The sequence below is a fragment of the Flavobacterium sp. genome (genome assembly GCF_040383245.1).
GTDB lineage: Bacteria > Bacteroidota > Bacteroidia > Flavobacteriales > Flavobacteriaceae > Flavobacterium.
Genome location: NZ_JBEIDX010000008.1, coordinates 1 through 57671, shown reverse-complemented (window position 1 = coordinate 57671; position 57671 = coordinate 1). Strand labels below are relative to the sequence as shown.

49 protein-coding genes (1 of these 49 running past the window's edge) are annotated in these 57671 nt (G+C 33.1%); 31 read left to right on the top strand and 18 right to left on the bottom strand.

Features of this window, described 5'->3' with window-relative positions; all coding sequences use genetic code 11:
• Together pheS and ABWO08_RS05185 are read left to right on the top strand one after the other, a co-directional pair.
• Window positions 1-561, top strand: partial view of a phenylalanine--tRNA ligase subunit alpha gene (gene pheS / locus ABWO08_RS05190; RefSeq protein WP_353084013.1) — the 3' portion only. Its footprint begins 459 nt before the window's first position; 561 of the gene's 1020 nt are visible here — the last part of the coding sequence; its start codon lies off the left edge, out of view; it ends in the stop codon at window positions 559-561.
• 83 nt (window positions 562-644) lie between these two features.
• Entirely contained in the window at window positions 645-1052 is a 408-nt protein-coding gene (locus tag ABWO08_RS05185) for a hypothetical protein (RefSeq protein WP_353084011.1), read from the top strand.
• A gap of 32 nt (window positions 1053-1084) precedes the next feature.
• Here the strand turns inward: ABWO08_RS05185 and ABWO08_RS05180 are convergent, their stop codons facing one another.
• From ABWO08_RS05180 to ABWO08_RS05145, 8 genes are all read right to left on the bottom strand, one after another.
• Entirely contained in the window at window positions 1085-2080 is a 996-nt protein-coding gene (locus ABWO08_RS05180) for an NAD(P)H-dependent glycerol-3-phosphate dehydrogenase (RefSeq protein WP_353084009.1), read from the bottom strand.
• A gap of 203 nt (window positions 2081-2283) precedes the next feature.
• A complete protein-coding gene (locus ABWO08_RS05175) occupies window positions 2284-3450 on the bottom strand; it encodes an iron-containing alcohol dehydrogenase (protein WP_353084007.1) in 1167 nt (388 codons plus the stop codon).
• Between the two features lie 66 nt (window positions 3451-3516).
• Window positions 3517-4098 (bottom strand): nicotinate (nicotinamide) nucleotide adenylyltransferase, encoded by a 582-nt coding sequence (gene nadD / locus ABWO08_RS05170; RefSeq protein ID WP_353084005.1) that lies wholly within the window; start codon window positions 4096-4098, stop codon window positions 3517-3519.
• 18 nt (window positions 4099-4116) lie between these two features.
• On the bottom strand, window positions 4117-4689 hold the full coding sequence (gmk, locus tag ABWO08_RS05165; protein WP_353084003.1) for a guanylate kinase: 573 nt from the start codon (window positions 4687-4689) through the stop codon (window positions 4117-4119).
• A gap of 60 nt (window positions 4690-4749) precedes the next feature.
• On the bottom strand, window positions 4750-5427 hold the full coding sequence (locus ABWO08_RS05160; RefSeq protein ID WP_353084001.1) for a hypothetical protein: 678 nt from the start codon (window positions 5425-5427) through the stop codon (window positions 4750-4752).
• A gap of 49 nt (window positions 5428-5476) precedes the next feature.
• Window positions 5477-6337, bottom strand: coding sequence for a YicC/YloC family endoribonuclease (locus ABWO08_RS05155; protein ID WP_353083999.1), 861 nt, complete (start codon window positions 6335-6337; stop codon window positions 5477-5479).
• Between the two features lie 95 nt (window positions 6338-6432).
• On the bottom strand, window positions 6433-7326 hold the full coding sequence (locus tag ABWO08_RS05150) for a DMT family transporter (protein WP_353083997.1): 894 nt from the start codon (window positions 7324-7326) through the stop codon (window positions 6433-6435).
• The gene (locus tag ABWO08_RS05145; protein WP_353084061.1) at window positions 7326-7676 is read right to left on the bottom strand and encodes an arsenate reductase family protein; all 351 of its coding nucleotides are present in this window, start codon (window positions 7674-7676) and stop codon (window positions 7326-7328) included. Before ABWO08_RS05145 ends, ABWO08_RS05150 begins: the two co-directional genes overlap by 1 nt.
• Window positions 7677-7835: 159 nt before the next feature.
• Between ABWO08_RS05145 and ABWO08_RS05140 the strand changes: the two genes are divergently transcribed.
• The 7 genes from ABWO08_RS05140 to ABWO08_RS05110 all read left to right on the top strand — a co-directional run bounded on the left by ABWO08_RS05140 (window position 7836) and on the right by ABWO08_RS05110 (window position 18281).
• Window positions 7836-8978, top strand: coding sequence for a cystathionine gamma-synthase (locus tag ABWO08_RS05140; protein ID WP_353083995.1), 1143 nt, complete (start codon window positions 7836-7838; stop codon window positions 8976-8978).
• Window positions 8979-9171: 193 nt separating this feature from the next.
• A complete protein-coding gene (gene gdhA / locus ABWO08_RS05135; RefSeq protein ID WP_353083994.1) occupies window positions 9172-10515 on the top strand; it encodes an NADP-specific glutamate dehydrogenase in 1344 nt (447 codons plus the stop codon).
• A gap of 124 nt (window positions 10516-10639) precedes the next feature.
• Window positions 10640-12958, top strand: a complete 2319-nt coding sequence (gene porZ, locus ABWO08_RS05130; protein WP_353083992.1) for a type IX secretion system anionic LPS delivery protein PorZ — start codon at window positions 10640-10642, stop codon at window positions 12956-12958.
• 5 nt (window positions 12959-12963) lie between these two features.
• Window positions 12964-13677 (top strand): DNA repair protein RecO, encoded by a 714-nt coding sequence (gene recO, locus ABWO08_RS05125; protein ID WP_353083990.1) that lies wholly within the window; start codon window positions 12964-12966, stop codon window positions 13675-13677.
• 123 nt (window positions 13678-13800) lie between these two features.
• Window positions 13801-17202 carry an isoleucine--tRNA ligase gene (gene ileS / locus ABWO08_RS05120; protein WP_353083989.1) on the top strand — a complete coding sequence of 1134 codons (3402 nt, stop codon included), beginning with the start codon at window positions 13801-13803 and terminating at the stop codon, window positions 17200-17202.
• A gap of 7 nt (window positions 17203-17209) precedes the next feature.
• Window positions 17210-17590: a TraR/DksA family transcriptional regulator gene (locus ABWO08_RS05115; RefSeq protein WP_353083987.1), complete on the top strand. Its 381-nt coding sequence runs from the start codon at window positions 17210-17212 to the stop codon at window positions 17588-17590.
• Between the two features lie 88 nt (window positions 17591-17678).
• Window positions 17679-18281 (top strand): lipoprotein signal peptidase, encoded by a 603-nt coding sequence (locus ABWO08_RS05110; protein WP_353083985.1) that lies wholly within the window; start codon window positions 17679-17681, stop codon window positions 18279-18281.
• Between the two features lie 7 nt (window positions 18282-18288).
• On the opposite strand, the gene ABWO08_RS05105 is transcribed toward ABWO08_RS05110, so the two are convergent.
• On the bottom strand, window positions 18289-18852 hold the full coding sequence (locus ABWO08_RS05105; RefSeq protein ID WP_353083983.1) for a 5-formyltetrahydrofolate cyclo-ligase: 564 nt from the start codon (window positions 18850-18852) through the stop codon (window positions 18289-18291).
• 93 nt (window positions 18853-18945) lie between these two features.
• Between ABWO08_RS05105 and uvrC the strand changes: the two genes are divergently transcribed.
• From uvrC to ABWO08_RS05045, 12 genes are all read left to right on the top strand, one after another.
• Window positions 18946-20745 (top strand): excinuclease ABC subunit UvrC, encoded by a 1800-nt coding sequence (uvrC, locus tag ABWO08_RS05100; protein ID WP_353083982.1) that lies wholly within the window; start codon window positions 18946-18948, stop codon window positions 20743-20745.
• Window positions 20746-20757: 12 nt separating this feature from the next.
• A complete protein-coding gene (locus ABWO08_RS05095) occupies window positions 20758-23049 on the top strand; it encodes a patatin-like phospholipase family protein (RefSeq protein ID WP_353083980.1) in 2292 nt (763 codons plus the stop codon).
• Window positions 23050-23127: 78 nt separating this feature from the next.
• Complete coding sequence (locus tag ABWO08_RS05090) at window positions 23128-24591, top strand: APC family permease (RefSeq protein ID WP_353083979.1); 1464 nt, start codon at window positions 23128-23130, stop codon at window positions 24589-24591.
• 215 nt (window positions 24592-24806) lie between these two features.
• Complete coding sequence (locus tag ABWO08_RS05085) at window positions 24807-25967, top strand: homogentisate 1,2-dioxygenase (RefSeq protein ID WP_353083978.1); 1161 nt, start codon at window positions 24807-24809, stop codon at window positions 25965-25967.
• Window positions 25968-26042: 75 nt separating this feature from the next.
• On the top strand, window positions 26043-27203 hold the full coding sequence (gene hppD, locus ABWO08_RS05080; RefSeq protein WP_353083977.1) for a 4-hydroxyphenylpyruvate dioxygenase: 1161 nt from the start codon (window positions 26043-26045) through the stop codon (window positions 27201-27203).
• Window positions 27204-27500: 297 nt separating this feature from the next.
• Entirely contained in the window at window positions 27501-28277 is a 777-nt protein-coding gene (locus ABWO08_RS05075; RefSeq protein WP_353083976.1) for a DUF3108 domain-containing protein, read from the top strand.
• Window positions 28274-29200: a tryptophan 2,3-dioxygenase family protein gene (locus ABWO08_RS05070; RefSeq protein WP_353083975.1), complete on the top strand. Its 927-nt coding sequence runs from the start codon at window positions 28274-28276 to the stop codon at window positions 29198-29200. The genes ABWO08_RS05075 and ABWO08_RS05070 overlap by 4 nt, the downstream gene beginning before the upstream one ends.
• Window positions 29201-29216: 16 nt before the next feature.
• A complete protein-coding gene (locus ABWO08_RS05065; RefSeq protein WP_353083974.1) occupies window positions 29217-30452 on the top strand; it encodes a peptidoglycan DD-metalloendopeptidase family protein in 1236 nt (411 codons plus the stop codon).
• Between the two features lie 106 nt (window positions 30453-30558).
• The gene (gene pgi / locus ABWO08_RS05060) at window positions 30559-32199 is read left to right on the top strand and encodes a glucose-6-phosphate isomerase (protein WP_353083973.1); all 1641 of its coding nucleotides are present in this window, start codon (window positions 30559-30561) and stop codon (window positions 32197-32199) included.
• Window positions 32200-32445: 246 nt separating this feature from the next.
• Window positions 32446-32730, top strand: a complete 285-nt coding sequence (locus ABWO08_RS05055; protein WP_353083972.1) for a hypothetical protein — start codon at window positions 32446-32448, stop codon at window positions 32728-32730.
• A gap of 95 nt (window positions 32731-32825) precedes the next feature.
• Window positions 32826-33248: a hypothetical protein gene (locus tag ABWO08_RS05050; RefSeq protein ID WP_353083971.1), complete on the top strand. Its 423-nt coding sequence runs from the start codon at window positions 32826-32828 to the stop codon at window positions 33246-33248.
• A gap of 65 nt (window positions 33249-33313) precedes the next feature.
• Window positions 33314-33805, top strand: coding sequence for a septal ring lytic transglycosylase RlpA family protein (locus tag ABWO08_RS05045; RefSeq protein WP_353083970.1), 492 nt, complete (start codon window positions 33314-33316; stop codon window positions 33803-33805).
• On the opposite strand, the gene ABWO08_RS05040 is transcribed toward ABWO08_RS05045, so the two are convergent.
• Complete coding sequence (locus ABWO08_RS05040; protein ID WP_353083969.1) at window positions 33806-34273, bottom strand: CYTH domain-containing protein; 468 nt, start codon at window positions 34271-34273, stop codon at window positions 33806-33808. It lies immediately after the preceding gene.
• Window positions 34274-34531: 258 nt separating this feature from the next.
• Between ABWO08_RS05040 and ABWO08_RS05035 the strand changes: the two genes are divergently transcribed.
• On the top strand, window positions 34532-36013 hold the full coding sequence (locus ABWO08_RS05035; RefSeq protein ID WP_353083968.1) for an SGNH/GDSL hydrolase family protein: 1482 nt from the start codon (window positions 34532-34534) through the stop codon (window positions 36011-36013).
• Window positions 36010-37488, top strand: a complete 1479-nt coding sequence (locus ABWO08_RS05030; RefSeq protein WP_353083967.1) for an MBOAT family O-acyltransferase — start codon at window positions 36010-36012, stop codon at window positions 37486-37488. The genes ABWO08_RS05035 and ABWO08_RS05030 overlap by 4 nt, the downstream gene beginning before the upstream one ends.
• Here ABWO08_RS05030 and ABWO08_RS05025 read toward each other — a convergent pair.
• Window positions 37485-38717, bottom strand: a complete 1233-nt coding sequence (locus ABWO08_RS05025; protein ID WP_353083966.1) for a GDSL-type esterase/lipase family protein — start codon at window positions 38715-38717, stop codon at window positions 37485-37487. The two genes, ABWO08_RS05030 and ABWO08_RS05025, sit on opposite strands and share 4 nt — an antisense overlap.
• Window positions 38718-38791: 74 nt before the next feature.
• Window positions 38792-39538: a Bax inhibitor-1/YccA family protein gene (locus tag ABWO08_RS05020; protein WP_353083965.1), complete on the bottom strand. Its 747-nt coding sequence runs from the start codon at window positions 39536-39538 to the stop codon at window positions 38792-38794.
• Between the two features lie 134 nt (window positions 39539-39672).
• Between ABWO08_RS05020 and ABWO08_RS05015 the strand changes: the two genes are divergently transcribed.
• The 5 genes from ABWO08_RS05015 (at window position 39673) to ABWO08_RS04995 (ending at window position 45118) form a co-directional block, all read left to right on the top strand.
• A complete protein-coding gene (locus ABWO08_RS05015) occupies window positions 39673-40410 on the top strand; it encodes a metallophosphoesterase family protein (protein WP_353083964.1) in 738 nt (245 codons plus the stop codon).
• Window positions 40411-40459: 49 nt separating this feature from the next.
• Window positions 40460-40951: a DUF6646 family protein gene (locus ABWO08_RS05010; RefSeq protein WP_353083963.1), complete on the top strand. Its 492-nt coding sequence runs from the start codon at window positions 40460-40462 to the stop codon at window positions 40949-40951.
• Between the two features lie 6 nt (window positions 40952-40957).
• Window positions 40958-41533, top strand: a complete 576-nt coding sequence (locus tag ABWO08_RS05005; protein WP_353083962.1) for a PhnA domain-containing protein — start codon at window positions 40958-40960, stop codon at window positions 41531-41533.
• A 153-nt stretch (window positions 41534-41686) separates the two neighbouring features.
• On the top strand, window positions 41687-43495 hold the full coding sequence (locus ABWO08_RS05000) for a DUF1800 domain-containing protein (protein WP_353083961.1): 1809 nt from the start codon (window positions 41687-41689) through the stop codon (window positions 43493-43495).
• A 6-nt stretch (window positions 43496-43501) separates the two neighbouring features.
• Window positions 43502-45118 (top strand): DUF1501 domain-containing protein, encoded by a 1617-nt coding sequence (locus tag ABWO08_RS04995; protein WP_353083960.1) that lies wholly within the window; start codon window positions 43502-43504, stop codon window positions 45116-45118.
• Window positions 45119-45173: 55 nt separating this feature from the next.
• On the opposite strand, the gene amaB is transcribed toward ABWO08_RS04995, so the two are convergent.
• From amaB to ABWO08_RS04980, 3 genes are all read right to left on the bottom strand, one after another.
• Window positions 45174-46727, bottom strand: coding sequence for an L-piperidine-6-carboxylate dehydrogenase (amaB, locus tag ABWO08_RS04990; protein WP_353083959.1), 1554 nt, complete (start codon window positions 46725-46727; stop codon window positions 45174-45176).
• Window positions 46728-46870: 143 nt separating this feature from the next.
• A complete protein-coding gene (locus ABWO08_RS04985) occupies window positions 46871-47401 on the bottom strand; it encodes a 3-hydroxyanthranilate 3,4-dioxygenase (RefSeq protein ID WP_353083958.1) in 531 nt (176 codons plus the stop codon).
• A 62-nt stretch (window positions 47402-47463) separates the two neighbouring features.
• On the bottom strand, window positions 47464-48588 hold the full coding sequence (locus tag ABWO08_RS04980) for an endonuclease/exonuclease/phosphatase family protein (RefSeq protein ID WP_353083957.1): 1125 nt from the start codon (window positions 48586-48588) through the stop codon (window positions 47464-47466).
• Window positions 48589-48727: 139 nt separating this feature from the next.
• Between ABWO08_RS04980 and ABWO08_RS04975 the strand changes: the two genes are divergently transcribed.
• The 3 genes from ABWO08_RS04975 to ABWO08_RS04965 are packed head-to-tail and all read left to right on the top strand — an operon-like array spanning window position 48728 to window position 53529.
• Entirely contained in the window at window positions 48728-51562 is a 2835-nt protein-coding gene (locus tag ABWO08_RS04975; RefSeq protein WP_353083956.1) for a carboxypeptidase-like regulatory domain-containing protein, read from the top strand.
• Between the two features lie 10 nt (window positions 51563-51572).
• A complete protein-coding gene (locus ABWO08_RS04970; protein ID WP_353083955.1) occupies window positions 51573-52187 on the top strand; it encodes a choice-of-anchor J domain-containing protein in 615 nt (204 codons plus the stop codon).
• 4 nt (window positions 52188-52191) lie between these two features.
• Entirely contained in the window at window positions 52192-53529 is a 1338-nt protein-coding gene (locus ABWO08_RS04965) for a DUF5689 domain-containing protein (RefSeq protein WP_353083954.1), read from the top strand.
• A gap of 282 nt (window positions 53530-53811) precedes the next feature.
• Here ABWO08_RS04965 and ABWO08_RS04960 read toward each other — a convergent pair whose 3' ends face one another.
• From ABWO08_RS04960 to ABWO08_RS04950, 3 genes are all read right to left on the bottom strand, one after another.
• The gene (locus ABWO08_RS04960) at window positions 53812-55671 is read right to left on the bottom strand and encodes an OmpA family protein (protein ID WP_353083953.1); all 1860 of its coding nucleotides are present in this window, start codon (window positions 55669-55671) and stop codon (window positions 53812-53814) included.
• Window positions 55672-55689: 18 nt separating this feature from the next.
• Entirely contained in the window at window positions 55690-56610 is a 921-nt protein-coding gene (locus ABWO08_RS04955; RefSeq protein ID WP_353083952.1) for a PorP/SprF family type IX secretion system membrane protein, read from the bottom strand.
• A gap of 31 nt (window positions 56611-56641) precedes the next feature.
• Window positions 56642-57671: T9SS type B sorting domain-containing protein (locus tag ABWO08_RS04950; RefSeq protein WP_353083951.1), on the bottom strand; the 1030-nt coding region annotated here is incomplete at its 5' end.

Below are 57671 nucleotides of genomic sequence, written 5' to 3'. Positions count from 1 at the left end.
TTTTTCATCCAAACCAATCCTGATGTTTTATTGCGTACCCATACCTCATCGGTACAAGTGCGTTATATGGAAAATAACAAACCGCCTATTCGTACCATTTCTCCGGGAAGGGTTTTCCGTAATGAGGCCGTTTCATCGCGTTCGCATTGTATTTTTCACCAAGTAGAAGGATTGTATATTGATAAAGACGTTTCATTTGCCGATTTAAAACAAACGCTTTTGTATTTCACCAAGGAGATGTTTGGCAAATCTAAAATTCGTTTGCGCCCAAGTTATTTCCCTTTTACTGAGCCAAGTGCCGAAATTGATATTTACTGGGGACTAAAAACCGAAACCGATTACCGAATCACTAAAGGAACCGGTTGGTTAGAAATTGGTGGATGCGGAATGGTAGATCCAAATGTATTGAAAAACTGTGGCATCAACCCAGATGAATATAATGGTTTTGCATTCGGAATGGGAATTGAGCGTATTGCCATGTTATTATACCAAATTGGAGATATTAGAATGTTTTATGAAAACGATGTGCGTTTCTTAGAGCAATTTAAAGCCAGCATCTAAAAAGAAAATAGATAATAGATGGATAGATGAGAGATGCTATCTTTTGGTCTATTATCTTTTAGTCTATAATCTAGTATCTAATAATGAAAGCAGACATTACCATTCCAGAAGTTGAAAATGTATTTCTTGCTGCCGTTTCCGAATGGAGTGATGACTTCATGGAAAAGGTGTGGAATGTGTATTTAGTAAATGACTCCGACTTTGATTTAGACGGAGTAATGGTTGTTTCTAAAGCAGCTGGAACGATTGACGGAGAAATGAAAAAAACATCGCTTTTACGTCATGCATTTCAACATGTTCCTTCGGTTTCCGTGGTAAAAGTTGAAATGATTGAAAAGAGTGTATTGGAATTGAATAACGAATTCATGGTTACCTACTTCATAGATTCTACTTTATACGACAAGAAATTTATTTTTAGAAAAAACAGCATTAGCGACGAAGCTACTGAAGAAGTGCCGATTTTGTTTGTAGAAGGCGTTATCGTTAGATAATTTTCTTACACTTTGGAATCTTATTTATTCTTTTAATCTAATTTATCGGTTAGTTTTTTGAATACTGCTTTAGCATTTTTACCTTCGTATAAAATCTCATAAACCGCATCAATAATTGGAGTATTGGCTTTGTATTCTTGGTTTAATTTATAAGCACTTTTAACGGCATAATACCCTTCAGCAACCATACTCATTTCCATCATCGCCGATTTTACAGTATACCCTTTCCCTATCATGTTCCCAAACATTCTGTTTCGCGAAAAAACCGAATACCCAGTAACTAATAAATCTCCTAAATAGGCCGAATTATTAATATTTCGTTTCATTTTATGCACTTTTCGAATGAACTTTTTCATCTCACGAATGGCATTACTCATAATCACCGATTGGAAGTTATCTCCGTAACCTAATCCGTGAGCAATTCCGGCAGCAATTGCATAAATATTTTTCAGCATGGCTGCATATTCAGTGCCAATAATATCATCGGATATTTTAGTTTTAATGTAATTACTAGTAAGAACTTTAGCAACTACTTTGGCTTTTATTCGATCTCCACAAGCAATAGTTAAATAGGAAAGGCGCTCTAGAGCAACTTCTTCTGCGTGGCAAGGTCCAGTAATTACTCCGATATTTTCATATGGAATGTCAAATTTTTGATGAAAATGTTCGCCAACAATCAAGAAGGTTTCTGGTACAATTCCTTTAATAGCAGAAAAAATAACTTTGTTTTCTAGACTAACGGTTAATTTTTCTAATTCGGTACTTAAGAACGCCGAAGGAATGGCAAAAATGATATAATCAGCATAAGCAACTGCTTCGTTTATATCTGCAGTAAGCCTAAGTTTGCTTGTGTCAAATTCAACTGAACTTAAATAATTTGGATTGTGTTTTTGTGTTTTTATATGATCAATTGCTGATTCATTTCGCATGTACCAAGCAATTTCTTCAAGGTTTACACACAACATTTTTGCAATTGCAGTAGCCCAACTTCCTCCACCGATTACGGCAAACTTTGGATTTGCATTCATTTATTAGTCTTTTGAAAAATCAAAAATACTCTTTTATTATTAGATTCCCAAAAGCAACAAAATCAATTACTATTTAAATTTTTGATAATCAATACAATAACTTTTACCATTTGTCGTTATAAGTATAGAATCATCTTATTTTTGGGTTGAAGTTTGTTTTATTAAGGCGTTTTAGAACTTTTCTAAAACGCCTTTTTATTTTATTAGTAGCTTAATTCTACAATTTCTCTTACTTTTTCTAAAGTAACATTTTGTTTTTCTCCCAATGCCAACCAACCTCTTTCTTGAAAACGATTTACAATAAAATCAGCGGTTTCTTTGTAGTTTTCGGTATTTTCAGAAAGTTTGGTCTTCATTCCCATCGTATGGAAAAATTCAACCGTTTTATCTATAGCTTGGTGAGCAATTTCATCTATTGAATTCCCGCTAATATTCCAAACGCGCTGGCCATATTGAGCCAGTTTTTCTTTCTTGGTTTCAAACAATACTCTGTATAAATTTGGGCCAATTATTGCTAAAGTTCTCGCATGGTCTATTTCATACAAAGCAGTCAATTCATGACCAATCATGTGGGTTGCCCAATCACTTGGAACCCCTTTTGGAATCAAGCCGTTTAAGGCCATCGTAGCACTCCAAACAAAATTGGAAGCCAATTTATAATCACTCGGATTTTCTACTACACTAGGGCCAACTTCAATTAAGGTTTGCAAAATACTTTCAGCCAAACGATCTTGTAGCATCGCATCGTGCTTGTATGTAAGGTATTGTTCTAAAACATGAGTAAAGGCATCAACAACTCCATTTTGTAATTGTCTTTTTGGCAAAGAAACAATTACAGTTGGATCTACAATGGAGAATTTAGGAAACAAGGCACTTCCGCCAAGGGTTAGTTTTTCTTGAGTAGCTTCAACGGTTACTACGGCCCCCGAGTTCATTTCAGATCCTGTTGCCGGTAAAGTTAAAACCGTTCCAAATGGAATTACTTTGGTGATGTCGGTAAATAGGATTCGTTTTTTAAGAATTTCTATTTCATCCCCTTCAAAATTAACAGCCCCCGAAATAAATTTTACGCCATCTATTACGCTTCCTCCACCAACTGCAAGTATGAAAGTAATTTTTTGTTCGCGGATAATTTGAACTGCTTTCATCAAAGTTTCAAACCTTGGGTTGGGCTCAATTCCTCCAAACTCCACTATTTCAAATCCTTGTAATGCGGCTTTTACTTGGTCGTAAACGCCATTTTTAAAAATGCTTCCGCCACCATAAGCGATTAAAACTTTGGCATTCTTAGGAACTAAGTTGGCTAATTTTTCTGTTTGGCCTTTGCCAAAAACATAATTTACGGGATTGTATAATTCGAAGTTGTTCATTGTAATTTATTTAGAATGCTAAATTACAAAAGGTTTGCAGGAACATGTGATAAAGTAATGTTAAGTTTACTTTTTATATAAATTATTGTGGTCAATATATTCCCAAACTTTTTCTGGCAATAATGGGCGAACATTCTTTTTGTTTTTGATGTTTTCTCGAATAAATGTAGAGGAGATTTCTACAATTGGAGCCGCCACTTTATGAATTCTCGAATGATTTAGTAATTCGCTATTTTCAATTTCGCCCGAAACTCTTGGATAAACATAAATATCGTGATTTTCTAAAATATACTCGTAATTTTTCCATTTATGCAACGAGTTTAAATTGTCCTCACCCATAATTAAAGAAAACTCATGCTTCGGAAAATGATCTTTTAAATGTGCTAATGTATTTACGGTATAATTGGGCTGCGACAATTTGAACTCGATGTCAGAAGCTTTTATTTTTGGATAATCCTCTGTAGCCAAATGCACTAAATGCAAGCGCTGGTAATCGTCAAGTAAGGTACTTTTTTGTTTATGTGGATTATGAGGTGTGACTACTAACCATATTTGGTCTAAATCGGAATGTTCTGCCATATGATTGGCAATAATTAAGTGCCCAACATGAATTGGGTTAAAGGTTCCGAAATACAATCCGATTTTCATTTATTGAAATATTAGTAACTACCTATTTACAAAATCTTTCACCAATTGATACGCTTCCTCTTTAGCAATGTCTAGATCATAATTTTTGATTACTATATCAAATTGAGGAGCCGTTGCCAATTCCACATGCGCTTTGGCAATTCGCATGTTAATCTTATCATCACTTTCGGTTGAACGCTCTTTAAGTCGGCGTTTTAACTCATCTACACTTGGTGGTTTCACAAAAACAGCTAAAGTTTCTTGCGGAAATTTTGATTTTATTCGCAAACCTCCAGCCACATCAATATCAAAAATCACATTTTTGCCTTTTGCCCAAATGCGTTCTACTTCGCTTTTTAAAGTTCCGTAAAAATTATCGCGGTACACCTCTTCCCATTCTACAAAATCATCGGCTTTGATGTGCTTTTTAAATTCTTCAATCGACATAAAATAGTACTCTTTTCCATTAACTTCTTCTCCACGAGGGTCTCGGGTTGCTGCAGAAATAGAGAATTCTAAATTCAAATCTTCTTTGGTAAGCAAATGCCTTACTATAGTTGTTTTTCCTGAGCCTGATGGCGCTGAGAATACTATTAATTTTCCTTTGTTCATTATTTTGTTTTTTAATCAAAAAAATTGAAACTATCAACTAAGTTTATAATTTATATCAAGCTATTTTTTTAATGGAAGTTTCCCAAATGTCATTGTAAACTTATCTCCATCTTTTTTAAATTTTATGGGTAATTCGGCGTTTTTTTCCAATCCCCATTCTTCTAACATATCACCATTAACAAATAACATCGTAACATTTAGATTAGATTTCTTCTTTAAATCCAGTAACCAGTTTACATCTTGTTGAAGTTTTTTCCTTGTGCCAGAATATTTATTCCAATGCTGAAAAATGTAAAAATCAGTTTTTGGTAAATTTTCTAACTTAATTGAATTTCCATCAATATCCAATATTTTTTCTAGATAAGTACTTAAATTTAAAGAACTTTCCTCTTTACATGGAAAATAATTTTCGTTAAAATTTTTAAAAACACTTTGCATTTGAATTCCCGAACATTCCTCTATACCTTGATAACAATATTTTTCGCCAGATTGGCTAAAAATTAAAATTTCACTAGTCAAACCTGCGCCAATTGCTTGAAAAATTTCATATTCATTTCCAGTTTTATTTACCTTTAAAAAATAGGTGTTAGAATTTGGAACTAGTTCAGAAAAGTATCTATTTAACTCCTTTTTATCTTCTACTTTTGGATTTTTAAATCCTGCCAAAGTTTTTATAACTGTTCCACAAGATGTCAGTAGCACAAGCAATAATAATATAAATAAAGGTGTTTTTGTCATCGTATTACTATTTATTTTAATATTAGTATTAATACTCTAAGCTTAATACTTACAAAACGTTCAACACTTGCTCTTTAATTTTCTCCAATTCGTCTTTCATCATCACCACCAATTTTTGCATTTCGGCATGATTAGATTTTGATCCCATGGTATTGATTTCACGACCCATTTCTTGCGTGATGAAACCTAATTTTCTTCCGTTGGCTTCTTTTCCAGAAAGGGTTTCGATGAAATAATTCAAGTGATTTTCCAAACGTACTTTCTCTTCGGTAATGTCGTATTTTTCTAAATAAAAAATCAATTCTTGCTCAAATCTATTTTCATCTACCGATGCTTTAAGTTCTTCTAAAGCAGTTCTTAATCGGGTTTTTACTGTTGCTACGCGCTCAGCATCATAAGCAACAGCTTCTTTCATCAGGGTTCGGATTTTTGCAATTCGCAATTGGAACTCTTTTTCTAATGAAGCGCCTTCATCTTTTCTAAATTGAACAATATTTTCTAAAGCTTGATGAATTACTTTTTGAATTTCTTGCCACTCCTTTTCATCTATTTCTTCGCGTTCGGTTTTTAGGGCATCCGGCATTCTAATTGCCATTTTTAAAAGCTCCGTATCATCTGCAGCAGCATTTACTGCTTTCAATTGGTTCATGTACCCTTTTACTATTGGCACATTAATTTTAGAAGAAGTTTCCTCACCAGTTACTTCAATATATAAAGAAAAATCTATTTTTCCGCGTTCTAATAACTGAGAAATTTGGTTACGTAAACCCAATTCCATTTCTCTGTAAATAGAAGACATTCTAGTATTTAAATCTAAACCTTTACTGTTTAGTGATTTTATTTCAACGGTAATCTTTTTGGATGGTAATTGCAAAGATGCTTTACCAAAACCAGTCATGGATTGTATCATTATTTTATTTTTATTGACTTCAAATATATAAAAAAGTGTTCAGTCTTAAGTGTTCGCTGCTCTGTTTAATACTGCTACTGAATACTGAGAGCTGATTACTGTTCACTGATTGCTTTCTTTTGGGTAACTAAATATACTCCTACAAAAATTAGTACTGCCGATAGTAATTTCACCATGCTCAGTTCGTCTTTGCCAAGCCCTATTGCAAAAATGGTGGCAAACAAAGGTTGTAAATAAATAAAAACCGCTACAGTTGTAGGTTTTAACTCCCGCATGGAAAGTAGGTTTAACAAATAAGTGAAAAAAGTAGAAAAGACTACAACAAACCCAATTTTCCAATAAATTGCTTCCGGCATATTTCCCCAAGAAATAGCATGAAATTCATTCCATCCAAACGGAAGTACCATAATGAAACCGAAGGTATAGATCCATTTTACAAAAGTAAATGCATTGTATTTATCCATTAATTTTTTTACAATTATTAGATAAAAGGCATAGGAAACGGCATTAATAAATACTAGTAAATTTCCAAGTGAAGCATTGGGAGCATTAACCATAGATTTCCCATAAAGTATCAGCGTGGTGGTTCCGGCCAAGCCAAATAGAATTCCGATTGCTTTTCTTTTTTTAATTCGTTCTTTCATAATAAAAGAAGACAAAATCAAGACAATCATTGGCGTGGTTACCATTAAAACGGCTCCCATAATTGGCGAAGTATAACTCAAACCTTTAAAAAAAGTAAGCATATTTAAGGCAACTCCAAATAAAGCTGCGGCTATAATTCGAGGAAAATCTGCTAATTCAATTTTTTCTTTGGGTCCAAAAAAAGAAACCAACCAAAAAAGCAACACAGACCCTCCTACTCGCATCGTGATAAATCCGAAAGGCGCAACATATTTTGGCATAACATCTTTGGCAATAGTAAAAGTCACGCCATATATTATGGAAACAAAAGTCGCGGCAAGGAGTGCCCAATTTCTTTTTGACATTAGCTTAATACTTTAATTACTTCGGCGATATTTTTTTGGTTATTTCCAATGTATATTTTACCGTCAATAATAAAAACAGGACGACTTAAAAAAGTATAATGTTGCAACAAATACATTTTATAATCGGCTTCCGACAATGTTTTGTTTTTTAAATCTAATGATTTATATAATTGTGCTTTTCTGCTAAAAAGGGCTTCATAACTTCCAGAAAGCGCATGCATTTCTTCCAATTCTTTTTCAGTAATTGGGTTTTGACGAATGTCATGAAACTCCAATTTATTCGAATTGGGTAGCGATTTTATTATCTTTCTACAAGTATCACAAGATGCTAAATAGTATATTTTATTCACCATAAAAACTTTTTGCAAAGGAAATTCATTTCCAGCATATAAACTGTATTTTTATAAAAAAATAACCAATTAATAAATTGCTATTTTGGAGTTAATTCAGAAATAACTTACTCTTTAAATATTTAAAAAACTTAGTACCTTTGACAAAATTTATATCCAATGAAATTCAATACTAAAGTAATACATGGTGGGCAACACCACGAAAAAATTACAGGAGCAGTTATGACTCCGGTATTTCAAACCTCAACCTATGTACAAAAAAGCCCAGGGCAGCCTGTGGGGGATTATGAGTACAGTCGTGCTGCAAATCCTACTCGTCAAGCGTTAGAAGATGCTTTTGCATCTATTGAAAATGGAGCTAGAGGATTGGCTTTTGCTTCCGGATTAGCAGCTACCGATTGCTTATTACGAATGTTTAAAGCAGGAGATGAAATCATTGCAATGGATGATTTATATGGCGGTACCTATCGATTATTTACTCGTTTATATAAAGAAAGTGGAATCAAATTTCATTTTGTAGACATGAACGATTTGGAGAAATTCGAATCCTTAATTAATGAAAATACAAAATTAGTTTGGGTTGAAACGCCAACAAATCCATTAATGAAATTGGCCGATATTCAAGAAATTGCTAAAATCACTAAAAAACATAAGTTACTATTTGCTGTTGACAATACTTTTGCAACGCCTTATTTGCAAAAACCCCTAGATTTAGGTGCTGATATTGTAATGCATTCTGCAACCAAATATCTTGGTGGACACTCGGATGTAATTGCTGGAGCCTTAATTATTAAAGATAAAGCTTTGGGCGATGAATTACACTTTAAGCAATTTGCAACCGGAGGAACTCTTGGGCCAATGGATAGTTATTTAGTATTAAGAGGAATCAAAACCTTGCATTTACGCGTTCAAAGACATTGTGAAAACGGAATGAAAGTGGCTGAATTTTTAAGCAACCACCCCGAAGTAGACCGTGTATATTATCCTGGATTACCAGATCATCCAAATCATGCAATTGCTAAAAAACAAATGAGCGGTTTTGGTGGAATGGTTTCCTTTACTTTCAAATCTGGAAAAAAAGCAGACTCGATTTCGTTTTTAGAAAAACTAAAAGTATTCACTTTAGCAGAATCATTAGGAGGAGTAGAATCATTAGCCAATCACCCTGCATTAATGACGCATGCATCGATACCAGAAGACAAGCGTCTTGAAGTTGGAATTACAGATGACTTAGTTCGTCTAAGCACTGGAGTTGAGGATATTGAAGATTTACTTGCCGATTTAGAACAAGCATTTCGTTAATAATTGGCTTGTTTCTATGCAATACTAATTATAAACTAGTTTGATTTATATCAATAATTCAATTTTCATTAAAAAGTATTTTGAAAAACATAATATTAATGAGAATTTAAAAATAATAGTGCCGTTATTTTAATAAAATGTATATTTGTCAAACATTACGAAATCGATTTCTTAAAAATTAATATTATCATTTATGTCACAAAGTATCCAAAACTTTATTGAAGCGGTTGCTAAAAAAAACCCTAACGAATCTGAATTTTTACAAGCTGTTACTGAAGTTGCAGAAACAGTAATTCCTTTTATTGAAGAAAATAAAAAATACGAAGGCAAAATGCTTTTGGAGAGAATGGTTGAGCCAGAAAGAGTGATCATGTTTCGTGTAACTTGGATTGATGATGCTGGAAAAACTCAAGTTAATCGTGGTTACAGAATTCAAATGAACTCTGCAATTGGACCATACAAAGGAGGAATTCGCTTCCACCCTTCTGTAAATTTAAGTATATTAAAATTCTTAGCTTTTGAACAAACTTTCAAAAACAGTTTAACTACTTTACCAATGGGTGGAGGAAAAGGTGGAGCTGATTTTGATCCAAAAGGAAAATCAGATATTGAAATCATGAAATTCTGTCAAGCGTTTATGACAGAATTATCGAAACATATTGGTGCTGATACCGATGTTCCTGCTGGAGATATTGGTGTTGGTGGAAGAGAAGTTGGCTACATGTTTGGTCAATATAAAAGATTAAGAAATGAATTTACTGGGGTTTTAACTGGAAAAGGAATTTCATTTGGAGGATCATTAATTCGTCCAGAAGCTACAGGTTATGGTGATGTGTATTTTGCACAAAGCATGCTTGGAACTAAAGGAGATAGCTTTTCAGGAAAAATTGTAGTTGTTTCTGGTTCAGGAAATGTAGCACAATATGCAACTGAAAAAGCAACTCAATTAGGCGGAAAAGTAGTTACTATGTCAGATTCATCTGGATATATCTATGACGCAGACGGAATTACTGCTGAAAAATTAGCTTATGTAATGGAAATTAAAAACGTGAACTACGGAAGAATTTCTGATTATGTAACTAAATATCCAAACGCAAAATTCGTAGCTGGTAAACGCCCATGGGAAGTAAAATGTGATATTGCGCTTCCATGTGCTACACAAAACGAATTAAACGAAGAAGAAGCAAAAACATTGGTTGCAAACGGATGTGTTTGTGTAGCTGAAGGAGCTAACATGCCTTCAACTCCAGAAGCAGTTTTAGTATTCCAAAAAGCTAAAATTTTATTCGCACCTGGAAAAGCATCTAATGCAGGTGGTGTTGCAACATCTGGTCTTGAAATGTCACAAAACTCTTTAAGATTAAGCTGGACTTCAGAAGAAGTTGATGAAAGACTTAAAGCAATTATGGCAAATATTCATGCTGCTTGTGTAAAATATGGTTCTGATTCTACTGGTTATGTTGACTATGTAAAAGGAGCAAATATTGCAGGTTTCGTTAAAGTTGCCGATGCAATGCTAGCACAAGGAATTGTATAAAAGCAATTTTAATCTATATAAACAACCTTCTTTCTTTATCGGAAAGAAGGTTTTTTTATTGCAGTATATGAAAACCAATATAAATTCGTTTTATAGTATCTTTGTGATCAAATTTTACTGAAAAATGCTCAAAAGAATAGTAATCTTATTTGTTTTATTTTTTGCTTATGTTGGTTATTCTCAAAATAACCAAAAGTGGCAAGGCTATTTTTCATTCAATCAAATTACAGATATTTCGGAGACTTCTCAAAAAATTTATGCGGCTTCTGAAAATGCCTTTTTTTCAAAAGATTTAAATACAAATGACCTCAAAACAACAACTTCTATTGATGGATTAAAAGCAGAAACCATCACTGCCTTTTACCATAGTGATTCAGTAAATAAATCATTTGTAGGAAATAGTAATGGCTTATTATTGGTAGTAAATCCAGACGGGACATATTTATATAAAACAGGGATTCGTGATGAAGTGCCAGTTCCAGGTGGGATTAAACAAATCAATCATTTTTTAGAGTACAACAACAAACTTTATATTTCTACCAATTATGGAATTACCCTATTTGATTTAAACACCTTTGAATTTGGAGACACCTATTATATGGGACCCGCTGGAAATTATATTTCGGTAAAACAAACGTGTATTACCAATGGTTTTATCTATGCTGCAACCCAAGGAAACACGACCGAAAGCGGTATTCGAAAAGTAAGTATAACCAATCAATTTTTAAACGATTACAGTCAATGGATTGATGTTTCTGGTTTTTATTGGGAAGGAATAACTGCTTTTAACAACTTGGTTTTTGCGGCAAGATCTGATAATAAATTAATAAAATACGACGGGACCAACTTCACTCAAGTTGCTCAATATTTTAATAAAATTGTTGACATTAGATCCTTTAACAATTATTTAATTGTTGCAACATTTAATGAAGTGTATGTGTATGACACAAATATGAATCAAGTTTTTTATTTGCAAAATACACAAGTCCCAAATGTTAACCCAACTTTTACTTGTGCTTCAATAATAAATAACAATGTATACATTGGCACAACCCAATATGGAGTGTTAACCACATCAATCCCAAATCCTAATGGCATAGATTTTTTACTTCCTAATGGACCAATTAGCAATAAGGTTTTTAGAGCTAAAAAGGCCCCTAGCAAATTATGGGTAACCTATGGAGCATACGACAACTCTGCTGTTCCAACTCCAGATTATTCTAATAAACCAATTAGTACCTACAGCGCGCAAACCGGCTGGAGTGTAATTCCTTTTAGTGATTTACTTGGTGCAGTAACACTAACCGATGTAGTTCCAAATCCTAATGATGAAAATGAAGTTTATGTTTGTTCTTTTCAAAGTGGACTATTAAAAATAAAAAATGGCGCGTTTACTTTATTTAATGAATTGAGTTCCCCTCCAAATGGGCCTGAAAGTCAACAATGGGTTCCAACAATTCCAAATTATATCTCTGTTAGAATTAACGGGGCAACATTTGATGGAAAAAATAATTTATGGATGACCAATTCACTTGTAAATAAGCCCATAAAAGTTTTAAAATCAAATGCAACATGGCAAACCTATGATTTGGTGAGTCTAATGGAAAATCCGTATTATGAGAGTTTCGGAAAAATAGCAATTGATAAAAATGATACCAAATGGATTCCTTCCTTTAGAGGAAATGGATTAATGGCTTTTAATGAACGATACAATAATAAATTTTTAAGAATTAAGACCGGGTCAGACGGTAATCTTCCAGCAATAAGCGTGCGTTGTGTGGCTGTAGATAATAAAAACCAACTATGGATTGGAACCGCAAATGGGCTTCGTATTATTCCTTCGGTTGATACTTTTGTAACCGAAACCGAAATTCAAACGAAGTCGATTATCATCTTAGAAAATGATTTAGCTCAAGAATTGTTTTACGATCAGTTTATTACGGATATTGCGGTTGATGGAGCAAACAAAAAATGGGTTTCAATAGCAGATTCTGGCGTGTATCTTGTTTCTTCAAATGGGCAAGAAACCATTTACCATTTTACTAAAGAAAACTCGCCATTGCCTTCCAATAATATTAATGATATCGAAATTGATGGGGTTACTGGCGAAGTGTTTTTTGCAACCGATAAAGGACTTGTTTCTTTTAAAGGCACTTCGACCAATGCAAGCGGAGACTTAAATTCGGTTTATGTTTATCCAAATCCTGTTAGACCAGAATATACCGGAACAGTGAAAATTGCCAATTTAACCAATAAAGCAACAGTAAAAATAACCGACATTGAAGGTAATTTGGTTTATGAAACTACTTCCGATGGAGGAACTATAGAATGGGATACGACTGCTTTTGGGAATTACAAAGTAGCTTCTGGCGTATATATGATTCTTGTTTCTGCTCAAGATGGGATAGAAACAACAATTAAAAAAGTAATGATAATTCGATAATTCCAATGTTGGTAAAAACCAAAGCAATTGTACTTTCATCCTTAAAATACCAAGAAAAAAGCTTGATTGTGAAGTGCTTTACTCTTTCGGATGGTTTAAAAAGTTACTTTGTGGCAAGCGCCTATTCGGGGAAAAAATCCAATCAAAAAATCGCCTATTTTCAACCACTTACTATTCTAGAAATTGAAGCCAATCATAAAAATAAAGGCACGTTAGAACATTTTAAAGACATCAAACTTGCGACTGCTTTTCAGACAATAAATACCGATGTGATAAAAAGCACTATTATAATTTTCTTGTCAGAAATGTTGTATCATAGCATTCAAGAAGAGGAAAAAAATGAAGATTTATTTACCTTTCTAGAAACGGCACTAACTTGGTTAGATACCCATGAAGAAACTTCTAATTTTCATTTAATATTACTCTTAGAAATCACAAAATTTCTCGGATTTTATCCAGATACTTCTGATCTTGATGCTAAATTTTTCTCAATGGATGAAGGTGGTTTTACTATCTTTCAAGGAATTAATTGCCTTTCGGAACACGAAACTTCGTTGCTTAAAAAATTAGTTTCCTTGAAATTTGATTCCAATCAAAAAATCTTCAACGGAATTGAACGACAACTTCTATTAAATATCCTTCTAAATTACTATTCAATTCATCTTGACGGATTTAAAAAACCAAAATCTTTAGAGGTTCTAAAAGAGGTTTTTGCATAAAAAAACGATAAATTAAAAAAACTTTCAAGTTTTTAGCTAAAAGTCGGCGCTCTTTTGTCTATTTTTTATTCTCTTTTATCAAAATTCCTTACTTTCGCAATTCGATTTTTAGCAACCAAAATAATGAGCACAAAATTTACGGAATACAAAGGACTTGACCTGCCAACAGTGGCATCTGAAGTACTAAAATTTTGGAAAGAAAAAAACATCTTTGAACAATCGGTAACTTCAAGAGAAGGGAGCACTCCTTACGTTTTCTTTGAAGGCCCGCCTTCTGCAAACGGTTTACCTGGAATTCACCACGTAATGGCACGTGCCATTAAAGATATTTTTTGCCGTTATAAAACCCAAAAAGGCTTTCAAGTAAAACGAAAAGCAGGTTGGGATACTCATGGTTTGCCAGTTGAATTAGGAACCGAAAAAGAATTAGGTATCACTAAAGAAGACATCGGAAAAACAATTTCAGTAGAGCAATACAACGAAGCATGTAAAAAAACCGTAATGCGCTACACCGATGTTTGGAATGACCTTACCGAAAAAATGGGTTATTGGGTAGATATGGAAGATCCGTATGTGACCTACAAATCCAAATACATGGAAAGCGTTTGGTGGTTACTGAAACAAATTTACAACAAAGATTTACTATACAAAGGCTACACCATACAGCCGTATTCGCCAAAAGCAGGTACCGGTTTATCTTCGCATGAAGTAAACCAACCAGGCAGTTACCGAGATGTTACTGATACCACAGTCGTAGCTCAATTTCTAACAAAAACTGATAGTTTACCAAGGTTTTTACAAGGTTTTGGAACTGTTCATATTTTAGCTTGGACGACCACTCCATGGACTTTACCTAGTAATACTGCGTTAACTGTTGGGCCAAAAATTGATTATGTTTTAGTTAAAACGTTCAACCAATATACTTTCCTTCCTGTCAATGTTATTTTGGCTAAAAATTTGGTTGGAAAACAATTTGGAAAAACCTTTTTTGAATCTTCTGAATCTTCTGATTTTGAAAATTTTAAAGAAGGAGATAAAAAAATTCCCTACCAAATTCTTGCCGAATGCAAGGGTGCTGATTTAGTTGGAATTCGATACGAACAATTGATGCCATTGGCATTACCTTATCAAAATCCAGAGAATGCTTTTAGAGTAATTTCAGGAGATTTCGTAACGACAGAAGACGGAACCGGAATTGTACATACTGCCCCAACATTTGGAGCTGATGATGCTAAAGTTGCCAAAGAAGCAACTCCAGAAGTACCGCCAATGTTGGTTTTGGATGAAAACGGAAACGCTGTTCCATTAGTAGATTTACAAGGAAAATTTATTCAAGGTCTTGGGGAATATTCTGGTAAATACGTTAAAAACGAATATTACAACGATGGTGAAGCGCCAGAGCGTTCTGCCGATGTAGAAATTGCCATTCAATTAAAAGAAGAAAATAAGGCTTTCAAAGTCGAAAAATACGTGCACAGTTACCCACATTGTTGGAGAACAGACAAACCAATTTTATACTATCCGCTTGATTCTTGGTTCATCAAAGTAACTGAAATCAAAGATAGAATGTTCGACCTGAACGAAACCATCAACTGGAAGCCAAAAGCAACCGGAGAAGGTCGTTTTGGAAATTGGTTAAAAAATGCCAACGACTGGAATTTATCGCGTTCTAGATATTGGGGAATTCCATTACCGATATGGAGAACCGAAGACGGAACCGAAGAAATACTAATAGGTTCTGTTGAAGAATTGTATTCTGAAATTGAAAAATCAATTGCTGCTGGAATTCAAAATGAAAATCCATTTAAAGGATTTGAGGTCGGAAACATGAGCGAAGCAAACTATGAACTGGTTGATTTACATAAAAATGTAGTTGACAATATCGTGTTGGTTTCGCCTTCTGGAAAAGCAATGAAACGCGAATCTGACTTGATTGATGTATGGTTTGATTCGGGGGCTATGCCTTATGCACAATGGCATTATCCATTTGAAAATAAAGATTTAATTGACGAAAATAAAGCGTTCCCCGCCGATTTTATTGCCGAGGGAGTAGATCAAACTCGTGGTTGGTTTTATACTTTACATGCTATTTCAACTTTAGTATTTGATAAAACAGCCTATAAAAATGTAGTTTCTAATGGTTTAGTTTTAGACAAAAACGGACAAAAAATGTCCAAACGATTAGGAAATGCTATTGATCCATTTGAAACATTAACCGAGTATGGCCCAGATGCTACGCGTTGGTATATGATTTCGAATGCCAATCCTTGGGACAACTTAAAATTCGATTTAGAAGGAATTGCAGAAGTGAGAAGAAAATTCTTCGGGACTTTATACAATACCTATTCGTTCTTTAGTTTGTATGCCAATATTGATGGTTTCAATCATTCGGAGCCCGAAGTTCCATTAAATGAAAGACCCGAAATAGACCGTTGGATTTTATCCGAATTACATACTTTAATTAAAGAAGTAGATGGTTATTATGAAGAATACGAACCAACTAAAGCGGCAAGAGCGATTTCTGATTTTGTACAAGAAAATTTAAGTAACTGGTATGTGCGTTTATGCAGAAGAAGATTCTGGAAAGGCGAATACGGCACCGATAAAATTGCAGCGTATCAAACCTTATTTACTTGTTTGTTAAATGTGGCCAAACTCTCTGCACCTATTGCGCCATTCTTTATGGATAAACTTTACAAAGATTTAACGCAAGCGACACAATTAGAAGATTTTGACAGTGTACATTTGGCAAAATTTCCGGTTTCCGTTGAAAACTTTGTTGATAAATCATTGGAAAGCAGAATGATGAAAGCGCAAACCGTTTCTTCGTTAGTTTTATCACTTCGAAAAAAGGAAATGATTAAAGTGCGTCAACCGTTGCAAAAGGTTATCATTCCTATACTTGACAACAATCAACGTGCTGAAATTGAAGCAGTTTCCGATTTGATAAAGGCCGAAGTTAATGTCAAAGAAATAGAACTTTTAGACGATGCTTCAGGGATTTTAGTGAAACAAATTAAACCAAATTTCAAGGCTTTAGGACCTCAATTTGGAAAAGATATGGGCTTGATTGCCAAAGAGATACAAGGATTTTCGGCAGAGCAAATTAATCAATTGGATGCCACTGGAGAACTAAGTATTGAAATATCAGGAAAAAGTATAATTTTAACATCCCAAGATGTAGAAATAACTTCTCAAGATATTCCGGGATGGTTGGTTGCTAATGCAAACGGAATTACAGTAGCTTTAGACATTACGATTTCTGAGGAATTAAAACAAGAAGGGATTGCAAGAGAGTTGGTAAACCGAATTCAAAATATTAGAAAAGATTCTGGATTAGAAGTTACCGATAAGATTAAAGTTCAAATTCAGCAACAAAGTGAATTAGAGCAGGCAATAAAAAATAATGAGGAATACATTATGTCGGAAACCTTAACCAAAGAGTTGCAATTTGTAGCTTCCGTTTCAGAGGGCATAGAAATAGAATTTGACGATATAAAAACAAAAATATTAATTTCAAAATAGAGCAAAGATGACAGATGAAAAAATGAGATACTCTGATGCCGATTTGGCGGAGTTCAAAGAAATTATTCTAAGCAAAATAGAAAAAGCACAAACTGATTTAGAATTAATCAAAAGTGCTTACATGAATGATTTAAATAATGGTACCGATGATACCTCACCTACTTTTAAAGCATTTGAAGAAGGAAGTGAAACTATGAGTAAAGAAGCAAACTCACAATTGGCAATTCGTCAAGAGAAGTTTATTCGTGATTTAAAAAATGCACTTTTCCGTGTTGAAAATAAAACGTACGGAATTTGTAAAGTAACCGGAAAACTAATAGGAAAAGAGCGTTTAAAAATAGTTCCTCATGCTACAATGAGCATTGAAGCTAAAAATTTACAACGCTAATAATCTGATTTCAATAATTTAAACGCTCTTTTTGGAGCGTTTTTTTTTGGAAAAATAATACTACTTTTGCAGCTATAAAACCTGAAAAATGAAACTACGAAATTCGGCGCTACTTATCATTTTAATCTTACTTATTGATCAATGGTCAAAGATGTTTGTAAAAACACATTTTGTGTTAGGCGAACAAGTCGAAGTTTTTAGATGGTTTAAAATATTATTTATAGAAAACGAAGGAATGGCCTGGGGAACAGAAATCCCTGGTGAATACGGAAAATTATTCTTAACGGTTTTCCGAATTTTTGCGGTTATTGCTATAGGATATTGGCTTTGGGATGCTACTATAAAAAACAGATCTCGCTATTTAATTGTTGCCATTTGTTTGATTTTTGCAGGGGCATTTGGAAATATTATCGATTCTGTTTTTTACGGAGTAATGTTTGACGATAGCCACCATAATTTAGCTACTTATTTCTCAAATAAACCTTACGGGACTTTATTTCATGGCAAAGTGGTGGATATGTTCTACTTTCCATTTATTGAAGATTATATGATGCCAAGTTGGATTCCTTTTATGGGTGGAAAACAAATCACTTTCTTCAATGCCATTTTTAATGTGGCCGATTTTGCTATTTCTACTGGAGTTGGAATCTTGATTTTCTTCAATAAAAAAGCATTCGCGCATTCAAATTAATTTGAATTTAGAATTCATAAATTCTACCTGGAGTTACGCAATAATCTAAGGAGACATCTATATCAGAAGTATCTTCAATAATTGGTTCTGCATCAAATAATGACAAGCCAATTTTTATAGTTTCAGGGTTGCATTCTGATAAAAAAGCATCATAAAATCCTTTACCATAACCCACTCGATTCCCTTTATTATCAAAGGCCAACAAAGGAACGAAAACTACTTCAATTTTTGAAACCGGCACTTCTATTCCGTCAAGAGGTTCAGGAATATTATAAGCGTTTTTTATAAATTTGGTGTTTTCTGTAAGAAGAAAATGCGTCATTTTATGGGTAGTAAAATCGCTTTTAGAAACCACCACTTCTTTGTCTTTTCCAGCTAAAACATGCAAAATAAACTCAGTATCTATTTCTTTTTGTTCGGAAATAGATAAAAATAAATGAAAATAGGTTTTATCCCAAATATCTAAAGAAAGTAACTGATTGGCAATAGCCAAACTTTGAGATTCTATAAAATCCGAAGGTAATTCAGCTCGTAACGCTTTATATTTTTTTCTTAATTCGCTTTTAAACATAAAGTAAATATAGAAAAATTTCGATTTGTTTTATGTAGAATTTAAAGTTAAATTTGTTTGGATTAATTAACGAATTCGTTCCTTTCTATCACAATGAACAATCCATCTTTAGAACTTCAAATACAAACACTACCCGACAATCCTGGGGTGTATCAGTATTATGATAAAGAAGGAAAAATTCTATATGTTGGTAAAGCAAAAAATTTAAAAAAAAGAGTTTCCTCCTATTTTAATAAAGTCCACGACAATGCCAAAACCAATGTGCTCGTTAGAAAAATAGTTGAGATAAAACACATTGTAGTTTCTTCAGAACAAGACGCTTTATTATTAGAAAACAATTTAATAAAAAAGTTGCAACCAAGATATAATGTATTGCTGCGCGATGACAAGACTTACCCTTGGATTTGCATTAAAAAAGAACCGTTTTCTAGAATTTTCCCTACACGAAGAATGGTGAAAGACGGATCGGAATATTTTGGACCGTACACCAATTTCAAAACAGTAAATACTGTATTTGAATTAATAAAAGAATTGTATCCACTACGAACTTGCAACTACGATTTAACTGAAAATAACATTCAAAATCATAAGTATAAAGTGTGTTTAGAATACCATATTGGCAATTGCAAAGGTGGATGTGAAGGTCATGAAACATTAGAAAATTATCAAAAACAAGTAAATGCCATTCGTGAAATCCTAAAAGGAAATTTCAAAGAAAGCTTGAAGGAATTCAAGGTAAAAATGCAGGAATTAGCTTCGGAAATGCACTTTGAAGAAGCTCAAAAAATAAAAGAAAAGATTGAAGTTTTAGAGCAATACCAATCAAGATCAACTATATTAAATCCGAAGATTTCTAATATAGATGTGTTTTCAATTATCTCTGACGAATCGGTGGCTTATATAAATTTCCTACAAATTTCTTATGGCGCCATTATTCGATCTTATACTTTAGAATTAAAGAAAAAACTGGAAGAAACCAACGAAGAACTTCTAGAATTGGCTGTGGTGGAACTTCGGGAGCGTTTTCATTTGACATCCAAAGAAATAATTCTGCCTTTCGCTCTAGATTTTGGCGAAAAAATCAAGGTTACCGTTCCGCAATTGGGTGATAAAAAACAAATTTTAGAACTCTCTGAACGCAACGCCAAATACTACCGAATGGATCAATTGAAACAAATTCAAATTGTAGATCCGGAACGGCATACCACCCGAATTATGGCGCAAATGCAAAAAGACTTACGCCTTTCGGTAGAGCCACGACATATTGAATGTTTTGACAATTCCAATATTCAAGGAACCAATCCAGTAGCGGCTTGTGTAGTTTTTAAAGACGGGAAACCATCTAAAAAAGATTACCGCCATTTCAATATAAAAACCGTTGAAGGACCTAATGATTTTGCTTCTATGGAAGAAGTGGTGTATCGAAGATACAAACGTCTTTTAGACGAAAATCAGCCTTTGCCACAGTTGATCATTATTGATGGTGGAAAAGGGCAATTGTCATCGGCGCTAAAAAGTATTGATGATCTTGGCTTGCGCGGAAAAATTGCCATCATCGGAATTGCAAAACGTTTGGAAGAATTGTTTTATCCCGGCGATTCGGTGCCTTTGTACCTTGATAAAAAGTCGGAAACACTCAAAGTTATTCAGTTTTTACGAAATGAAGCGCACCGATTTGGAATTACATTTCACCGTGACAAACGCAGTAAATCAGCACTCAATTCCTCTATGGAAGCCATCCCTGGAATAGGTGAAAAAACAATGCAAACGCTAATTACCCACTTTAAAAGTGTTAAAAGATTAAAATTGGCTACCGAAAAAGAAGTTTCGGAAGTAATTGGTGCATCAAAAGCCAAAAAAATTTACGACTTTTACCATAAATTCGATAATTAATATTTGTAGCAAATGTTTAAGGCCTGTTTGCAATCTGCTTTTCTGCCCTACACTTCTCCCGATAAAAATCGGGATTCATTGCTATTGGTGCTAAATTATAAAGTTATTTTATTCCTTTTTTCTTTGTTATTTGTTCTTTATTCTCAAAATAACTATTCTCAAGATTCCATAAAAAGACCTAAAATTGGATTGGTTTTAACAGGCGGTGGCGCAAAAGGATTTGCTCATGTTGGCGTATTAAAAGTACTTGAAAAAGCTGGAGTTAAAATTGATTACATCGGCGGAACTAGTATGGGAGCAGTAGTTGGAGGACTTTATGCAACAGGTTATAATGCCACACAAATAGATTCGATTTTTCATGACACTAATTTTAATGAACTAATTACCGATTACACTCCAAGAGCAAATAAAAGTTTTTACGAAAAACGCAACGACGAACTCTACGCTGTAACCTTACCCTTTAAAAAGTTAAGTATTGGTGTTCCTTTGGCTTTATCAAAAGGGATTTACAATTATAATTTATTGCATAAGTTAACACACCCTGTTCGTCATATTAGAGATTTTAGCAAATTGCCAATTCCTTTTTTATGTATAGCAACCGACATTGAAACCGGTGAACAACAAGTGCTTACGGAAGGTAGTTTCCCACAAGCGTTATTAGCTAGTTCGGCTTTTCCATCCCTGTTTTCCCCAGTTGAAATAAACGGAAAATTATTAATTGACGGAGGCGTTTCTAATAATTACCCAATCGATGAAGTTCGAAAAATGGGCGCTGATATTATTATTGGAGTTGATGTACAGGACGATTTAAAAAACCGAAATTCCTTGAATGAAGCAACTCAAGTACTGCTTCAAATTTCTAATCTTCAAGTAATGAAAGGGATGAAAGATAAAATTAGTAAAACAGATATTTATATAAAACCTGATATTTCAAATTTTACTGTTATCTCATTTGATAAAAAAAATGAAATAATTAAAAAAGGAGAAGATGCTGCAATAAAAATAGTAGATCAAATAAAAAATTTATCTCAAAACCATGAACCTTTACAAGTTAATACTCTCCGAAACAAAAGCATTATGATTACCAAAGTTCACTTTAATGATTTAAATGACTACACTCGATCTTATGTAATAGGAAAATTAGGTTTTAATGAGGGAATGAAGGTTAACTATGATCAAATAAAAGAAGGAATAAATACGCTAAATGCAACCGGAAATTTTTCGAAAATTAGCTACCAGTTTAATGAATATAATTCGGGAGATGAACTAGAATTAAACATTAAAGAAAATAACATTAGTACCTTTTTAAAATTTGGACTTCATTATGATGGTCTTTTAAAAAGCGCTGCTTTGGTAAATATTACGCAAAAAAAATCGTTTTTTAGAAACGACGTTATGTCAATAGATATGGGTGTTGGGGATAATTTTAGATACAATTTAGATTATTATGTTGATAATGGCTTTTATTTTAGTTTTGGATTCAAATCTTCCTTTGTGCAGTTCAATAAAAATATTTCAAATGACTTTAATAATGGAGCTATTATTAATCAACTTGGAATCAATTCATTAAATATAGATTATTCTGATTGGACTAATGCGGCTTATTTACAAACTATTTTTGCAGAAAAATTTTTAGTAGGCGCTGGTATAGAATTAAAATATTTAAAAATAGGATCAAATACATTACAAAACAATAATCCTATTTTTGAAGACAGTAATTATGGCAGCATTTTTGGATACTTAAAATATGACTCCTTAGACAGTAAGTTTTTTCCTAAGAAAGGATGGTATTTTAACAGCAACTTACAATCCTATTTACTTTCATCAAATTATACCAATAAATTTAACAGATACAATATTGCTAGTTCTCAAGTTGGAATTACCAGAACATTTTACAAAGTAATTAATTTAAAATTTGAGTCAGAAGCTGGGGTTACATTTGGTCAAAACAGTACACACTTTCTAGATTTTTCACTTGGTGGATTTGGATTTAATCCAATAAATAATATAAAATCCTTTTATGGTTATGATTTTTTAAGTATTACTGCTGATAGTTATGTTAAAATACTCGCCACATTTGATCTTGAATTTTATAAAAAAAACCACATAAATTTTTCAGCAAATTATGCTAATGCTGAAGACAAATTATACAGCACTGGAAATTGGCTTGCAACACCAAGACACACCGGTTATGCGCTTGGATATGGCCTTGAAACTGTTCTTGGTCCAATTGAAATAAAATACGCTTGGTCTCCAGAATTGGCTAAAGGATTTGTTGGGTTTAATGTTGGTTTTTGGTTTTAAAAAGTAGAAAGTTTCTATTTTAGTAGAAATATTAAACAAAAAAAGTATATTTGAGCATATAAATAAAAAAAATACACTATGTCTATTTGGAGAGTAAAGCCTGTTTCTGCCTTTGAAGCAGATATGAAAAAAAGTGAATTAAAAAGAGTATTAGGTAAATGGAGTCTTACTGCAATTGGTATTGGCGCTATTATTGGTGGTGGAATTTTTGTTCTTACCGGAACCGGAGCCTATTATCATGCAGGACCAGCTTTGGCTTTGTCATTTATTATTGCAGGTGTTGCCTGTGTATTTGCCGCTTTATGCTATTCTGAGTTTGCTTCTATTTTACCTGTTGAAGGCTCTGCCTATGCCTATGCCTATGGAACTATTGGAGAACTTTTTGCATGGATTATAGGTTGGGGATTAATTTTAGAATATGCAATGGGGTCTATGACCGTTGCCGTTTCGTGGTCGGGATATTTCAACAAACTCTTAAAAATGTTTGGTTTACATCTTCCCGATTGGCTTACCAATGATCCTGGTAGTTATACTGGAGAAGGATTTTCTATGAATTTACCAGCTTTTTGTATTGTAATTTTTGTTATTTCAATATTAATTAAAGGTACTCAAAGTGCTGCTAAAGCAAATAATTTAATTGTAATGCTTAAAGTGTCTGCGGTATTATTTGTAATTATTGCTGGAGCTTTCTTTATTAATACCGCTAACTGGCATCCATTTATTCCAGACGCTACTAGTATTGTAGATGCAGCAGGACAATCGCATGAAGCATACGGGATAAAAGGAGTAATATCTGGAGCTGCAGCAATTTTCTTTGCTTATGTAGGATTTGATGCTGTTTCAACTCAAGCAGGTGAAGCTATTAACCCGAAAAAAGATGTGCCTTTTGCGATCATCACTTCATTATTAGTTTGTACTTTCTTATACATTTTAGTATCTTTAGTATTAACTGGAATGATGAATTATGATGATTTTAACCCACTAGGAAAATATCCTGAAGCGATTAAAGCACCTGTTGCTTATGCATTTGATATTGCAGGACAAGCTTGGGCCGGTTATGTAGTTACCATAGCGGCTACAGTTGGTTTAATTTCTGTATTAATGGTAATGATCATGGGTCAGTCAAGGATATTTTTAGGAATGTCTAAAGACGGTCTAATTCCTCCAGTATTTTCAAAAATTCATGGTGTAAGCGGAACCCCTAAAACTAATTTATTAATTCTTGGAGCTGTTATCGCTGTAGTTGCTGCATTTACTCCTATTAATAAATTAGCTGATATGACCAGCTTTGGAACCTTATTTGCATTTACCATGGTTTGTATTGCAGTTTGGATTTTAAGAAAAAGACAGCCCGAATTAAATAGACCTTTTAAAGTGCCTTTCTTACCAGTTATTGCAACTTGTGGAATTTTAATCAATACCTATTTAATGATTAATCTAAGTATTGATGCTCAAATATTGTCTCTAGGATGGTTAGTAATTGGAGTATTTATTTATTTCATTTACGGAAAAAATAAAGCTAAGCTAAATAATAAAGAATAATATAAATTCAAAAAATCCAAAAGTTTCATATCAAAGACTTTTGGATTTTTTTGTTTTTTTTCGATATTTGTAAGAATGAAAAATTGGGACAATTTACTTATTCTATTAAAATACCTCATCAAGAGAAATCCGGAATGAGTTCTACTTCTTTTTTGTGTGTTAACTAAAGTCTGTATTATTCAACTTTATTTTTTCAAACCTTTAAACAAAAAGAAATGCCTTTATATCATAAACTAGGATCTATCCCTCCAAAACGCCATACTCAATTTAGAAAAGAAAATGGCGATTTATATTACGAACAACTTTTTGGAACCGTAGGTTTTGACGGAATGTACACTAATTCCTATCATGAGCAACGCCCTACACAATTAAAAAAAATAGGAGAGCGCTATAGTGTAGCTCCAAAAATTGCTAAGACTAACAATATTCAATCCTATAAATTACAAGGATTTGATGTGGAGCCTCAAGATGATTTTTTAGAAAGCAGAAAAATTGTTTTAACCAATTCCGATTGTCATATTGTTCTTGCAGCTCCAAGAAAATCAACTACAGAATATTTTTATAAAAACACCGATTCTGATGAAATGATTTTCATTCACAAAGGATCTGGAAAATTAAGAACCATCTATGGGAATTTAGATTTTAGCTATGGTGATTACCTAATTATTCCAAGAGGAATTATCTATAAAATTGATTTTGATACCCAAGATAATCGCTTGTTTATTTTAGAATCGCATTCACCAATTTACACTCCAAAACAATACCGCAACTGGTTTGGACAATTATTAGAACATTCTCCATTTTGCGAACGCGATATTCGCAAACCATACGAATTAGAAACTAATAATGAATTTGGAGATTTTGTTATTAAAGTAAAAAAGAAAGACGAAATTATAGATATGGTCTATGCTTCTCATCCCTTCGATGTAATAGGCTATGACGGTTACAATTATCCATATGCTTTCTCGATTCATAATTTTGAACCTATAACTGGGAGAGTACATTTACCTCCGCCAGTACACCAAACATTTCAAACAAATTCATTAGTCGTTTGTTCCTTTGTACCAAGGCTGTACGATTATCATCCATTATCTGTACCTGCGCCTTACAACCATAGTAATATAGATTCAGACGAAGTATTGTATTATGTAGATGGCGATTTTATGAGTAGAAATGATGTCAAAGCGGGTAATATTTCCCTACATCCGGCAGGAATTCCTCATGGCCCTCATCCTGGAGCAGTAGAAAGAAGCATCGGTAAAAAAGAAACTTTAGAATTGGCAGTAATGGTAGACACCTTTAAACCTTTAATGGTTACTGAAGAAGCACTAAAAATTGCCGACGATAACTATTACCTTTCCTGGCTAGATAAATAAAAATAAAATCTTAGTAGTTAAGCCTATTGAATGCTTAAAATAGTGAATTGCTACTTCACCCTTAATTGTAAAAAAATGGCAAAAGATATAAAATCTGTAGAATACGGACTAGAAAAAATATTTAGTGGAGCTCAAGATTTCCTTCCACTATTTGGAACCGATTATGTTGAATTTTATGTAGGTAATGCAAAACAATCGGCGCATTATTACAAAACTGCATTCGGTTTTCAATCGCATGCTTACCGCGGACTTGAAACAGGCTCACGCGATTCAGTGAGTTATGTTTTAAAACAGGATAAAATCCGATTGGTTTTAACAACTCCACTAAATAGTAATTCCCCAATTAATGAACACTTACGTAAACATGGAGACGGAGTAAAAGTAGTTGCACTATGGGTAGAAGATGCAAAATCTGCTTGGGAAGAAACAACGAAACGCGGAGCAAAATCATTCATGGAACCAACCGTTGAAAAAGATGAAAACGGAGAAGTAATTCGATCTGGAATCTATACTTATGGAGAAACCGTTCACATTTTTGTAGAAAGAAAAAATTATAATGGACTATTCCTTCCAGGATTTAAAGAATGGAAATCTGATTATAACCCTGAAGCATTAGGATTAAAATTCATTGACCATATGGTTGGAAATGTGGGTTGGGGTGAAATGAACCAATGGGTAAAATGGTACGAAGAAGTTATGGGATTTGAAAATTTCTTATCTTTTGATGATACCCAAATTCACACTGAATACTCAGCTTTAATGAGTAAAGTAATGTCTAACGGAAACGGTAGAATTAAATTCCCGATTAACGAACCAGCCAAAGGAAATAAAAAATCTCAAATTGAAGAATATCTCGATTTTTATGAAAGTCCGGGCGTGCAGCATATTGCAGTTGCCACAGATGATATTATTAAAACAGTATCGGGATTAAAAGCAAGAGGTGTTGAATTTTTACCTCCTCCTCCTCAAGCCTATTATGATGATATTCCAAGAAGATTGGGAGTTCATATGGATATTATGAAAGAAGACATAAAAAAACTTCAAGAACTTTCTATTTTAGTTGATGCCGATGAAGATGGTTATTTATTACAAATATTTACAAAACCCGTTGAAGATCGTCCAACCTTATTTTTTGAAATAATTCAAAGAATGGGAGCAAAAGGATTTGGCGCTGGTAATTTTAAAGCTCTTTTTGAGTCAATTGAAAGAGAACAAGCATTACGAGGAACTTTGTAAATTGTCAATTTTATTAGAAAATTAACATAATATATCGTTGTAGTAACCATATTTTTAATAAAAATATGTTAAAGTTGATTTTTTGCTGAGAATAATCTAACAACTTTATTAACTTTGTACCAACAAAAAACTAAAGGAGTGGTTTCCATTAATTTTTTATATAAATTTTCATAATTTATAGTTTTTAGGTTGGTTAATAGTACAAAAACTCTGTCATAAATTTGATGGAGTTTTTTTGTTTTAATATATTTGGAACAGAAATTGATTTATTTTCGCAGGTCCTTAATACCATTTCAAATGAAAAAAATAATTGTACTTGCTCTATTCTTGCTTAGCGTTAGTTTTGACACCATTCAAGATACTCCGTTTGATACAGGTGAATGGTTTAAATTTCGAATACATTACGGATTGGTTACAGCTGGATATGCCACGCTTGAAATTAAAGATGCTTTGAGAAATAACAAAAAAGTATACCATGCAATAGGAAGAGGTTATACAACCGGAATGTCTAAATGGTTTTTTAAAGTAGAAGACAATTATGAAACCTATTTTGACAGGGTTACGGGCAAGCCCTACCAATATGTTCGAAAAATAGATGAGGGAGGTTATACTAAAAATGAAGAAGGTTTTTTCAATCAAGATAAAAACACCATTTTAGTTAAAGATCTTAAAAATAATACAAGTCAAACTTTCAACACTCCAGAAAACATACAAGATATTGTTTCCACTTTTTATTATTTACGAAAACATCCTAATGTTGATCGATTAAAAATTGGTGAATCAATAGCGATAGACATGTTTTTTGATCAAGAAACGACAAAATTTAAGTTAAAATATGTTGGAAAAGAAGATTTAGAAACTAAATTTGGGGTAGTTCCATGTATGATTTTTAGACCATTGGTTCAAGCCGGTCGAGTATTTAAAGAACAAGAGAGTTTAACAGTTTGGGTTTCAGATGACGCCAATAAGTTGCCTCTTAGAATCAAAGCAAGTTTAGCAGTAGGATCTTTAAAAGCAGATTTAGAATCATTTAAAGGATTATCAAATCCATTTACCATAAAAGTTATCGAATGACAACAGATACAACAAGATTAATATCCGAATTAGAAAAAAAATTTGATGCAATAAATCAAAAAACAGATACACACCTAGAAGGACTACTTTGGTCTAAACCAATCACCTATTGGGATTATATCCAAACTGATGCATTGCTGAATTTGCAAACACAAAGAACTGTTTTGCCTGATGAAATGGTCTTTATCATGTACCATCAAGTAAATGAATTATTATTCAAAATGATACTTTGGGAAATAGATCAAGTATGCATTTTAGAAAAACCTGAAACAAGTTTCTTTGCTGAAAAAATGATGCGAATTAGTCGCTATTTTGATATGCTAACTACCTCTTTCACCATTATGGGAGAAGGAATGGAAGTAGACCAATACATGAAATTTAGAAATACCTTAACCCCTGCAAGTGGATTTCAAAGTGCACAATATCGATTGATTGAGTTTGCGTCTACCGATTTAATCAATTTAATTGACCATAGATTTAGAGCAACTATTGATCGAAACACGCCGTATTCGCATGCATTTGAACATTTGTATTGGCAGGCTGCTGGAAAAGATTATAAAACAGGTGAAAAATCGTTCTTAATTCTTGAATTCGAAAGAAAATACAAAGACGAGTTTTTACGCTATATGGAAGCGCATAATACAAGTAATCTTTGGCAAAAATTCAAGCAACTTCCTGAAGCAGATCAAAAAAATGCCGAATTAGTTGCGGCCATGAGACATTATGATAAAACGGTAAATATTACCTGGGTTATGGGCCATTTAAATACTGCAAAAAAATATATCGAAAGTGGACAAGGATCTGGCGAAGCAACTGGAGGTAGCGATTGGAAAAAATACATGCACCCAAAATACCAAAGACGAATTTTCTTTCCCGAGCTTTGGAGTGAGGAAGAATTGAAAAATTGGGGAGAAGATTGTTAAAGTAAATTTCAGCTTTTTGAAAAAAATTGCATTTCTTTTTTGTGTTTTACTAGCGTTATCTTCTTGTAATAATTCAGAGGAAGATTTTGTTATTGAAGATGCTGAGCCACAAAAACCTGTGGTTGATTTTGGATTTCACTACGATGAATTTAATGTGCATTACGACACCATTCAAAGTCAAGATACATTTGAGAGAATATTAAAAAAACAAAATCTTAACGGTAAAAAAGTAGCAGAAATTATTCGCGTTGTAAAAGACTCTTTTTCAACCAGCGTTCGATATAAAAGACCTTATGTTTGCTTAAGATCTAAAGATAAATACAACAAATTACAATATCTTATTTACCAACCTACCCGACTGGATTATTATTTAATTGATCTTACCGATTCTATTATTGGGTACAAAAAAATGAGACCGCTTAAATTCAAAGTTCGTACCATTGCAGGTGAACTTACTGGTTCTTTAACCCAAACATTACGAAGCATGAAAGTGGAGCCAACACTTTCAGGTAGGTTAACCAAAGTTTTTGCTTGGTCAATCGACTTTTTCAAATCTAGAAAAGGCGATAAATTTGCAATTAGCTTTACAGAAAGATACATTAACGATACCGTTTATGATGGAGTTGATAGTTTGAGAGCGGCCTTTTTTGAATATAAAGGAGAAAAAATTTATGCCTTCCCTTTTGCTCAAGAACGAAATGGAAAAACAGATTATTACGATGAAAACGGAAAAGCTCTAAAGAACTTTTTCTTAAAAGCACCACTTAAATTTGTAAATATCACCTCGCGTTTTGCAAAAAACCGATTCCACCCAGTACAACTTATTTGGAAAGCCCACAAAGGAACCGACTATGCCGCACCATCTGGAACGCCAATTATGACAACCGCTTCAGGGGTTGTAGAACAGGCAGGATACACAACCGGAAATGGAAATTTTGTGAAAGTAAAACACGACAAAACCTACTCTACTCAATACCTTCACATGTCTAGAATATTAGTTCGTAGAGGACAACGCGTAAAACAAGGTGATGTAATTGGAAAAGTAGGCAGCACCGGACTGGCTACAGGTCCTCATGTGTGTTATCGATTTTGGAAAAATGGCCAACAAGTTGACGCTTTAAAATTAAAACTGCCCAATTCACAAACCATGGAAGGAAGAAACCTTCCTAAATACAAAGAATTTATGCGACCACTAAAACGAGAATTGGATAGTGTTGCAGAAGTTACCTTTAGAAAAAAATCTAAATCCTAAACCCCTTCAACTACATCGTTTTCATTGATATAAATTAATTATTAATACTAATTTATTGGTTTATTATACATTCTTTTATCTAATTTTGTCCCTCAAATAAAATAATATGGCCTTACCAATTACCAATCCGACCAATACCAAAGCTTGGCAAAATTTAAAAAATCATTTTTCTAAAATGGAAACCAATTCCATTAAAGAACTGTTTCAAAATGATGCTTCAAGAGCTGAAAAGTTTCACTTAAAGTGGAATGATTTTTTGGTTGATTTTTCAAAAAACAACATTACTTCAGAAACCCTTGAGTTATTGTTACAATTAACTGAAGAGGTGCAATTAAAAAAAGCCATTGAGCAATGTTTTAATGGTGAATTAATTAATCAAACTGAAAATCGCGCGGTTTTACATGCTGCTTTAAGAGCGCCAAAAAGTGCTTCGTATATTGTTGATGGGAAAAATGTAATGGATGAAGTATATGCGGTGAAAGACAGCATTGCTAAATTCACTAATGAAATAACATCTGGCGTAAGAAAAGGATATACCGGAAAAGCATTTACTGATGTGGTAAATATCGGAATTGGTGGTTCGGATCTTGGTCCAGCCATGGTGGTTGAAGCATTACAATATTATAAAAATCATTTAAATGTTCATTTTGTTTCTAATGTAGATGGAGATCATGTAAATGAAATTATTAAAAAAATAAATCCCGAAACAACGCTTTTTGTAATTGTATCTAAAACATTTACAACACAAGAAACACTAACCAATTCTGAAACTATTAGAAGTTGGTTTTTAAAATCTGCGAAACAAGAAGATGTAGCAAAACATTTTGTTGCCGTTTCCACAAATATTCAAAAAGTAACCGAATTTGGAATCGATGCCAACAACATTTTTCCAATGTGGGATTGGGTTGGCGGACGTTTTTCACTTTGGTCTGCTGTAGGATTGTCTATTAGTTTGGCGGTTGGTTTTGATAATTTTGATAAATTATTAAAAGGCGCAAACCAAATGGATGAACATTTTAAAAATGAATCTTTTGATAAAAACATTCCAGTAATCTTGGCATTATTAAGCGTTTGGTACAACAACTTTTTTGGCGCTGAAAGCGAAGCGATAATACCTTACACGCAATATTTACAAAAACTAGCTCCATATTTGCAACAAGGAATTATGGAAAGTAACGGAAAGAGTATTGGTAGAGATGGTAAACCAGTGAATTACCAAACCGGAACTATTATTTGGGGAGAGCCAGGAACCAATTCACAACACGCCTTTTTTCAATTAATTCACCAAGGCACTAAATTAATTCCGACCGATTTTATTGGATATGTTTCACCTCTTTATGGAGATCAAGAGCACCATAATAAATTAATGTCCAATTTCTTCGCTCAAACAGAAGCCCTATTAAATGGAAAAACTCCAGAAAAAGTACAAGAGGAATTTGATAAACAAGGCCTAGAAAAATCAAAAGCAGATTACTTAAAACCATTTAAAGTATTTACTGGAAATAAACCTACAAACACTATTCTTATTGAGCAATTAACTCCAGAAAGCCTTGGAAGTCTTGTTGCTATGTACGAACATAAAATATTTGTACAAGGAATTATTTGGAATATTTTTAGTTACGACCAATGGGGTGTTGAGCTAGGAAAGCAATTGGCCAACTCCATATTAGATGAAATAAATAATAAAAAAGTGGCAAATCACGATAGTTCTACCACATTTTTACTAAATCATTTCTTAAATAAATAACTAATTATAGCATGAATAATTAATACCCTCAATATTTATTGTAGTATTGAGGTTTTTTTATTCATTTAATTGATTTACTATTAATATTTTAGAGATTTTATAAAAAATAATTGTTGAATTTGAATTTTATATAGAAATTCAATTTGTTAACATTCTGTTGATGCAAACTATAGAATTGCAGATAATTTATATGCTAGTTTAGATCCTACAAGACAAACTTCTGCAACAAATCTTGGAACTTTAAAATTGCCTTCTTATGGATTAATGGATGCAGGTTTTTCTTTCAAAATGCCAGTAGGAAAAGATAAGTCAGATTCTGTGAATTTTAGATTGAACATCAACAACCTATTGGACACGGTTTATATTGCAGAAAGTAGAACAAATACTTTTGCTAAAACAAGAGCAGATTTTGCTACTGATGCTGCATTCCAAACCTATTCGAACACTTTATACAAAGGATTAGATCCAAGCAACCAAGTATTCTTCGGATTTGGAAGAACATGGAACTTTGGAATTACTTATAATTTCTAAAAGTCCCTTATCCTAGAATTTAAACCTCTTCCTAACCGAAGAGGGTTTTTTTATTCTTTTTTTTCTGTATATTTGTTAAAATAAATATTAAATATATGTACGAATTTATTCAAAAATTTCACTCGGGGTGGGCATATTTAGCACTTTTATTATTAGTAGTTGCTGTCCTTAATTCGGTACTTGGATTAGTATCAAAAAAAGAATTTAGCTCGAAAAACCGAACAATTGCCTTGCTTGGATTAATAGCTGCACATATTCAATTACTAGTTGGGTTTGTACTTTATTTTGTCTCGCCAATTGGAAAAGCAGGTTTGAGCGAAATGAGTAATGCTGCTATTAGATTAACTGCTTTAGAGCACCCATTAATAAACATTATTGCTATTGTATTCATCACCATTGGATGGTCTAAACATAAAAAAGCAACTTCTAGTCTAACAAAGTTTAAAACGATTTCCATTTTTTATGGATTGGGTTTATTGCTAATTTTAGCCAGAATTCCATGGCATTTATGGTTCTAATACGATAGTTCTATTGGTGATTATTTGCCAAAAACGAACTTATATCAAATTAAAACTCATTAAAGATGAAAAAAAGAATAACCAAACTTCTTGTTATACTAATTGCTTTACTCGGCACCAGCTTTTTTGCGCAATCTATTCTTATCGGAAAAAAAGAGGCTAAAATAATTACTAAAGATTCGGTGAAAAAACAAAAAATCACTGAAAAAACTTTAGTTATAACCGATTCTGTTACTGCCTATAAAGGGAAATTCAAGCCCTACAAAAAAACAGCTAGGGCTTCCTATTATGCAAATAAGTTTCATGGCCGACGCACCGCAAGTGGCAGAATTTATAATATGTACGAACTTACGGCTGCACATAAAACTCTTCCCTTTGGAACTAAAATAAGAGCAACCAATATTGCAACCGGAAAAACAGTTGTGGTAGAAATAACCGATAGAGGGCCATTTGTGAGAGGAAGAGAAATCGACTTATCTAAAAAAGCCTTTTTTACTATCGCTTCTAGTAGCGGTGCGGGATACATTAATGTGTATTTGGAAATATTACAAAACTAATTACCACCTATTAAAAGGGTATAAACTAATGTAGGAGTTGTAATAACGCTTGTCTCCGGTGACTTCTTTACCCAGCCAATTGGGTTTTAATATAGCTTCATTTTCATCTTCTAACTCCACCTCAGCCATTATTAGACCTTCATTTTCTCCGTGAAAAACATCAATTTCAATAGTGTGCTTTCCCGACTTTACTTCATAACGGGTTTTTTCAATAACCCCTTGTTCGCATAATTTTAATAGTGATTTGGCTTCCTCAAGGGAGATTTCTTTCTCCCACTCCATTCTTGAAGTACCCGTTTTATTTCCTGAGCCTTTAACCGTTAAATATCCTTTTTCGCCTTTAATTCTTATGCGCACAGTTCGTTCTGGATCAGAATTAAGATAACCTTGCGCAATAGCATGTTGCGCAGAAGACTCAGCAATAAAATCCAAAGAGATAACTAAAAATTTTCTTTCTATTTCTATCATAAAGCAGCTGTTGGTATCAAAAATAGCACTTCTGTTTTCAATAAAAAAATTAAATAAAATTAAAGGGCTCCTTAAAGGATTTTTAGCTCTTATTTGACTTCATGTTTAAAGTTTATTTTCATTAAAAATCTTTGCCTAAATTATTTAAATATAAAATGTAAAACACGCTTCCTTTTTTTTACTTTTGCCGTGAAATACAATTTTTAAGAAACTGTTAAACAAAGCTATTTAAGACAACCCCATTTCTAATTAAGGTTCATGAACCATAGCAAAAAAGTAATCCTATTTATTTTATTGGTCACAAGCATTCAGCTGGTTTTGTCTGCATTCTCAAAAGAGATTGTAGCCTATTATCCTTATTTTAAAAATGTGAATTTACTGTCGGATATTTTAGTGAAAGAAAAAACCGCTAAAGGCGAAATTAAGATAAAACAAAAATCCAAATCTTTTACTGCTGAAGGTCATCTTATAAATGAATTTGATGACTATCAAAAGAAAAACACGCTTATTCGCTTCAATACAGATACCCTAATTCCAGCTTTGCCAAAAATTACCCAAAAAATGCTGCAACTTGCAGAAGGCAAAAATGTGAAAATAAGAATTGCCTGGTTTGGCGACAGCCAAATAGAAGGCGACTTTATTACCCAAGATGTTCGGGAGCAATTACAAAATTATTTTGGGCAACAAAAAGGGGTTGGTTATGTGCCTATATCTTGCGTGTCTTCTGATTTTAGACGAACTGCTAAAGTATTTTTAAACGGTGATTTTAATGTCGATAATTTTAAAAAACAAGAGCATAATTCTGGTTTATTCTTATCTGGATATTCTTTCTTTAGCAATAACTTAGAAGTTGATTTTAGAGATAATATCAAAAAAAATGCCACCCAAAAAACACAAAAATGGTTGCTTTATGGAAGAGGAGATACCATTGCGGTTAAAATTAATGATTCAGTTGTAAAATTACCTGCCAACTCCGAATTCAACAGGGTATTAATTGGAAGTGGCGTTTCCAGCAAAGCTAAGTTTACGCTTTATGCAAAGCATACTCCAGTTTATGGTGTTAGCTCTGAGCCACAATCGGGAATTGTCTTAGATAACTATTCTTTTAGAGGAATTACAGGTGTTGAGCTTAAAAAAATTAGCAGTAGTTTGTTAGCCGAATTAGACAAAATTGGATATTATGATTTAATTGTTTTTCAATATGGCGTGAATTTATTGTTTCAACCCAATGATACCAATTATGATTATTATTATCGTGGCATGCGCCCAATGCTTAAGAAGTTTCAAAACAACATGCCTAACACCGAGTTTTTATTATTTAGCTGCTCTGACAGGGCTTTTAATTATGATGGACAATGGAAAACTGCCATCGGAATTGATTCTTTAATTCAAACTCAGGCTCGATTATCTTACGATACCAATACACCATTTTATAATTTCTATAAATCTATTGGTGGAAACGGAACCATTGTAAAATGGGCAGACAGCATCGTTCCATTTGCAAATAAAGATTATATTCATTTTAATTACAAAGGGGCAAAAGCAGTAAGTAAAACCATTTTTAAAGCGTTAATAAACGATTATCAAAAAGCGGTTACACTAAAAAAATTAAACAAACCGGTTATTACAACTGCGCCTGTAAATGTGAAAGTCCCTGTAAGGAATAAACAGGTAGCACCTAATTCACCAATGATAACGCCTAAAGCTGAAAAACCTATAATAAAAGCCGACTCTATATGATGGAAATAGATTGGAATAGCGTAAAAGAGCAACTTTTGTATGATGCTCAAAATCCATTGTTATTTAACAATGGGTTCTTCGTGTATTTTTTATCGGCTTTCATTTTATTATACTATATCTTCAGAAAAAACTATAAACACAGAGCGATTGTGCTTTCATTGTTTTCGCTTTATTTTTTCTATAAAGCCAGTGGTAGTTTTGTGTCAATTGTAATTCTATCAGCCTTTTTTAATTTCGGTATTTCCAATTGGATATTTAAGGTTAAGAAAAAAGGAGGAAAACAATTTCTATTATTTTTAAGTGTTGTTTTCAACCTTGGATTGCTTTTTTATTTTAAATACACTAATTTTTTTATTGAGGTTTGGAATAATTTCTCCGAATTAAAATTTAATGTTCTACACATCTTACTCCCTATTGGTATTTCCTTTTTTACTTTCGAAAACCTGAGTTATACCATTGATGTATATCGAGGAGAAATAAAGCCCGAAAAAGGAATTGTAAATTACCTTTTATTTCTTTCTTTTTTCCCAAAACTAGTTATGGGACCTATAGTTCGTGCAAAGGATTTTATACCACAGTTAAAGAAAGAATATCATGTAAGTGACACCGATTTTTCTAAAGGTTTTTATCTAATAATTACCGGATTAATAAAAAAATTAATCATCTCCGATTATATTTCGGTGAATCTTGTAAACTATGTTTTTGACGGACCTCATCTTCACAACGGATTGGAGTGTTTAGTGGCATTGTATGGTTATGCTATTGTAATTTACTGTGATTTTAGCGGATATAGCGATGTGGCTATAGGTATTTCTAAATGGATGGGAATCACAATTCCAACCAACTTCTTATCGCCTTATCAAAGTAAATCGGTGAGCGAATTTTGGCGCAGATGGCACATTTCGCTTTCAAGTTGGTTGCGCGATTACCTTTACATTTCTATGGGTGGAAATCGAAAAGGAAAATTTAGAACCAATTTAAACCTTTTCTTAACCATGCTTATTGGAGGGTTTTGGCATGGCGCAAGTTGGAATTTTATTATTTGGGGAGCACTTCACGGAACGGGATTAATGATAAATAAAATGTGGTCCTTCCTTTTCGGAAAAATAAAACTACTTCCTTCGGGGTTGAGTAATTTTTTCTATGCCCTAATCACCTTCCATTTTGTTTGTTTCTGCTGGATTTTCTTCAAGGCAAGTAGTCTTGATACCGCTTTACAATTCATCCATCAAATAGTTTATCAATTCACTTTTGATGGAGCCTACGAATATGTAGAAAACTACAAATTTGTAATCATCATGATTGCAATTGGCTATGCGATACATTTAATTCCGGATAGTTTTTCTGAAAAGATTGTCGAAAAACAAAAAAGCTTTCCTATGGTGTATTACCTTGTTGGGATGTACCTTTTTATTGCTTTGTATTCGATATTTAAAAGTGCCAAACCAGTAATGCCTATCTACTTGCAGTTTTAGTAGTTTTTACACAAAAACTCGTTCCAAACTTTTGCGAAAGCGGCTACGAATAAATTGCCTTGAAGCGCATAACCCTCTTTAGAAAAATGTACCAAATCTTGGCGCAACAATTGTTTTTTCTTCCAAATAGAAGCGCCTTCTATACCCTTAGAAAGATTATATAAATCCCAATAAACCAAATTTGTTGCGTTGCAATAATCAATTAGCGCATTGGTAATGGTTTCAAGCGATGGATTGGGCTTGCTTTTCTTAAAATAGGAAACTGGTGGGGTTGAAAGAATAATACAAGCATCTGGCGAAGCCAAACGCAATTTAGCAACCATAATTTTCACGTCATTAATAAAACTCTCTGCAGTTAAATTCGGATCCTGAGCTTCATTCGTTCCAAGAGAAACAATAAAACAATCGGCATTTAACTTATTTAAATGTTTCCAAAATTGAGCTGTTTTTGTATAGTCTGAATATTTTGCCCCGTTCGCACCAATACTGTGGTAAATGATTCCGCAGGCATCTCTTTTCTCTAAAGATGCACCATAAAAATTAATGTTGTCATTAGTAGGAAAAGCTAGACGAAATGCTGAAGTAGGAGCTTTTAAATTTAAAATAGTGTGATCGGGGGCTGAAGAAAAACAACCATTTTCGGCTTCACAGTCATTGTATTCCATGTATAATTCAGAGACCGCTCCACCTAGAAATAATTGCACTTTATCAAAGGAATCTTTAGCTCCATTTACCGCACGTAATTCAAAATTAAATTCTGGATCTGGGCATTGTGATTGCATTCCAAATGCCGAAACGCCGCAGGTAATTGTGGTGTCAACTCGAGCCAATCTGCTGCTTTTCCATTCGCTAGAACTACTTGAAAAAATATCATACGGAGCATTTGATTTCCCTACTTGGTAGGGAAACACCATACCACGACCGGCATTTCCAAAATAGCCTTGCAATTCATTTCGTATAACCGAAGTAGCCACATCACCTTGAATATGGGAATCGCCAATATGAACAAACACCGCGTTTTCTTTGCTAAAGTGTTTAATCTTATACAATTTAGCCAATAGCGGATAGATGGAATTATTGTTTTCTAACGTGTTTTTAGAAACATCAAAGGCGTTATATAATGTGGTGTCTATCGCTTTTGGATTCCAATCTTCAATTTTTTGCGCATGCAAAGGCATTGCTATAAGCAAAGCAAAAACAAATGCAAAAAAATAATTGTTGGAAAACATAATTAAACTATTAAAGGCCTAAAAACAAAAAGCCATTCCCTAAAGAACGGCTTTATAAAAAATATATTTTAGAATTATTTTTTAGATAATTTAGATAACAATCTTAAGAATTCTACATAAAGCCAAACTAATGTAATCATTAATCCCATAGCGCCATACCATTCCATATATTTTGGAGCGCCTTGGGCTGCACCGGTTTCTATTTGATCGAAATCTAAAAATAAATTTAAAGCAGCAATTACAATTACAAATAGGCTAATTCCAATGCTCGCCATTGAATTTCCATAATGAACTGGTTGGTAGTTTATGAAGAAAGTCAATCCCCAAGAAATAATATAATAAATAGCAATTGCAGCAGTTGCAGCGATTACTACCGATCTAAATTTTTCGGTTACTTGAACAATTTTATACTTATATAAAGCAAGACAAACTAAAAAAGTAACAAAAGTGCAGGTAACTGCTTGTATTACAATTCCGGGATAAACTTGATCTAAAATAGCAGAAATCCCTCCAATAAACAACCCTTCACAAATTGCATAAGCTGGCGATAAATAAGTTGAAAGGTGGGGTTTAAAAGAAGTTATTAATACTAAAATCAAGCCAACAATAGCACCTCCAATTGTAAAAATCATTGGATTTTGTTCGTTAGAAACCATGTTCCAAGTACCAAAAGCACCTACTACCAATAACAATAAAAGGATAAAACTTTTATTGATTGTTCCGGCAACAGTCATGGTTTGATATTGGTCCATAATTACAGCATCATGAACTTTATTACTGTTAAAAGTATCGGATTTAAAAAATGGATTTTTTGAATTCATAACATTAAATTTTTTGGTTTTCCAAATATACTTTTTCTTTTGAAATGAAAAAAGAATTGCCAAAATATTTAACCTTATTTAAACAAATAGAAATTGCTGTTTATTTAACTACTTTGTATAAGTTTGTAGCAATTATGAACAGAATACTAGTAATTGGAGATATTCATGGCGGATTGCGTGCGTTGCACCAAATAATGGAGCGCGCCCAAGTTTCTGAAAAAGACACCTTAATTTTTTTAGGAGATTATGTAGACGGGTGGAGTGAATCGCCCCAAGTTATTGATTATTTAATTGCACTTGGGAAACAACAAAATTGTATTTTTCTTAAAGGAAATCACGACGAATTATTGCTTGATTGGCTTAACGGAAACTTTGAAAATTTTAATGAATCGTTGTGGTACAATCATGGCGGAGAAGCTACTGTTGCCGCATATGGATCTGTTTCAGATCAAACCAAAAAAGAGCATATTGATTTTTTATCTTCCATACAAAATTACCATCTCGACCAACAAAACAGATTGTTTATTCATGCGGGATTTACCAATATGAATGGCGTGACCTTTGAATATTTTCCGAAGTTATTTTATTGGGATCGTTCACTTTGGGAAACTGCCTTAGCTCTTGATGAAAATATTGAAAAAGAATCTGTTCACTATCCAAGAAGGTTGTCGCTTTACGATGAGATTTATATTGGGCACACCCCTGTGACTAAAATCAACCAAACCATTCCTGTTAAAAAAGCATGTGTTTGGAATGTTGATACAGGTGCTGCTTTTAAAGGGCCCTTAACCATAATGGATGTTAACACAAAAGAATTCTGGCAAAGTGATTTGCTTCCGGAATTATATCCTACAGAAAAGGGAAGGAATTAAAAGCACATTGCAATTGAATTTCTATCTTTGTATACTAATTAATGACTTTATGAAAAAATTACTAATTATTCTACTTCTGGGTTTTTCTGGCCTTGTGGATGCTCAAGCATATAAAGGAAAAGGTGATATTAAATTTCAAGTCGGGGGGAATATTCAAAAATGGGGTTCGGGAATTTCGGTTTCCACCGATTTTGGAATTGGAGAAAACATGTCATATGGTTTTGTTGCCTCCTATTTATTAAACACTAATCAAGATTTAGGCATCCCAAAATTTGAAGATCGATTTGATGTTAAAGCTCGCTTTAATGCTAATTTAGGAAGTGTATTTAAATTAAAAAATAACGCAGATATTTATCCGGGTTTAGATATAGGATTGCGAAATTTTGGGGCCCATCTTGGGGGGCGGTATTTCTTTACCAACGGCTTTGGAGTCTATTCTGAAATTGGATTTCCAATTGCAAAATACAATACTACGCCAATGGGATACGACAATTTAAATAATCAATTCGTTTATGCAGTTGGTGCTTCCTTTAATTTATAATTAAATATGAGTGTTGTTACAGAAAAAAGATTAAAAGATCGAAGCGGTTCTAAATGTGAATTGTGTGGAACAGATGAAAATCTAATAGTTTACCACATCCCGCCCAACTCAAAAGCGGCTCCCGAAGATAGCATCTTGGCATGTAAAACCTGTGTAGGACAAATAGAAAATCCAGAAACTACTGATTTAAATCACTGGAGATGTTTAAGTGATAGTATGTGGAATGAAAACCTTCCGGTGCAAATTGTATCTTGGAGAATGTTGGCAAGATTAAAACAACAAGACTCATTAGACATGATGTACCTAGACGAAGAAGCTCTTGAGTGGGCTGCTGCAACTGGAGAAAATGACGATGATGAAGGAAAAATTGTGCATAAAGATTCAAATGGAAATATCCTTTTGGACGGAGATTCTGTGGTTTTAATAAAAGATTTAGATGTAAAAGGAGCTACTTTTACTGCCAAGCGTGGTGCTGCAGTGCACAATATTAAATTAGTTTGGGATGATGCCAATCTTATTGAAGGTCGTGTTGAAGGACAACATATTTATATCCTTACACAATACGTTAAGAAAACAAAGTAGTGTTTACTTGAAATATTAAATAAATTAAACCTTGCAATGCGGGGTTTTTTTATTTAATATTTTATAATAATTAATTTAGTAACTTTATGAAGTTAAATTAGTTAAACCTTTTTTAAGTATCAACGTCAAATAGCTAATTCTTACTCTCGGTACATGAAAAATAAATATTCTAGAAGAAATTTATTAAAAAAAATCTTTCGTCTTAGAAAAGAGGAGATGGATCTCCTTTTTGAAAAATATAAAAGAAAGAATTATAGCCAAAGAAATTATGTTCCTGTTGCAGAAAATTCTATAACAAATAGAATTGGAGCCATTACAAGTGGACTTGCGCCTTATTCGGGAACTTGGAATAAAGCAACTGCTTTACATTTATTAAGAAGAACTCAGTTTGGATATAAATTTTCAAATGTTGCTAATTTTGAACAAGCTGGATTAAATGCTAGTGTAAATTCACTAATATCCTTTTCCAATACTTCGCCTAATCCACCTGTTAATTTTTATCAAAATGTATTTTCCGACGAAGGAAACATTCCCTATGGAGGAGATTGGACACAACATGCCTTTAATTCAAATTCAATAGGAAACACAACCAATGTTTGGAGAACAAGTGGAGTTACGTCATGGAATTTGGGTTTGGCATTAAACCAAGATTTAAACATAAGAGAAAAAATGACCTGGTTTTGGTTTCATTTAATTCCGATAGATTTTAACTCCGTTAGAGCTTCTCAAAATATATATTGTGGTTCCAATTCAGCAAGAATATGCCATGAATATGTTCAAAATTTTAGAACAAATGGTTTAGGAAATTATAAAACACTTATTAGAAACATTGCTACGCAGCCAGCAATGATGTATTATCTAAACAATCAGGCTAATACAAATAGTGCGCCTGACGAAAATTTTGCTCGAGAAATAATGGAACTTTTTACATTAGGTAAAGATCCATTAAGTCAATTTACTGAAGCCGATGTAATTTCAGCTGCTAAAGTTCTTACTGGATGGCGCGTTCAAAATTTAAATACGCATCCTACGAGTGCTAATTTTGTAGCGTCTCAACACGACACAAGTACTAAACAATTTTCGAGCTTTTTTAATAATGCATCCATTTCAAATAATGGAAGTGCTGAATTAGATACCTTTATAAATTTGATTTTTTCAAAATCTCAAGTAGTTTCAGAATATATCTGTAGAAGATTGTACCGCTATTTTGTTTATTATGATATCGATGCAAATATTGAAGCAAATGTGATTGTTCCTTTGGCACAACATTTTGTAGCAAACAACTGGGAAATTGCTCCTGTTCTTGATAAATTATTTAAAAGCCAACATTTTTATGATATGGCAAATTATGGAGTATGTATTAAATCTCCATTCGATTTAGTAATTGGATCGTTGAGGGCTTTTAATACAAATTATAATGTTTCAGATGCTACCAATTATCATGCACAATATTATGTTTGGGCAGCAATAAATACTAATTTTTTAACCCCTATGGATCAATCAATGGGGTCAATTCCTAATGTTGCAGGTTGGCCTGCCTATTATCAAAATCCAAATTTTCATGAATATTGGATAAATTCAAATACAATTCAAAAGAGAGCGGCATTCATAAATGCAATATTTAATGGATTCAACTTAAACTATAACGGATTGACAACCCGAATTGAAGTAGATGTAATTGCGTGGGTTTCTCAATTTCCATCATCATTAATTTCAGATCCAAATACGCTAGTTGACCAGTGTGTTAACTATTTACTTCCAATTGATTTGAGTGCTACAGTAAAAAACGATTTGAAAGTACAAAATCTATTATCTAATCAAACAAATGATGGTTATTGGACAACCGCTTGGACTAATTATACAAACAGCCCAACAAATGTGGGTTACACTAATATCGTTAAATCACGATTAAAAAGCTTGTTACTTGCAATTACTCAATTATCTGAATACCAACTAATGTAATTTGCCATGAAAAGAAGAAATTTTATAAAAACAAGTGCATTAGTAGCAACAACTCCATTGTTATTTCAAGGAATTCCTGTAATGGCTTCCTCCGAATTAGATAGTTTAACTCTTGAAAAAATGGCGCTTTCCGCAATAAATTGCGGTAAAATTTTGATTATTATTCAGCAAAATGGAGGAAATGATGGGCTTAATACTGTGTTTCCATTAGACCAATGGAGTAACTTATTTAACGCGAGATCAAATATATTAATGAATCAATCCAGTGTGCTTTCATTAAACAACAATAGTTTCACAGGGCTTCATCCGGCAATGACCGAAATGAAGAATTTGTATAATAATGGAAAAATGATGATTGTACAAGGGGTTTCATATCCTAATCCTAATTACAGCCATTTTAGAGCTACTGATATTTGGTTTACTGCATCTGTTAGTAATCAAAACATTGATAGTGGCTGGCTTGGTAGAGCACTTGATTTAAAATATCCTAATTATCCAACAGCATATCCTTCCACAGATATGCCAGATCCATTAGCTATTCAAATTGGTTCCACCTTACCATTTTCCTTACAAGGGCCAAATATGAATATGGGTTACAGTGCACCAGATCCAAATGCACTGTTGAATGTGATTAATGGAATTACAGATCCGGCACCAAACTCAGATTATGGTCATGAATTAACCTTTCTTAGATTAATGAAAGATCAGAGTAATGTTTATAGAAATGTAATCCAAACGGCTTATAATTTGCCATTAAACTCGGGCGTAACTTATCCTCCAAGCAATAAATTAGCAGATCAATTAAAAATTGTTGCTAAACTTATTAATGGCGGATTACAAACTCCTGTTTATATTGTTAACCATCCAAATACGCATGATACGCACGAAAATCAAGTGGATAGCACCGATAAAACTCAAGGTTCACAAGCTATTAATTTAACTTTATTATCTCAGGCAATTGGGGCTTTTCAGCAAGAATTAGCTTACATGGGTAAGGAAGATAAAGTAACTGGAATGACATTTAGTGAATTTGGAAGAAGAATAAAAAGCAATTCCAGTATGGGAACTGATCACGGTGCAGGTGCTCCGGTACTATTTTTTGGTGGGGCTTTAAATACAAGTCCGAGTCAAGTTGCCAATACCGCTTATCCTATTCCTGGAATGATTGGAAATTCTCCTACACTACCTACAAATGCTTCAGTTAATGATCAAGTTCCAATGCAATTTGATTATAGACAACTTTATACAACGGTAATGCAAGATTGGTTATGTATGTCAGAAAGTGAGGCAACGCAAGTATTGGGTGGGAATTATGTTAAATTACCAATTTTTGATAGCACCTTGTTAAGCAGCATAAATTTTGAAGAAAAAAATAATTTAGAAATATTACTCTATCCAAATCCGAGTAGCGATGGAACTATTACTTTACAATTTCCTGAATTAGTGAAAGCCAATCTTCAATTTACAGTTTATTCAATAAACGGGAACCTTATAGAGAATTCGATTGCTTATGTTGAAGAAAATAAAATTAGTTTACAGTATCCAAAATTAGTTTCTGGGACTTACATCTTATCAATAGATTGGAACGGTCAAAAAATCTATAAAAAATTCATTATCAGATAACAAAAAACCCCTGTAATTAACAGGGGTTTTTTGTTTGTTACTATACTTTGATAAACTACAAATCAAATTTGATTCCTTGAGCTAAAGGTAAGCTTGTAGTATAATTAATGGTATTGGTTTGTCTTCTCATATACACTTTCCAAGCATCAGAACCTGATTCACGGCCTCCGCCTGTTTCTTTTTCTCCTCCAAAAGCACCGCCAATTTCAGCACCAGAAGTTCCGATGTTTACATTTGCAATTCCGCAATCAGAACCTGCAACTGATAAAAAGGCTTCTGCTTCACGTAAATTATTTGTCATAATTGCAGAAGATAATCCTTGAGCAACTCCATTTTGAATAGCAATTGCATCGTGCACATCACCAGAATATTTTAATAAATACAATACCGGAGCAAAAGTTTCGTGTTGTACAATTTCAAATTCATTTTTTGCTTCAGCAATAGCTGGTTTAACATAACAACCGCTTTCGTAACCTTCACCTGAAAGTACCCCGCCTTCAACTAATATTTTTCCTCCTTCGGCAACTACTTTTTCTAATGCATGTTGGTACAATTGAACTGCTTGTGTATCAATAAGTGGACCCACATGATTGTTTTGATCTAACGGATTTCCAATTCTTAATTGCCCGTAAGCACCTACAATTGCATCTCTTACTTTATCGTAAATGCTTTCATGGATAATAAGTCTTCTAGTTGAAGTACATCTTTGTCCTGCAGTTCCTACAGCTCCAAAAACGGCTCCGATAACGGTCATTTTAATGTCGGCATCTGGAGTAACAATGATGGCATTGTTTCCGCCTAACTCTAATAACGAATTTCCTAATCTTGCCGCACAAGCTTGTGCTACAATTTTACCCATTCTTGTAGAACCAGTAGCCGAAACTAAAGGAACACGTTTGTCGTGCGTCATTAATTCTCCTACTTTATAATCGCCATTTATTAAACATGATATTCCCTCTGGAAGGTTGTTTTCTTTTAATACTTCGGCGATGATATTTTGACAAGCAATTCCGCATAACGGTGTTTTTTCAGATGGTTTCCAAACGCACACATCACCACAAATCCATGCTAAGGCAGTATTCCAAGACCAAACCGCAACTGGAAAATTGAATGCAGAAATAATTCCTACAATTCCCAATGGGTGATATTGTTCGTACATACGGTGACCAGGACGCTCAGAGTGCATAGTTAAACCGTGTAATTGACGCGATAATCCAACAGCAAAATCACAGATATCAATCATTTCTTGCACTTCGCCATAGCCTTCTTGAAGGGATTTTCCCATTTCGTAAGAAACTAATTTACCAAGAGGCTCTTTATATTTTCTTAATTTTTCTCCAAATTGACGTACAATTTCTCCCCTTTTTGGAGCTGGCATTAATCGAAATGTTTTGAATGCTTCTGAAGCAGTTTGCATCACTTTTTCGTAATCTTCAGGTGTGGTAGTTTTTACTTTTGCAATTAATTGACCGTCTACAGGTGAGTAGCTTTCAATAATTGATCCGTTAGAAAAATGATTGTTTCCGGTTGATGTACCTTCGTTAATAGCTTTTACGCCTAAAATTTCTAGCGCTTCTACCATTCCGAATTGTTGTGCAATTGTTGCCATTGTATATTTTTTAGTTAATTCTTTTTAAATTTTATACAAAAATAGTTGATTATTTTGAATTATTGATAACTAGCCCAGGTAGAAATGGAAAGCCTTCGACAAGCTCAGGCTGACCAAATTGTTGAATTATGAATTGTTTTCTTTTATTTCAAAGCAGGATTGATTTCCATAATTGTGCCGCATTGCTTGCAAGTGCGCATTTCTTGAGAGGCATAAAATTGATTAAAATGTGGAAGGAAATCTTTTTCAATATCGTGCAACTCAAAATAAGCTTCGTGTAATTTAGTGTTGCAATTTTCGCAAAACCACAACAAGCCATCGGTAAATCCTTTTCCGGCCCGTTTTCTTTCAATTACTAGACCAATTGAATTTTTTGTTCTACTAGGCGAATGTGGTGTTTTAGCTGGTAGCAGAAACATATCGCCAGCAGCTAAATGCATGGCCTTTTTTTGTCCGTCTTCTTGAATAAAAACCGTGATGTCGCCTTCTAATTGATAAAACAATTCTTCGGTTTCATTGTAATGATAATCTTTACGTGCATTGGGTCCTGCAACAATCATTACAATATAATCCCCCGAATCAACATATATGTTTTTATTTCCAACAGGAGGGACTAAAAGATGTCGGTTTTGCTCAATCCAATTGGATAGATTAAATGGTTTAGAAATTGCCATAACTTATTTTTTACGAAATTACTAAAAATAAAAAAGGTTAGCTTAAGCTAACCTTTAAAATATTAATTTGTTTGTTTAATAAGATAAATATAAACCGGAAAGTGATCACTAAAACCGACTTCATTTATGGTGTGTCGGAGGGGATAGCCTTTATATTGGCCAACTGTTTGAATCATATAGGGTTTATTATAAATTCCGGCTTTCCAATATCTAAAAGAAGTATAATCGGGTAGCGTAAATTGTTGGGAAACCATAATTTGATCAAAGATATCTCCAGCATCTCTATAAAATAATGAGGCATTCCCTTCTTTTGCCATTTGTTCAAATGGATTGTAAATATCTCCAGAGGAAGCTAATTCGGTTTTCTTAAGTTTGGCGCCTAAAGCTACCTTTACGCTTCGGTTATAAGCCCCATCGTTCAAATCTCCCATAGTAATAATTTTAGCGTTTGGATTTATTTTCACTAATGAGTCGATAATTTTTCTATTTAAAGCGCCTCCAGCTTCTCTAAAAGGTGAGCTTTTCTTTTCTCCACCAGAGCGAGACGGCCAGTGATTTACAATTACATTTACTTCTTCCCCGTCTAAATAGCCGGTAACCAATAATTGATCTCTGGTATATACTCTTTCGGAATTTAGTTCAATTTCAGATTTATCATCAGATGCATCATCAACTTCATTTTTCTTTTTGGCAGAAAGATCTAATTGCTTTTTGTAAATGATCAAAGGGATATTGATAGCGCTCGTTACTTTAAAATGTTTCTTTTGATACAATAAAGCCACATCAATTCCTCTTTTGTCAGGTGAATCAAAATGTACAATTCCATAATCAGAACGAAGTAAATTGGGTTGTTTTACTAAATCTTCAAGTACACCACGATTTTCTATTTCAGACCCTCCAATTAAAGTTGGAGAATTTGGATTTTTCTTTTCCTGTATAGAACCCGTGCCTATTTCTGATAGCACTCGGGCTAAATTTTCTAATTTTTGTTTGTATTTTTTGTAGGTCCAATTTTGAGCTCCATTTGGCAACCATTCTTCATCAATATTTGGATTGTCTATGGTGTCAAATAAATTTTCAAAATTATAGAAAGCAACGGTATGTACATTATAACTTTTTGCTTGAGCATTGACTCTTTGTATAGCAACTATAGCTAGCGCAATTACTATAAAGGCTTTTAATTTCATAAAATGTTTATTAATTTAAGGTCAAGTTATTATAAACTTTGCACCAAAAGTACTATTTTTATTAAAATAATGTACATTTGTAGGCTGTTTAGTTTTTATTAAGACTTCAGTTGTAAGAATATTTAATTTAAATCAATTTATGAAAAAACTTGTCATTAGTTTGTTATTTGTGATGCAAGTGTGTTTCGTTTTTGCCCAATCTGGAACTGGTTTTTCTGGAAAAGTAGTAGATTCAAAAACACAAAAGGCGTTACAAAATGTTGTGGCTACGGTGCTAAATAGTAATTTAACACAAGTTACTGACTCTGAAGGTAAATTTACTTTTAAGAATGTTTCTGTAGGAAGCCAATTATTAACCATTAAGAGCGCTGGCTTCAAAGATGTATTATTAGCTGTTGAAGTGGCAAATGGTAAAATTTTAGATTTAGGTGTAGTCTCTTTGGAAGAAGACATTACTCAAGAACAACAACTTAGTTTAATTACCATTACCGATAATGATCTTGGTGATGATAATAGTGGTTCTGAAAGTACTTCAGGATTATTACAGGCCTCAAGAGATGTTTTTCAGCAAGCTGCTGCATTTAACTGGGGACAAGCCCGTTTTAGAATTCGTGGTTTAGATAACGAATATGGAACTACGATGATAAACGGAATTTCAATGAATAAAATTTATGATGGTAGACCACAATGGGGAAACTGGGGCGGACTAAATGATGCAACCAGAAACCAAGAGTTTACAATGGGTTCTGGACCTTCAGACTATACATTTGGAGGAATTCTTGGAACACAAGAAATAAATACAAGAGCATCTATTTTTAGAAAAGGTTCGCGAGTTTCTTTTTCAGGTACCAACACTAATTACAATTGGAGAACAATGGGGACTTATGTTTCTGGAATGAACTCTAAAGGATGGGCGTTTGTGGTTTCTGGATCTAGAAGATGGGCAGAAGAAGCTTATTTTGAAGGAACCGACAATAGTGCAAATTCATTATTTGCTAGTATTGAGAAAAAATTTAACGAAAAACATTCCTTAAATTTCACTGCTATTTATGCTCAAAATTATAGAGGGAAAAATTCTCCAAATACTAAAGAAGTATCTGATATTGCTGGAATAAAATACAACTCTTACTGGGGGTATCAAGATGGCGAACAAAGAAACTCAAGAATTAAAAACCTTAATGAGCCTATTTATATGTTGAGCCATTATTGGAAAATTAGTCCGAAAACAAACTTAAACACCAATATTGCATACCAAGTAGGTTCAATTGGAAATAGTCGAATTGATTTTCAAGGACAAGATAATCCAGACCCAACCTATTATAGAAGTATGCCAAGTTATTATACAACACAATTTGATGATAATGGAAATTACATAGGTAATAGTGCTATTAACTTATTAGAAGCATCTCAGGCAAAATTTCTTACAAACAGACAGTTAAACTGGAATGAACTTTATGACATTAACAGGAATAGTACTGCTGGAAATAGTTATTATGTGCTTTACGAAGATAGAACAGATGATAAGCTTATTAGCGCAAACTCGGTGTTGTCCTCACAATTAGCAGATAACATTTTAGTAAATGCTAGTATAAATCTAAAAAAACTAGATTCTCATAATTTTCAAAATTTACTTGATTTAATGGGCGGTAAATATTTTAATGATTTTGATAATTTTGGAAGTAATTCTTCACAACAACAATCTGATTTAAATAATCCAAACCGAACGGTTGTAGAAGGAGATAAATATGGCTACCATTATAAATTAGCGGCAACCACATTTGATGCTTTTACCCAATTTAAGTTTACTTATAAAAAAGTTGATTTTTATCTTGCGCAAAGCTATTCTCGCTCAGAATATCAAAGAGATGGATTATATAAAAATGGATATTATCCAACTAATTCTTTTGGAAAAAGTAAAAAAGTTGAGTTTGATAACTTCGGATTTAAAGGGGGGCTAACTTATAAAATCTCTGGAAGACAGTTTATTGATTTTAATGGTTATTATGCTACCAAAGCACCAAACATGAGAAATACTTTTCCTAATGCAAGAATAAACAATAATGTTTTTCCTAATTTGAAAAGTGAAACTATTTCAAGTATTGATGCGAGTTACATTATAAAAACTCCAAGTTTAAAAGCAAGAATTACTGGGTTTTATTCTTACATATCTGGATCAACTGAAACTTCATTCTTCTTTGCTGATGCTATTGATGACGGAGATGCGTCTAATGGAGAAAGTTCTTTTGTGGCAGAAACTATAAATGGTTTAAACAAAAAAAATATTGGATTAGAAGTTGGATTAGAATATCAAGTTACTAAAACTTTAAAAGCAACTTTTGCAGGTACTTATGGTGAATATACCTATGATAGTAATCCAACTGTTCAATTAAACATTGATAGTCAAGCAAGCGCAACGAACACCTTTCCAGTAAGAGATTATGGTGTTGCTACTTTAAAAAATTACAAACAACCAGGAATGCCTCAAACTGCAGCTTCGTTTGGTTTAGAATATAGAGATCCTAAGTTTTGGTGGGTTGGAGCGAATGCAAACTATTTAGGTAATAGCTACATAGATGTTGCGCCAATTTTAAGAACCGAATCGTTTTTAGTTGATCAAACTTTTGGAAATTCATCTACACCTTTTTATGAAGCAACTCAAGAAAGAGTAGATCAATTATTAAAACAAGAAAAATTTGATCCATTTACATTAATTAATATTACTGGAGGAAAATCTTGGAAAGTAGGAAATCAAACATTTGGATTCTTTGCTACCATTAATAATGTTTTTGATGTAACATACAAAACAGGAGGATTTGAACAAGCAAGAAATTCTAGTTTCCGTCAATTAAATCAAGATTCTGGTCATATTGATCCTTCAACAAATCAATATGTATCTCATACACCTTCATTTGGTCCTAAATATTTTTATGGATTTGGAAGAACTTATTTCTTAAACTTATACATTAACTTTTAATTATTTAAAAATGAAAAAAATAGCATTATATAAGTTTTTGGTTATTGCTGGATTAACAATTTTATCAAGTTGTACAAGTGATAGCGATATAGAAAACGCTAAAGTAAAAACTACATTATTTAAAGAGAACTTTACAGATAATACAGATGGAACGGCATTAAATACAACGGGCTGGACCAATTATGCTCAAGTAGGTACCAAAAAATTTACCGAAGAGATCTACTCTGGTAATGGATATGCAGAATTCACTTCCTATCAATCTGGGCAAGCTTCAAATATTGCTTGGTTAATTTCTCCAGGATTTGACATGAATAAGCAAGACGGAGAAAAATTAGTTTTTCAAGCTACACATGCCTATTTAACTACTACAGAAAATTCATTAGAATTGATGGTTTCGACAGATTATGATGGAAATATTGCCAACTTTAATCAATCTAATTGGTTGAGTTTACCAATAACTAAACCAACCCCAAGCAACGATTTTTACGAATACGTAAATTCTGGCGAAGTTGATTTGTCGAATTTTAATGGAACTTTACACTTTGCGTTTAAAGTAAAAGGTTCTGGAACAAACACCTCTCAAGACGCAACCTATCAAATAGATAACATAAGACTTTATTACTAAAATTATGAAAAAGATACTTTCAACATTAGCCATCGCCGCACTTGTATTTAATTTTACAAGTTGCGTTGTAGATGACACAAAAATGGACAATAACGGAACGGGGATTGTAACCTATGAATTAACTGCAACCAAAACGGTTCAGAATATTAAAGCTTTTAACAATACCACTAATCCGGTTCAATATACGGCAGATGATATTATAGAAGCTTATGTAACCTCTTCGGATGAAACAGGTACTTTTTACAATACTATTTGTATGCAAGATATTGCTGTAAATACTGCTCAACCTATTGGGCTAAGTATTAGCGCAAATTTTTCCTCGTTTGGTAAAGGTTTTTCACCTGGAAGAAAAGTATTTATTAAACTTAAAGGTTTATACACTGCGGTTGTTGATGGTTCCTTAAAAATTGGAACTTTATATAATGGCGCAATTGGAAGAATTTCTGAAAACGAGTGGCAAAAATATTTATTTCCATCTTCAGTAATGGTTCCAGAAACCAGTTTAGTGAGAACAATTTCTTTAGCTACAGCTGCAACTGATACTAATTTAAACACATTAGTAGAAATTGATAATGTGCAATTTGCAGACGGATCATTAGCGAGAACCTATTTTGATGTAGATTCTGGAGGTAGCGCAACAAATCATAATATTGTTGATGTTGCTGGTGGTACTACAAGATATTTCCGAGTTAGTCAATATGCTATGTTTGCTTACCAAAATGTTCCATCTGGAAGAGGTAAAATAAGAGGTATTATGACAAAATATGGTTCCGATTATCAATTTATTGTAAGACATCAAAATGATGTTAAATTAACGAATCCAAGAACCTATAATTTTGCAAATAGTTTATCAGAAAATTTTGAAAGTGCTGTGGTTAATCAAAAAGGATTTCCAAACTATCTAAATTTTGCAACTTCAGGAACAAAAGATTGGATAGTAAAATCGGTGAACGGTAGTAAATGCATTCAAATGTCTGCCTTTGGTGGTGGCCTTGAAAGCAACAAATCTTACTTTATTGTTCCAGTAAACTTTACTGCTGCTAATACATTGTCATTTCAAGTTGATGCCGATTTCTTCAGTTCTGCTTTTGGATTAAAAGTTTATAGAACTATGAATTATGTGCCTGGCGAAAAACTATCTAATGCTACATTGTATGATATTTCATCTAGTTTTAATTTTCCTACGGCTACTACTTCCTCATTTACCTCGGCTGGAACTTATACTATTCCAACAACAATTCAAGGAAATGGGTATTTTGTTTTTGAATATACAGGAAGTAATATCCCTGGATCAAGTTTACAAACAACAAATTGTAATATAGATAACATTACTATTAATTAGTAAAATATCAATCCTTATTTAAAGCCGCTCTATGAGCGGCTTTTTTTTTAATAAATATATTGAAATTTATCTTTGTGAAAATAACAAGTACTAATTGATTAATTCCAAAACAAATTCTATTCATTACACTAAATATTTAAGCTGATTAAGCTTGTTTAAGCAAAAAAGTTGGTGTTGTAATACAAATTTTTGTTTATATTAATTTTGATTACTTATTGGCTTAAAAAACAAAAAAGCCCTGTTATAAATAACAGGGCTTTTTTTATAGGTATTCTTCTTGAATTATTTTACGATCAAGAACTCTGAACGTCTGTTTTGTGCATATTGTTCTTCAGTACATGGATCACATTGAACTTTTGGTTCGCTTTCTCCAAATCCTTTACCAGAAATGCGTTCTGCTGGAATTCCTTTAGAAATAACATATTGAACTGTTGCTTGAGCTCTTCTATCAGATAAAGAAAGGTTATATGTATCACTTCCTCTGCTATCTGTATGCGATTTAGCAAAAATCACTAACTTATCGTTATTCTTCATTACTTGAACTAATTTATCTAACTCAAATGCACCTTGCTGGGTAATATTGCTTTTATCAAACTCAAAATAAATTGGTTGTAAAACAATTTCAGTAGGCGTAATTATTACGTCAATTGGTTGTAACGGAGCTGGTAATTTAGCAGTTGGTCCTTTGCTTTTTTCCACAGAAAATACATTTCCTTCAAATCCGTCTTTTGAAGCTTGAATAGAATATGGTGTATCACATTCTATTTTAAAGTTTACTTCTCCGTTGCTGTTAGAATATTGAGTTGCAATTACATTATTTTTTGCGTCTAATATTGCAACTTTAGCATTATCTAATACTGCTCCGGTTTTAGCATTGGTAACAACAACTAATAAATCTACAGCACAAAGAGGTGTTGCAAGAAACAAATCGTCGTTTCCATTTCTGTTACTAGAAAGGAATCCAATATTTTTTGCTTTATTAAATGTAAAATCAAAATCGTCTTTTTCGGTATTGATAGGTTTCTCCATATTTACCGCTTCAGTACCTTTTGCTAAGTTAATTTGAAAAATGTCTAATCCACCAAAACCAGGTTTTCCAGTTGAAGCAAAATATAAAGTTGTATTATCATCTGCAATGAATGGGAAACTTTCATTTCCTTCAGTATTAACTTTAGTGCCTAAGTTTTCAGGTTTTCCAAAATTACCTCCATTAACAGAAACTTTCCAAATATCTACCCCACCAACACTTCCTGGCATATTAGAAGAAAAGTAAAGTGTTTTACCGTCTCTACTTAAACTTGGGTTGCTTAACGAATAGTCTTTGCTGTTAAATGGTAAAGGTTTAATGTTAGACCAAGTCTCTCCAGATTTAGTAGCAACATATAAATTGTTTCTACCTAATTTTAAATGGTTTTGTTTGTCTTTTTCATACAGCCCTTCTCTAAAGCTATCACTAGAAAAGTACATAGTATTTCCATCTGCACTAATTGTAACAGGACCATCATGGCGTTTGTGATTAATAGATTCTAATGGAACTGGCTCAGAGAAAGTTCCAGAATCAGCCATAATAGAAGTATATATGTCTAGGAAAGGCTCGCCGGTCCAACCGTAAGTTTTTTTTGATCCACTTCTTGCACTCGTAAAGTAAAGTGTTTTATCATATAATACTGCGCCAAAATCAGATTTATCTGAACTAATTTTAACAGGGGCAACAGAATAAGTTACACCTTGAACTAATTTAGGTACATAATTTGGATTTTCTTTAAATGACTTTGCTCTTACATCATTTGGCGCTAATGCAGCAAATTTTGTCATTTGCTTATTCGACTCTTCATATTTGCCATTAGATTTAAGCATTTGAGCGTATCTGTAATAGGTTTCTGCATCTTGCTTTGTAGCAATAGCTTTTGCATACCATTTAATTGATTCAGCAGTGTTGAACATATTATAATATGCATCAGCCATTTGTTTAAATACATATCCGTCAGCTTTTCCGCTATCAACCAATTTTTGATATTCTTTAACTGCAGAAATATATTCATATCTACTAAATAATTTATCTGCTACTTTGGTGTCTTGATTTTGAGCAATAATTGAACTACTTATTGCAAAAAAACTTAATACTATATATAGATTTTTCATTTTTATACTTGGTTTATGTTAGAAATATCTTGGAGATTGAGATACTTTTTTCGGGAAATTTAAATTAAACAATATTAATATCTCGTGAGATGATGGGGTAGATATTTTTAAATCGGAAACAATTTGATCGTATGCATATCCTACTCTTAAGTTTGGATTAACTGCATAATTAACCATAGCTCCAAAAGAATCTTGAGATCTGTATGTTCCACCCACCTCAAACCTATCTTTGAACATAAAGTTAGCAGACAAATCAAATGATACTGGCGCATTCATTGCAGACTTTATCATAGTAGACGGTTTAAATTTAAGGTCAGGATTAATATCAAATACATAGCCACCTGTTAAGAAATAATGTAGCGTTTCATTTCCGTATTTAACTCCGTTAAAATCCAAATAATTAGACTTCAGCATATTTGGCATAGATACCGCAACATAATATTTATTAGTATAATAAAAGAACCCTGTACCCATATTTAAAAAGGACTTATTTGGATTTGGGCCGCCAAAAGATTCATCATTAATATCGGGCAAAGTTGGGTAGATGGTATTAAAATCTATTTTGTGCATAGTAACACCTCCTTTTAAACCAAATGCTAATCTTCGATCTCCCCCAAGATTAAGAGTGTAGGAGAAATCTGCGTAAACATTAGTTTCGTCAACAGGACCAATTCTATCGCTGACAGCAGAAAGCCCTAATCCAACATTTTTTCCAACAGGTGAGTTGATAAAGAAGGTTCCCGTTGTTGGTGCTCCATCTATATTTATCCATTGTTTTCTGTATAAAAATCCACCTGTCATGTTTTCTTTTGAACCCGCATAAGCTGGGTTCATAATACTCATATTATACATGTATTGAGTGTATTGTGGATCTTGCTGCGCTTTTACATCAATAACTGTAAATAATGCTAACGCAATTAGGAAATATATTTTTTTCATTTTATGAAGATTTATCATTTTACGTTAATAATTATTTAGAATTTCTGTTAATATAAATCCAACCTGTTTTACTTGGTTGATTGTTTTTAAACTCTATTACATAAAAATAAGTTCCGTCAGGTAATTCACTTCCTGAATCCGATTGACCTATCCACTCATTGGTATATTCATTTTTCGAATAAACATTCGTTCCTAATCTATTATAAATGCCCAATTTTTGAACGTTCATTAATCTCAAATCAAAGAAATCATTTTTATTGTCATTGTTAGGAGAAATACCTTTTTGAATATCACAATAAATTCTATCAACTACAATTGAATCACTTAATTGACAACCATCTACAGTTGTTACATTTACATTAAATGTTGCTGGCATTTGGGTTGTTACCATTGGATCATTAAAATATGCAGTAGCATTAAAAGTAGCGTTTGAGCCAACCGTTACAGAATTTACAGTCCAGTTAAAAGTTGATGAATTTAAATCAAAAGAACTTCCAGATGGAATTACTTCTAAAATAAAGTTATTATCAAGACATTCTCCAAATAATGTATAATCAAATGCTGGCGCAAAAGAAATAGTGCCTGAAGAACTTAAACTAAAACAACTTGTTGTTGTGTTTGTTATAATAACAGAATAGGTTCCTGCTACTGCAGCTGCTAAATTAAATGAAGCAACATTTCCTGGATTTGTAACCCCCGAAGGAACTGTCCAAGCATATGAATAGTTTCCTGCTGAACCAGGTGTTGCCGTAACTGTAGCTGATTGTCCGTTACAAACAACTGGACTACTAACGGTTACTGTTGGATTTGGATTAATAGTTACTGTACTATTTGCAGCTAAACTTGTACATCCAGCAGCATTTGTTACTGTTACTGTGTAAGCACCTGAGACAGTAGCATTAAATGAAGCTACATTTCCTGGATTAGTTCCAGATGGAACGGTCCATGTGTATGTGTAAGTTCCAGCTGCACCTGGTGCTGCAGTAACCAATGCGCTAACACCGCAATTTGTTGGACTATTAACTGTTACTGTTGGTATTGCATTTATAGTAACTGTACCT

Excerpts from the sequence above, each read along its gene's own strand:
- porZ (WP_353083992.1), top strand. The coding sequence starts at position 10,640 with ATGCTCAAAAGAATAGTAATCTTATTTGTTTTATTTTTTGCTTATGTT.
- ABWO08_RS05175 (WP_353084007.1), bottom strand. The coding sequence starts at position 3,450 with ATGAACAACTTCGAATTATACAATCCCGTAAATTATGTTTTTGGCAAA.
- ABWO08_RS05115 (WP_353083987.1), top strand. The coding sequence starts at position 17,210 with ATGACAGATGAAAAAATGAGATACTCTGATGCCGATTTGGCGGAGTTC.
- ABWO08_RS04965 (WP_353083954.1), top strand. The coding sequence starts at position 52,192 with ATGAAAAAGATACTTTCAACATTAGCCATCGCCGCACTTGTATTTAAT.
- ABWO08_RS05075 (WP_353083976.1), top strand. The coding sequence starts at position 27,501 with ATGAAAAAAATAATTGTACTTGCTCTATTCTTGCTTAGCGTTAGTTTT.
- pgi (WP_353083973.1), top strand. The coding sequence starts at position 30,559 with ATGGCCTTACCAATTACCAATCCGACCAATACCAAAGCTTGGCAAAAT.
- ABWO08_RS05095 (WP_353083980.1), top strand. The coding sequence starts at position 20,758 with ATGTTTAAGGCCTGTTTGCAATCTGCTTTTCTGCCCTACACTTCTCCC.
- gmk (WP_353084003.1), bottom strand. The coding sequence starts at position 4,689 with ATGAACAAAGGAAAATTAATAGTATTCTCAGCGCCATCAGGCTCAGGA.
- ABWO08_RS05160 (WP_353084001.1), bottom strand. The coding sequence starts at position 5,427 with ATGACAAAAACACCTTTATTTATATTATTATTGCTTGTGCTACTGACA.
- ABWO08_RS05070 (WP_353083975.1), top strand. The coding sequence starts at position 28,274 with ATGACAACAGATACAACAAGATTAATATCCGAATTAGAAAAAAAATTT.
- ABWO08_RS04995 (WP_353083960.1), top strand. The coding sequence starts at position 43,502 with ATGAAAAGAAGAAATTTTATAAAAACAAGTGCATTAGTAGCAACAACT.
- ABWO08_RS04975 (WP_353083956.1), top strand. The coding sequence starts at position 48,728 with ATGAAAAAACTTGTCATTAGTTTGTTATTTGTGATGCAAGTGTGTTTC.
- ABWO08_RS04980 (WP_353083957.1), bottom strand. The coding sequence starts at position 48,588 with ATGAAATTAAAAGCCTTTATAGTAATTGCGCTAGCTATAGTTGCTATA.
- ABWO08_RS05090 (WP_353083979.1), top strand. The coding sequence starts at position 23,128 with ATGTCTATTTGGAGAGTAAAGCCTGTTTCTGCCTTTGAAGCAGATATG.
- ABWO08_RS05015 (WP_353083964.1), top strand. The coding sequence starts at position 39,673 with ATGAACAGAATACTAGTAATTGGAGATATTCATGGCGGATTGCGTGCG.
- ABWO08_RS05000 (WP_353083961.1), top strand. The coding sequence starts at position 41,687 with ATGAAAAATAAATATTCTAGAAGAAATTTATTAAAAAAAATCTTTCGT.
- ABWO08_RS04960 (WP_353083953.1), bottom strand. The coding sequence starts at position 55,671 with ATGAAAAATCTATATATAGTATTAAGTTTTTTTGCAATAAGTAGTTCA.
- ABWO08_RS04970 (WP_353083955.1), top strand. The coding sequence starts at position 51,573 with ATGAAAAAAATAGCATTATATAAGTTTTTGGTTATTGCTGGATTAACA.
- ABWO08_RS05185 (WP_353084011.1), top strand. The coding sequence starts at position 645 with ATGAAAGCAGACATTACCATTCCAGAAGTTGAAAATGTATTTCTTGCT.
- ABWO08_RS05155 (WP_353083999.1), bottom strand. The coding sequence starts at position 6,337 with ATGATACAATCCATGACTGGTTTTGGTAAAGCATCTTTGCAATTACCA.
- ABWO08_RS05050 (WP_353083971.1), top strand. The coding sequence starts at position 32,826 with ATGTACGAATTTATTCAAAAATTTCACTCGGGGTGGGCATATTTAGCA.
- ABWO08_RS05025 (WP_353083966.1), bottom strand. The coding sequence starts at position 38,717 with ATGTTTTCCAACAATTATTTTTTTGCATTTGTTTTTGCTTTGCTTATA.
- ABWO08_RS05020 (WP_353083965.1), bottom strand. The coding sequence starts at position 39,538 with ATGAATTCAAAAAATCCATTTTTTAAATCCGATACTTTTAACAGTAAT.
- ABWO08_RS05105 (WP_353083983.1), bottom strand. The coding sequence starts at position 18,852 with ATGTTTAAAAGCGAATTAAGAAAAAAATATAAAGCGTTACGAGCTGAA.
- ABWO08_RS05010 (WP_353083963.1), top strand. The coding sequence starts at position 40,460 with ATGAAAAAATTACTAATTATTCTACTTCTGGGTTTTTCTGGCCTTGTG.
- ABWO08_RS05110 (WP_353083985.1), top strand. The coding sequence starts at position 17,679 with ATGAAACTACGAAATTCGGCGCTACTTATCATTTTAATCTTACTTATT.
- recO (WP_353083990.1), top strand. The coding sequence starts at position 12,964 with ATGTTGGTAAAAACCAAAGCAATTGTACTTTCATCCTTAAAATACCAA.
- ABWO08_RS05030 (WP_353083967.1), top strand. The coding sequence starts at position 36,010 with ATGATGGAAATAGATTGGAATAGCGTAAAAGAGCAACTTTTGTATGAT.
- uvrC (WP_353083982.1), top strand. The coding sequence starts at position 18,946 with ATGAACAATCCATCTTTAGAACTTCAAATACAAACACTACCCGACAAT.
- ABWO08_RS05005 (WP_353083962.1), top strand. The coding sequence starts at position 40,958 with ATGAGTGTTGTTACAGAAAAAAGATTAAAAGATCGAAGCGGTTCTAAA.
- ileS (WP_353083989.1), top strand. The coding sequence starts at position 13,801 with ATGAGCACAAAATTTACGGAATACAAAGGACTTGACCTGCCAACAGTG.
- ABWO08_RS04955 (WP_353083952.1), bottom strand. The coding sequence starts at position 56,610 with ATGAAAAAAATATATTTCCTAATTGCGTTAGCATTATTTACAGTTATT.
- ABWO08_RS04985 (WP_353083958.1), bottom strand. The coding sequence starts at position 47,401 with ATGGCAATTTCTAAACCATTTAATCTATCCAATTGGATTGAGCAAAAC.
- ABWO08_RS05140 (WP_353083995.1), top strand. The coding sequence starts at position 7,836 with ATGAAATTCAATACTAAAGTAATACATGGTGGGCAACACCACGAAAAA.
- ABWO08_RS05085 (WP_353083978.1), top strand. The coding sequence starts at position 24,807 with ATGCCTTTATATCATAAACTAGGATCTATCCCTCCAAAACGCCATACT.
- hppD (WP_353083977.1), top strand. The coding sequence starts at position 26,043 with ATGGCAAAAGATATAAAATCTGTAGAATACGGACTAGAAAAAATATTT.
- ABWO08_RS05045 (WP_353083970.1), top strand. The coding sequence starts at position 33,314 with ATGAAAAAAAGAATAACCAAACTTCTTGTTATACTAATTGCTTTACTC.
- gdhA (WP_353083994.1), top strand. The coding sequence starts at position 9,172 with ATGTCACAAAGTATCCAAAACTTTATTGAAGCGGTTGCTAAAAAAAAC.
- ABWO08_RS05150 (WP_353083997.1), bottom strand. The coding sequence starts at position 7,326 with ATGTCAAAAAGAAATTGGGCACTCCTTGCCGCGACTTTTGTTTCCATA.
- ABWO08_RS05180 (WP_353084009.1), bottom strand. The coding sequence starts at position 2,080 with ATGAATGCAAATCCAAAGTTTGCCGTAATCGGTGGAGGAAGTTGGGCT.
- nadD (WP_353084005.1), bottom strand. The coding sequence starts at position 4,098 with ATGAAAATCGGATTGTATTTCGGAACCTTTAACCCAATTCATGTTGGG.
- ABWO08_RS05035 (WP_353083968.1), top strand. The coding sequence starts at position 34,532 with ATGAACCATAGCAAAAAAGTAATCCTATTTATTTTATTGGTCACAAGC.
- ABWO08_RS05040 (WP_353083969.1), bottom strand. The coding sequence starts at position 34,273 with ATGATAGAAATAGAAAGAAAATTTTTAGTTATCTCTTTGGATTTTATT.
- amaB (WP_353083959.1), bottom strand. The coding sequence starts at position 46,727 with ATGGCAACAATTGCACAACAATTCGGAATGGTAGAAGCGCTAGAAATT.